The organism is Streptomyces sp. NPDC102360, assembly GCF_044766085.1.
Taxonomy (GTDB): domain Bacteria; phylum Actinomycetota; class Actinomycetes; order Streptomycetales; family Streptomycetaceae; genus Streptomyces.
Window position 1 is genome coordinate 671,936 of the sequence record NZ_JBIWLG010000003.1, and the last position, 56,471, is coordinate 728,406.

Annotated in this window: 52 protein-coding genes (2 of these 52 running past the window's edge); 25 read left to right on the forward strand and 27 right to left on the reverse strand. The window is 71.2% G+C overall.

All coding sequences use genetic code 11. The features are described 5' to 3' along the window. A protein-coding gene (locus ACIRHA_RS17415; RefSeq protein ID WP_403846006.1) for a hemolysin family protein crosses the window boundary here: on the reverse strand, positions 1-93 show its 5' end (the start). It extends 930 nt beyond the left edge of the window; only the first 93 of its 1,023 coding nucleotides appear in the window; its start codon is at positions 91-93; the stop codon falls past the left edge of the window. Then, positions 90-1,439 (reverse strand): hemolysin family protein, encoded by a 1,350-nt coding sequence (locus ACIRHA_RS17420; RefSeq protein WP_403846521.1) that lies wholly within the window; start codon positions 1,437-1,439, stop codon positions 90-92. Before ACIRHA_RS17420 ends, ACIRHA_RS17415 begins: the two co-directional genes overlap by 4 nt. A 278-nt stretch (positions 1,440-1,717) precedes the next feature. Between ACIRHA_RS17420 and ACIRHA_RS17425 the strand changes: the two genes are divergently transcribed. Beyond that, positions 1,718-2,143, forward strand: a complete 426-nt coding sequence (locus ACIRHA_RS17425; protein WP_403846009.1) for a BlaI/MecI/CopY family transcriptional regulator — start codon at positions 1,718-1,720, stop codon at positions 2,141-2,143. A 3-nt stretch (positions 2,144-2,146) separates the two neighbouring features. Further along, a complete protein-coding gene (locus tag ACIRHA_RS17430) occupies positions 2,147-3,079 on the forward strand; it encodes a M56 family metallopeptidase (protein ID WP_403846012.1) in 933 nt (310 codons plus the stop codon). A gap of 22 nt (positions 3,080-3,101) precedes the next feature. On the opposite strand, the gene ACIRHA_RS17435 is transcribed toward ACIRHA_RS17430, so the two are convergent. Continuing rightward, a complete protein-coding gene (locus tag ACIRHA_RS17435) occupies positions 3,102-3,557 on the reverse strand; it encodes a tellurite resistance TerB family protein (protein WP_403846015.1) in 456 nt (151 codons plus the stop codon). 175 nt (positions 3,558-3,732) lie between these two features. Between ACIRHA_RS17435 and ACIRHA_RS17440 the strand changes: the two genes are divergently transcribed. Next, positions 3,733-4,731, forward strand: a complete 999-nt coding sequence (locus ACIRHA_RS17440) for a sporulation protein (RefSeq protein WP_403846017.1) — start codon at positions 3,733-3,735, stop codon at positions 4,729-4,731. A gap of 2 nt (positions 4,732-4,733) precedes the next feature. Next, on the forward strand, positions 4,734-4,979 hold the full coding sequence (locus ACIRHA_RS17445; RefSeq protein ID WP_403846020.1) for a twin-arginine translocase TatA/TatE family subunit: 246 nt from the start codon (positions 4,734-4,736) through the stop codon (positions 4,977-4,979). 6 nt (positions 4,980-4,985) lie between these two features. On the opposite strand, the gene ACIRHA_RS17450 is transcribed toward ACIRHA_RS17445, so the two are convergent. Then, positions 4,986-5,255 (reverse strand): hypothetical protein, encoded by a 270-nt coding sequence (locus ACIRHA_RS17450; RefSeq protein WP_403846022.1) that lies wholly within the window; start codon positions 5,253-5,255, stop codon positions 4,986-4,988. Further along, complete coding sequence (locus tag ACIRHA_RS17455) at positions 5,252-6,088, reverse strand: phytanoyl-CoA dioxygenase family protein (RefSeq protein WP_403846025.1); 837 nt, start codon at positions 6,086-6,088, stop codon at positions 5,252-5,254. Before ACIRHA_RS17455 ends, ACIRHA_RS17450 begins: the two co-directional genes overlap by 4 nt. A gap of 70 nt (positions 6,089-6,158) precedes the next feature. Between ACIRHA_RS17455 and ACIRHA_RS17460 the strand changes: the two genes are divergently transcribed. Then, positions 6,159-6,938: a helix-turn-helix domain-containing protein gene (locus ACIRHA_RS17460; RefSeq protein ID WP_403846028.1), complete on the forward strand. Its 780-nt coding sequence runs from the start codon at positions 6,159-6,161 to the stop codon at positions 6,936-6,938. Positions 6,939-6,992: 54 nt separating this feature from the next. On the opposite strand, the gene ACIRHA_RS17465 is transcribed toward ACIRHA_RS17460, so the two are convergent. Both ACIRHA_RS17465 and ACIRHA_RS17470 read right to left on the reverse strand, forming a co-directional pair. After that, the gene (locus ACIRHA_RS17465; protein WP_403846030.1) at positions 6,993-8,465 is read right to left on the reverse strand and encodes an arylsulfatase; all 1,473 of its coding nucleotides are present in this window, start codon (positions 8,463-8,465) and stop codon (positions 6,993-6,995) included. Positions 8,466-8,555: 90 nt separating this feature from the next. Further along, positions 8,556-9,125, reverse strand: coding sequence for a YciI family protein (locus tag ACIRHA_RS17470; RefSeq protein WP_403846033.1), 570 nt, complete (start codon positions 9,123-9,125; stop codon positions 8,556-8,558). A 115-nt stretch (positions 9,126-9,240) separates the two neighbouring features. Between ACIRHA_RS17470 and ACIRHA_RS17475 the strand changes: the two genes are divergently transcribed. From ACIRHA_RS17475 to ACIRHA_RS17490, 4 genes are all read left to right on the forward strand, one after another. After that, entirely contained in the window at positions 9,241-9,999 is a 759-nt protein-coding gene (locus ACIRHA_RS17475) for a GntR family transcriptional regulator (protein WP_403846036.1), read from the forward strand. A 31-nt stretch (positions 10,000-10,030) separates the two neighbouring features. After that, entirely contained in the window at positions 10,031-11,173 is a 1,143-nt protein-coding gene (gene solA / locus ACIRHA_RS17480) for an N-methyl-L-tryptophan oxidase (RefSeq protein ID WP_403846038.1), read from the forward strand. A gap of 79 nt (positions 11,174-11,252) precedes the next feature. Next, positions 11,253-12,719 carry a sodium:solute symporter family protein gene (locus ACIRHA_RS17485; RefSeq protein WP_403846041.1) on the forward strand — a complete coding sequence of 489 codons (1,467 nt, stop codon included), beginning with the start codon at positions 11,253-11,255 and terminating at the stop codon, positions 12,717-12,719. Beyond that, positions 12,716-13,906, forward strand: coding sequence for an NAD(P)/FAD-dependent oxidoreductase (locus ACIRHA_RS17490; protein ID WP_403846043.1), 1,191 nt, complete (start codon positions 12,716-12,718; stop codon positions 13,904-13,906). The genes ACIRHA_RS17485 and ACIRHA_RS17490 overlap by 4 nt, the downstream gene beginning before the upstream one ends. Positions 13,907-13,955: 49 nt before the next feature. Here ACIRHA_RS17490 and ACIRHA_RS17495 read toward each other — a convergent pair whose 3' ends face one another. Continuing rightward, positions 13,956-15,140 (reverse strand): 4-hydroxybenzoate 3-monooxygenase, encoded by a 1,185-nt coding sequence (locus ACIRHA_RS17495; protein WP_403846045.1) that lies wholly within the window; start codon positions 15,138-15,140, stop codon positions 13,956-13,958. 311 nt (positions 15,141-15,451) lie between these two features. On the opposite strand from ACIRHA_RS17495, the gene ACIRHA_RS17500 reads away from it, so the two are divergent. Further along, the gene (locus ACIRHA_RS17500) at positions 15,452-16,570 is read left to right on the forward strand and encodes an NADH:flavin oxidoreductase (protein WP_403846048.1); all 1,119 of its coding nucleotides are present in this window, start codon (positions 15,452-15,454) and stop codon (positions 16,568-16,570) included. Positions 16,571-16,639: 69 nt separating this feature from the next. On the opposite strand, the gene ACIRHA_RS17505 is transcribed toward ACIRHA_RS17500, so the two are convergent. Next, positions 16,640-16,978, reverse strand: a complete 339-nt coding sequence (locus ACIRHA_RS17505) for a hypothetical protein (protein WP_403846051.1) — start codon at positions 16,976-16,978, stop codon at positions 16,640-16,642. A 157-nt stretch (positions 16,979-17,135) separates the two neighbouring features. Between ACIRHA_RS17505 and ACIRHA_RS17510 the strand changes: the two genes are divergently transcribed. From ACIRHA_RS17510 to ACIRHA_RS17540, 7 genes are all read left to right on the forward strand, one after another. Next, positions 17,136-17,327, forward strand: a complete 192-nt coding sequence (locus tag ACIRHA_RS17510; protein ID WP_403846054.1) for a hypothetical protein — start codon at positions 17,136-17,138, stop codon at positions 17,325-17,327. A 158-nt stretch (positions 17,328-17,485) separates the two neighbouring features. Further along, positions 17,486-18,643 (forward strand): carbohydrate kinase family protein, encoded by a 1,158-nt coding sequence (locus ACIRHA_RS17515; RefSeq protein WP_403846057.1) that lies wholly within the window; start codon positions 17,486-17,488, stop codon positions 18,641-18,643. Positions 18,644-18,654: 11 nt separating this feature from the next. Further along, positions 18,655-20,067: an extracellular solute-binding protein gene (locus ACIRHA_RS17520; RefSeq protein WP_403846060.1), complete on the forward strand. Its 1,413-nt coding sequence runs from the start codon at positions 18,655-18,657 to the stop codon at positions 20,065-20,067. Continuing rightward, the gene (locus ACIRHA_RS17525) at positions 20,064-20,963 is read left to right on the forward strand and encodes a carbohydrate ABC transporter permease (protein WP_403846063.1); all 900 of its coding nucleotides are present in this window, start codon (positions 20,064-20,066) and stop codon (positions 20,961-20,963) included. Before ACIRHA_RS17520 ends, ACIRHA_RS17525 begins: the two co-directional genes overlap by 4 nt. Continuing rightward, positions 20,960-21,781, forward strand: coding sequence for a carbohydrate ABC transporter permease (locus ACIRHA_RS17530; protein ID WP_403846066.1), 822 nt, complete (start codon positions 20,960-20,962; stop codon positions 21,779-21,781). The genes ACIRHA_RS17525 and ACIRHA_RS17530 overlap by 4 nt, the downstream gene beginning before the upstream one ends. 8 nt (positions 21,782-21,789) lie before the next feature. Beyond that, positions 21,790-22,917: a helix-turn-helix domain-containing protein gene (locus ACIRHA_RS17535; protein ID WP_403846068.1), complete on the forward strand. Its 1,128-nt coding sequence runs from the start codon at positions 21,790-21,792 to the stop codon at positions 22,915-22,917. A 30-nt stretch (positions 22,918-22,947) separates the two neighbouring features. Beyond that, positions 22,948-25,614, forward strand: a complete 2,667-nt coding sequence (locus ACIRHA_RS17540; RefSeq protein WP_403846072.1) for an alpha/beta hydrolase fold domain-containing protein — start codon at positions 22,948-22,950, stop codon at positions 25,612-25,614. A gap of 63 nt (positions 25,615-25,677) precedes the next feature. Here the strand turns inward: ACIRHA_RS17540 and ACIRHA_RS17545 are convergent, their stop codons facing one another. The 8 genes from ACIRHA_RS17545 to ACIRHA_RS17580 all read right to left on the reverse strand — a co-directional run bounded on the left by ACIRHA_RS17545 (position 25,678) and on the right by ACIRHA_RS17580 (position 36,515). After that, a complete protein-coding gene (locus ACIRHA_RS17545; protein WP_403846075.1) occupies positions 25,678-28,113 on the reverse strand; it encodes a glycoside hydrolase family 2 protein in 2,436 nt (811 codons plus the stop codon). After that, positions 28,110-29,375: an alpha-L-fucosidase gene (locus ACIRHA_RS17550; RefSeq protein WP_403846078.1), complete on the reverse strand. Its 1,266-nt coding sequence runs from the start codon at positions 29,373-29,375 to the stop codon at positions 28,110-28,112. Before ACIRHA_RS17550 ends, ACIRHA_RS17545 begins: the two co-directional genes overlap by 4 nt. Before the next feature lie 32 nt (positions 29,376-29,407). Continuing rightward, on the reverse strand, positions 29,408-30,439 hold the full coding sequence (locus ACIRHA_RS17555) for an ABC transporter ATP-binding protein (protein ID WP_403846081.1): 1,032 nt from the start codon (positions 30,437-30,439) through the stop codon (positions 29,408-29,410). Then, the gene (locus ACIRHA_RS17560; protein ID WP_403846083.1) at positions 30,426-31,463 is read right to left on the reverse strand and encodes an ABC transporter ATP-binding protein; all 1,038 of its coding nucleotides are present in this window, start codon (positions 31,461-31,463) and stop codon (positions 30,426-30,428) included. Before ACIRHA_RS17560 ends, ACIRHA_RS17555 begins: the two co-directional genes overlap by 14 nt. Beyond that, a complete protein-coding gene (locus tag ACIRHA_RS17565) occupies positions 31,460-32,428 on the reverse strand; it encodes an ABC transporter permease (RefSeq protein WP_403846085.1) in 969 nt (322 codons plus the stop codon). Before ACIRHA_RS17565 ends, ACIRHA_RS17560 begins: the two co-directional genes overlap by 4 nt. Next, positions 32,425-33,498 carry an ABC transporter permease gene (locus ACIRHA_RS17570; RefSeq protein WP_403846088.1) on the reverse strand — a complete coding sequence of 358 codons (1,074 nt, stop codon included), beginning with the start codon at positions 33,496-33,498 and terminating at the stop codon, positions 32,425-32,427. Before ACIRHA_RS17570 ends, ACIRHA_RS17565 begins: the two co-directional genes overlap by 4 nt. A gap of 3 nt (positions 33,499-33,501) precedes the next feature. After that, on the reverse strand, positions 33,502-35,169 hold the full coding sequence (locus ACIRHA_RS17575; RefSeq protein WP_403846091.1) for an ABC transporter substrate-binding protein: 1,668 nt from the start codon (positions 35,167-35,169) through the stop codon (positions 33,502-33,504). Between the two features lie 164 nt (positions 35,170-35,333). After that, the gene (locus ACIRHA_RS17580; RefSeq protein WP_403846093.1) at positions 35,334-36,515 is read right to left on the reverse strand and encodes a LacI family DNA-binding transcriptional regulator; all 1,182 of its coding nucleotides are present in this window, start codon (positions 36,513-36,515) and stop codon (positions 35,334-35,336) included. Between the two features lie 505 nt (positions 36,516-37,020). On the opposite strand from ACIRHA_RS17580, the gene ACIRHA_RS17585 reads away from it, so the two are divergent. Beyond that, a complete protein-coding gene (locus ACIRHA_RS17585; RefSeq protein WP_403846096.1) occupies positions 37,021-38,922 on the forward strand; it encodes an ATP-binding protein in 1,902 nt (633 codons plus the stop codon). Here the strand turns inward: ACIRHA_RS17585 and ACIRHA_RS17590 are convergent. From ACIRHA_RS17590 to ACIRHA_RS17605, 4 genes are all read right to left on the reverse strand, one after another. Further along, the gene (locus ACIRHA_RS17590) at positions 38,900-41,242 is read right to left on the reverse strand and encodes an MFS transporter (protein ID WP_403846099.1); all 2,343 of its coding nucleotides are present in this window, start codon (positions 41,240-41,242) and stop codon (positions 38,900-38,902) included. The genes ACIRHA_RS17585 and ACIRHA_RS17590 overlap by 23 nt on opposite strands. Positions 41,243-41,375: 133 nt before the next feature. Beyond that, positions 41,376-41,525, reverse strand: a complete 150-nt coding sequence (locus ACIRHA_RS17595; protein ID WP_403846100.1) for a hypothetical protein — start codon at positions 41,523-41,525, stop codon at positions 41,376-41,378. A 48-nt stretch (positions 41,526-41,573) separates the two neighbouring features. Next, complete coding sequence (locus tag ACIRHA_RS17600) at positions 41,574-42,005, reverse strand: spore germination protein GerW family protein (protein ID WP_403846102.1); 432 nt, start codon at positions 42,003-42,005, stop codon at positions 41,574-41,576. A 94-nt stretch (positions 42,006-42,099) separates the two neighbouring features. Then, positions 42,100-43,071, reverse strand: a complete 972-nt coding sequence (locus tag ACIRHA_RS17605; RefSeq protein WP_403846105.1) for an esterase/lipase family protein — start codon at positions 43,069-43,071, stop codon at positions 42,100-42,102. Between the two features lie 226 nt (positions 43,072-43,297). Between ACIRHA_RS17605 and ACIRHA_RS17610 the strand changes: the two genes are divergently transcribed. Continuing rightward, positions 43,298-44,590 (forward strand): PucR family transcriptional regulator, encoded by a 1,293-nt coding sequence (locus tag ACIRHA_RS17610; protein ID WP_403846108.1) that lies wholly within the window; start codon positions 43,298-43,300, stop codon positions 44,588-44,590. 36 nt (positions 44,591-44,626) lie between these two features. Here the strand turns inward: ACIRHA_RS17610 and gdhA are convergent, their stop codons facing one another. After that, on the reverse strand, positions 44,627-45,982 hold the full coding sequence (gene gdhA, locus ACIRHA_RS17615) for an NADP-specific glutamate dehydrogenase (RefSeq protein WP_403846110.1): 1,356 nt from the start codon (positions 45,980-45,982) through the stop codon (positions 44,627-44,629). A gap of 306 nt (positions 45,983-46,288) precedes the next feature. Between gdhA and ACIRHA_RS17620 the strand changes: the two genes are divergently transcribed. Together ACIRHA_RS17620 and ACIRHA_RS17625 are read left to right on the forward strand one after the other, a co-directional pair. Then, positions 46,289-46,732, forward strand: coding sequence for a hypothetical protein (locus ACIRHA_RS17620; protein ID WP_403846113.1), 444 nt, complete (start codon positions 46,289-46,291; stop codon positions 46,730-46,732). Positions 46,733-47,088: 356 nt separating this feature from the next. After that, a complete protein-coding gene (locus ACIRHA_RS17625; protein ID WP_403846116.1) occupies positions 47,089-47,535 on the forward strand; it encodes an anthrone oxygenase family protein in 447 nt (148 codons plus the stop codon). 55 nt (positions 47,536-47,590) lie between these two features. Here the strand turns inward: ACIRHA_RS17625 and ACIRHA_RS17630 are convergent, their stop codons facing one another. Then, complete coding sequence (locus ACIRHA_RS17630; RefSeq protein ID WP_403846119.1) at positions 47,591-48,487, reverse strand: MBL fold metallo-hydrolase; 897 nt, start codon at positions 48,485-48,487, stop codon at positions 47,591-47,593. Positions 48,488-48,557: 70 nt separating this feature from the next. Beyond that, positions 48,558-49,319 (reverse strand): sulfite exporter TauE/SafE family protein, encoded by a 762-nt coding sequence (locus ACIRHA_RS17635; RefSeq protein WP_403846122.1) that lies wholly within the window; start codon positions 49,317-49,319, stop codon positions 48,558-48,560. 107 nt (positions 49,320-49,426) lie between these two features. Here ACIRHA_RS17635 and ACIRHA_RS17640 point away from each other — a divergent pair, with 107 nt between their 5' ends. The 3 genes from ACIRHA_RS17640 (at position 49,427) to thpR (ending at position 53,639) form a co-directional block, all read left to right on the forward strand. Further along, complete coding sequence (locus tag ACIRHA_RS17640) at positions 49,427-50,320, forward strand: LysR substrate-binding domain-containing protein (RefSeq protein WP_403846124.1); 894 nt, start codon at positions 49,427-49,429, stop codon at positions 50,318-50,320. A 62-nt stretch (positions 50,321-50,382) separates the two neighbouring features. Continuing rightward, on the forward strand, positions 50,383-53,025 hold the full coding sequence (gene rph, locus ACIRHA_RS17645; RefSeq protein ID WP_403846127.1) for a rifamycin-inactivating phosphotransferase: 2,643 nt from the start codon (positions 50,383-50,385) through the stop codon (positions 53,023-53,025). Beyond that, positions 53,022-53,639 carry an RNA 2',3'-cyclic phosphodiesterase gene (thpR, locus tag ACIRHA_RS17650; protein ID WP_403846130.1) on the forward strand — a complete coding sequence of 206 codons (618 nt, stop codon included), beginning with the start codon at positions 53,022-53,024 and terminating at the stop codon, positions 53,637-53,639. Before rph ends, thpR begins: the two co-directional genes overlap by 4 nt. A gap of 47 nt (positions 53,640-53,686) precedes the next feature. Here thpR and ACIRHA_RS17655 read toward each other — a convergent pair whose 3' ends face one another. Genes ACIRHA_RS17655 through ACIRHA_RS17665 form a run of 3 tightly spaced genes read right to left on the reverse strand, consistent with a single transcriptional unit; the run spans position 53,687 to position 55,792 of the window. Then, entirely contained in the window at positions 53,687-53,911 is a 225-nt protein-coding gene (locus tag ACIRHA_RS17655) for a hypothetical protein (RefSeq protein WP_403846133.1), read from the reverse strand. Positions 53,912-53,954: 43 nt separating this feature from the next. Further along, on the reverse strand, positions 53,955-55,370 hold the full coding sequence (locus ACIRHA_RS17660; RefSeq protein ID WP_403846136.1) for a sulfatase-like hydrolase/transferase: 1,416 nt from the start codon (positions 55,368-55,370) through the stop codon (positions 53,955-53,957). After that, complete coding sequence (locus ACIRHA_RS17665) at positions 55,367-55,792, reverse strand: MazG nucleotide pyrophosphohydrolase domain-containing protein (RefSeq protein ID WP_403846139.1); 426 nt, start codon at positions 55,790-55,792, stop codon at positions 55,367-55,369. Before ACIRHA_RS17665 ends, ACIRHA_RS17660 begins: the two co-directional genes overlap by 4 nt. A gap of 201 nt (positions 55,793-55,993) precedes the next feature. Here ACIRHA_RS17665 and ACIRHA_RS17670 point away from each other — a divergent pair, with 201 nt between their 5' ends. Then, positions 55,994-56,471 carry the 5' portion of a dihydrofolate reductase family protein gene (locus ACIRHA_RS17670; protein ID WP_403846142.1) on the forward strand. 107 nt of this gene lie beyond the right edge of the window, so the window shows 478 of its 585 coding nt (coding positions 1-478); it begins with the start codon at positions 55,994-55,996; the stop codon falls past the right edge of the window.

The following is a 56,471-nucleotide window of genomic DNA, read 5'->3' on the forward strand; positions in this document are numbered from 1 at the left end:
CTTGGCGGCGACCAGCGCGAACTCGGCGGCGACGAAGAATCCGCTGCCGATCAGCAGCAGGACCGTGATGAAGAGGGCCATGGGGAAGCTCATGAGCGCGGCTCCTCCTCGATGTCGGCGGTGGCGGGTTCGCGGGTCAGGTGGACGAGCTCCGGCACGTGGCGGTCGAGGGTGCGGACGTCGATGACGGCGTGCTCGCCGTCGCCGCCCAGGCCGATCGTGATCCGGTCTCCGATCGCCGGGAAGCGGCCGAGCCGGTCCACGATCAGGCCGGCCACGGTGTCGTAGCCCTCCTCCTCGGGCAGCTCGACGCCCGTGGCCTCGGCGATCTCGTCGATCCTGCGGCCCGCGTCGATCACCCAGCCGGTACCTTCCGGGTCCTGGACCGCCAGCTGTGTCTCGCGGTCGGTCTCGTCCGCGATGTCACCGACCAGCTCCTCGGCGATGTCCTCGTACGTGACGACACCGGCGACGCCACCGTGCTCGTCGAGGACGACCGCGAACTCGTCGTCGGCCTCCCGCATCCGGTCGACGGCGGCGGGGAGCTGAAGCGTGTCCGGCAGCAGGAGCGGGCGGCGGGCCGCGGTCCCGGCCGAGGTGCTCGCGTACGCGGACTGCTGGAGCCGCATCAGTTCGCGCACGCCGAGGACGCCGGTGACGTCGTCGGGGTGGTCGCCCATGACCGGGTAGTTCGAGTGGCCGTGCTTGGCGATCAGCTCGATCGCGTCGGCGGCCGTGGCCTCCTTGCGGACGAAGATCGCGTCGGCGCGCGGCACCATCACCTGGTCCAGGGTCCGCTCGTTGAACTCCAGGGCGTGGTCGAGGAGGGTGGCGGTCTCGCGGGGCAGCTCGCCCTGCTGATGGGACTCGCCGATGAGATGGCTGAGTTCCTCCAGGGTGGCGCCGTGGTGCAGCTCCTCGACGGGTTCGATGCCGACCTTGCGCAGCAGTTTGTTCGCGGCGCTGTCGAAGAGGTGCACGACGGGGCCGACGACCTTCAGGTAGCCGAGCGTGGACCCGGCGAGGGACTTGGCCAGGCGTTCGGGGACGGCGAGGGCGAGGTTCTTGGGGGCCAGCTCGCCCAGCACCATCTGGACGACCGTGGCCACGACGAACGCCAGGACCACCGAGATACCGGTCACCGCGGCGTCCGGGATGCCGATGCCGTCCAGGGCCGGGCGCAGCAGGGTCGACACGGACGGTTCGGCGAGGAAGCCGACGACCAGGCCGGTGACCGTGATGCCGAGCTGGGCGCCGGACAGCATGAAGGACAGCCGCTCGAGGACCTTGAGGGCCTTGGCCGCTCTCTTGTCGCCCGCCTCGGCGTCACGGGCGAGCGTGAGCCGGTCCGCCGCGACGTACGCGAATTCCTGGGCCACGAAATAGCCGGTCCCTGCGGTCAGCACGAGGACCGCGAGGAGGCCGAGCACGGCACTCAGCATGCGCCACCACCTCGCCGCGTGCCGTGCTCACCGATCAAGGGGCGGGGTGGTCGGGGACTGTGCCCCGCTGGGTCCGTCGGTCTGGCGGACAACCGGCTACTCCTTCGCATTTTGCTTTCTCTTTGCCTTCACTACGGCAACGCCCGGCCCGGCGCCGTCGTTCCCGACCACTCTCCTTCGGGCCCGTACGCGGCGCCACCGCACCTCCCATCGGGCCCTCGGGGGCGAACAGGGATGATGAACTGGCCCCCACACCCAGCCACCAGGAGGAGCCGGTGACGACGTCCCGCCACAGGACCCCACGACGCGCCCAGGGCGAGCTGGAGGCACAGGTCCTGGCCGCGCTGCGCACGGCCGAGGATCCGGTGAGCGCCGGATGGGTGCGCGACCGGATGGGCGGCGACCTCGCGTACACCACCGTGGTGACGATCCTGGCGCGGCTCCAGGCCAAGGACGCGGTCACCCGGCGGCGCGAGGGACGCTCGTTCGTGTGGACACCCGTGGCCGACGAGGCCGGGCTCGCCGCGTTCAAGATGCGCAAGGTACTGGACGCCGAGGCGGACCGGGAGGCCGTCCTGGCCAGCTTCGTCACCTCGCTGCCCGAGGGCGACGAGCGACTGCTGCGGGATCTGCTGCGGCGCGCGGAGGGGACCACCGGGGACGAGGGGACGGCGGCGGGCGACGAGGAAGGCACGGACTGAGCCGTGGGCATCTTCGTCTTCCTGCCGCTGGTGCTGCCGCTGACGGCATGGCCGGTGGCCCGGCTCGCCGCGCACCGGCTGCATCCGCGCACCGCGACCCGGCTCCTGACCTGCGTGGCCGCCGTGATGGCGGTGTGCAGCACGGTGTGCCTCGCCCTGCTGATGGTGGTCGGCACCGCGCAGCTGCCGGGCAACCCGCTGCCGGACGGCTGGTCGGATCCGGAGGTGCGGGCCGCCGTGCCGCAGGACGAGATCGCGGGCAAGGCGGCCATCCCGGCGCTGCTCACCGTCGTCGCCGCCTGCGCCCGCACGCTCTGGCGCCACTTCACACTGCGCCGACGCGCCCACGCCGCGCTCGCCGGACTGCCCGCCACACAGGTCGCGGTGCTGCCCGACCCTCAGGCGTACGCCTACGCGCTGCCCGACGGCGGCCGCGGCCGGATCGTCGTCAGCGCCGCACTGCTCGACCGGCTCGCGCCCGCGGAGCGGCGGGCCCTGTTCGCCCACGAGCGGGCCCATCTGACGGCCCGGCACCACCGACTGCTGCTGACCGTGCGCCTCGCCGCCCGCGCCAACCCGTTTCTGCGCCCGCTGAGTTCGGCCGTCGCGTACACGGCCGAGCGGTGGGCCGACGAGGAGGCCGCCGCGCGGGTGGGCGACCGCAAGGTGGTCGCCCGCGCCATCGGCAAGGCGGCCCTGTCCGCGGGCGGGACGCGCGAACCGCTCTTCGCGGCGTTCGCCGCTCCCGGCCCGCTGCCCCGCCGGGTCGCCGCGCTGCTCGCGCCGCCGCCCAGCGAGCAGGACCGGGCCTCGGCGTTCACGTCCGTGGGGCTCGCCACGTGGACGGCGGGATTCGGCACGGCGGCCTCCGCCATGTCGTCCGCCAACTCCGCGCTCACCCTGGCGGCCACGCTGCACGCGGCGACCCCGCTCTGACCGGCGCATCAACCCGAGTCGGCTAGAGGTCGAACTCGGTCGGTGCCAGGCCGAGCATCTGGCACGCCTCGCGCACGACGCCCCGCTCGGTCTGGTCGAAGTCACCGTCCGCGCCGCCGATGACGATGCCGATCTGGATCACGGCGCGCGCCTCGGCCTCCTTCTTCTTCGCCTTGGCGACCTCCTGCAACACGCTGACCTTGCCGAAGTCGAAGTCGGCCGTCAGCTTGTCGAGGTTCGCCTCGAAGCGCTTCTGGAGGTCCGTGGCGTCGAAGTTCTGCAGCACCTCATTGCTCATGATGAGCTGCGCGACGCGGCGGCGCTCCGAGGCGTCGATGGTGCCGTCGGCCGCGGCCACCAGCGCGCACATCGCCATGGAGGCATCCCGGAAGGCCCCGGACTTCAGGTCGTTCTTCTTCGCCACCAACTGCGTCTGCATCGTCGACGCGGAATCCTTGATGCGGTCCCACAGGGCCACGGGTTCTCCTCGGATTGTGATTTCGTGCCGCGCTGTTCGCGCGCCCATACTTCTACCGCCCATACTTCTACAGCACTGTAGAAACTGGCGAAGGTCCGGGAAAGTTCCGCCCCACGGATATACTTCTACACGCCTGTAGAACATCTCCTACGCTCACAAGGGAGTTCACGCCTCGATGGTGTTCAAACGACTGCTCGGCTCGCTCGGCGTGGGCGGGCCCACCGTCGACACGGTCCTGCCCGACTGGACCACCGCCCCCGGCGGCACCGTCTCCGGCCGGGTCCATCTCAAGGGCGGCAGCGGCGACTTCGAGATCGAGCACATCACTCTGGAGCTCGTCGCCCGGGTCGAGGCGGAGACTTCCGAAGATGCGGCCGGTGAGGGCCACGGCACCGTGGTGTTCGACCGGCTCGTGGTCGGCGGCGGCTTCCGGCTCGTCGCGGGCGCCGAGCACAGCGTGCCGTTCACGGTGACGCTGCCGTGGGAGACGCCGATCACCGAGCTGTACGGGCAGCAGCTCGGCATCGCGCTCGGCGTGCGCACCGAACTCTCGGTCGCCGGCGCCAAGGACAAGGGCGACCTGGACCAGCTCACCGTCGGACCGCTCCCCGTACAGGAGGCGATCCTCGAGGCGTTCGGGCAGCTCGGCTTCGGCTTCACGTCCGCGGACCTGGAGTACGGGCACATCGGCGGCACCGGCCAGCAGCTCCCCTTCTACCAGGAGATCGAGCTGGCGCCGTCCCCGCAGTACGCGCACGCCGTCAAGGAGATCGAGCTGACCTTCCTCGCCACGCCGGGCGGCGCGGAGGTGGTCCTGGAGGCCGACAAGCGCGGCGGCCCCTTCTCCGGCGGCCACGACGCCCTCACCCGCTTCACCGTGACGCACGACGAGGCCGGACGCCTGGACTGGAACGCGGTCGTCGACGGTTGGGTACGGCAGTTGGTCGAGCACCACTCGGCCTACGACACCCACGCCTCGTACGGGCACGGTGGCGGGCACGAGGGCGGACACCGCTCCGGGCCCGGCGTGGGCACGGCCGTGGCAGTCGGCGCCGCCGGGCTCGCGGTCGGTGTGGTCGGCGGCATGGTGGCCGCCGAAGTCGTCGACGAGGTCGGGGACTTCTTCGAGGGCGAGGACGAGGACGAAGGCGACGACGAGGGCGGCGAGGACTGACCATGTTCGGACTCAGCGAGATCGCCATCGTCCTGATCGTGATCGCCGTCGTGATCGGCGTGAAGAAGCTGCCGGAACTGACCCGCAGCGCGGGCAAGTCGGCGCGCATCCTCAAGGCCGAGGCGAAGGCCCTGAAGGAGCAGGAGGACCCGGCGCACGACCAGCCCCGGACGCCGCCCCAGGTCATCCAGGGCGAGACGGTGACTCCTCCCCCGCGCGAACCGGGACAGGAATCACCCAACTCGTAGCCGGCCTCAGGGAGTCGGCTGGAGCTTCTCGAAGAAGAACTCGTGCTTCAGGTACGACGTGTCGTACTCGTGGCCCGGATGCGGCGGGAGCAGTTGCGCGGCCTGGAAGAGGCGCCAGCCGTCGAGGAGGGCTTCGAGGCCCGTCTCGTACGGCGGGTCGTCGCTGTCGCCCGTGGTGTGGTCGGTGGTCCCGGTGCCGTCGTAGCGGGCCCAGCCGACCACCTTCGCGTCGAGCGCCGAGTTGGCGAGGTAGAGGACGAGTACCTGCTGTCTCATGCGTGGCTCCCGATGGTGGGACGGTCCCCGATGGTGGGGCGGTTGGAGACCCGGGTCACCCAGTGGTCGAGGTCGAAGCTGTCGTCGCCGGTCAGCGCGCGCCACAGCCGGATCCGGTTGTGGATCTCCAGGCGGCCTGTGGCGGGCTCGTACCAAGGGAAGACGTGGCGGAGCTCGTCGCCGACGGCCGGGTCGTCGAGGTCGGCGGTGTCCCACAGGCGCACCTGCGGCACGGTCGGATTGAACCGGATCTTGAACATGTAGCGCCGGATGTCACTGTCGTTGCGGCGTCCGCCGTGCCAGATGCCGTGGTGCATCAGCAGGACGGTGCCGGCCGGGCAGGTCAGCCGGTTCTGGCCGCGCAGGTTCTGGTAGCGGCCGGTGTCGGTCTCGTTGGTGTGCCGCAGATGGCTGCCCGGGACGCTCAGCGTGCCACCCATGTCGAGCGTCACGTCCTGCGGGTAGTACATGAGTTGGACGTCGAAGGCGTCCGGGCGCACATCGATGATGGCGTCTCCGTGCAAGGGCTGGGCGGTGCCGTCCCTGGCCTCGCGCACATGCACGGCGTGATGGTCGACGGTCGGGTCCGGACCCACCAGACTCTTCACCGCACCTGCCACTGCGGGCAGTTCGAGGAGCCGGCGGGCGAAGGAGCCGTCCGGGTAGGCCTTCGGGACGGGGGTGCCGTACGGTGCGGCCGGAATCCCGGCCTCGAACACGTCGATGGCCTGGTCGTTCAATTCCTTCGGGACGACCGCGTCGAGGCGGAGCGAACCGTGGGCGACGAAGCGCGCCATCTGTACGGAGCTCAGCAGCTGCTCACTGGTTGGCATGAGGCAAAGGTAGGCAGCCGGCGGCCGTTCGTCGTGGGCTGTATCGGGCCTCTACTGGTAATTTCCCGGCATGACCGAGAGCGTCGCGTTGCCGTTGGACCAGCCGCCCGAGGTGGTCAGCGCGGGCGTCGGCGTGCACGGCGGGCAGGCGCTGAGCGAGTCCTTCCGGCTGCCCGACCTGTGGCAGCTGCACCTCTACAGCTACGCGGGCGAGCTGACGGTCGACGGCCACCGCCATCCGATCCGGCCGGGACACATCAGCCTGATCCGGCCGGACACCGAGGCCCACTTCCGTTACGCGTCGCGGCGCAGCGAGCACCTGTACGCGCACTTCCGGCTGCCGGGCCGGGATCCGCAGGGGCTGCGCCGGGTACCGGTGATGCAGGACGCCGGCGCGCAGGCGGCACTGCTCGGCACACTGCTCGGGAGCGCCGTGGCGGCCATGCCGCTGGCGCGGGCGCGGGCCTCCGCCGAGGTGTGGACGGTGCTGTGGCACACCACCCACCTGGGCACGCCCGAGCGGACCGGTCACCCCCACCCGGCCCTCGCGGCGGCGATGGAACACATCGAGCGGTCCCTCGCGACGGCGCTGACGGTGCCGGGGATCGCCGCCGCGGCGGGTGTCTCCCCCGGCCATCTGACCCGGCTGTTCCGCGCCGACACGGGAGACACCGTGGTGGCCTGGATCCGCCGTCGCCGGATGGAGCGCGCCCGGCACCTGCTGCAGTCCTCCACGCTCGCGATCACCGCGGTCGCGGCCACGGTCGGCATCCCGGACCTCCAGGCGTTCAACAAGACCTGCCGCAGGGAACTCGGCGCGTCACCGCGTCAGGTGCGGGGCACGGCTTGAATTCTCAAGCCCCTGCGGCGATTGAGCAGCGGGGTCCGGGGCGGAGCCCCGCGGCTACCGGGCTGCCTCGATGCGCTCACGGGCGTGACGCAGGACGGCCACCACAGGACGCCCGATGACGAGTCGGCCGTCCTCGACGAAGCCTTCCTCCCGCCCGGCCAGCGCCTGGATCAGGTGTCCGCGCCAGGTGTGCAGCAGGTCCTCCGCCGCCGGATCGTCCACCAGGTTGTGCTGTTCGTGCGGGTCGGCGGCGAGGTCGAAGAGGTGCTCGTGGCCGTCGCCCGACATCCACAGGAACTTGGTGCGGCCGTCGGTCACCCACTGCAGGGACTGCCCGAGGAGCACGTGCTCGCCGTGCAGCAACGGCCGCCAGGCGTCCGGCTGTTCGCCGCGCAGCAGCGGCACGAGGCTGCGTCCGTCGCAGGTGTCGGGGACGGGCAGCCCGGCCAGGTCGAGCAGAGTCGGCATGATGTCACGCAGCTCGACCACTTCGTCGGCGACGTTCCCGGCCGCGTACCCGTCGGGCAGTCCACCGAAGAGCAGGGGGACGCGGGCCGCGCCCTCGTAGCCGAAGCCCTTGCGGAACAGGTGGTGTTCGCCGAGCATCTCGCCGTGGTCCGAGGTGAACGCGATGACCGTGTCGTCGCGCAGGCCGAAGTCCTCCAGGGCCATACGGATCCGGTGGATCTGGAGGTCGATGTGGGCCATGTGCCCGTAATAGCCGGCCCGCGCGCGGTGCAGCGTCCGGGCGTCCATGCTCCCCGCGAAGGCTTCGTGGTCGCCGTCCTTGCGGTGCCCGGCGAAGTCATCCGCCCAGTCACCCACCACGGGCTCGTACGGCGGTAGTTGAAGATATTCCTCGAAGGCCCAGGCAGGCGGGTCGTACGGCGGGTGCGGCCGGTGGAAGGACAGGTAGAGGAAGAACGGCCGAGAGGGGTCGCGGCGATAGAGCCACTCGGTGGTCTGCGTGGCGACCCAGTTCGTCGGGTGCAGATGTTCCGCCCTGTCCCAGGGACGGGCGACGACGGAGTTGCAGCCCGCCCCGTGGTCGCTGTACTCGGCGTCGGGACTCACGCCCGGCTGGCGGCGCAGCCACGGCACGTAGTCGTCGAAGAAGGCGAAGTTGCGGCCCCCCTCGCGGCGCGCGTAGTGCAGGAACCCGTCGTGCAGGACGACGTCGTCGAACCCGGCGCGGGCCCGTTCGGGCCACACGTGCATCTTGCCGATGGCCTGCGTCTGGTATCCGCCGCGCCGCAGCTCGCCCGCGAGGGTGACCGGGTGGGCGGTCTCGAACGGCACCCCCTCGACGTATCCGACGCGGCCGTGGCGTTCCTGGGACTGGCCGGTGAACAGGGCGGCGCGGGCCGGGACGCATGTGGGGGTCGCGGAGTAGGCGGACGTGAAATGCGTTCCGGAGGCCGCGAGTTGGTCCAGGTGCGGGGTGCGTACGTGGGGGTGTCCCGCCGCGGAGAGGCAGTCGCCGCGCCATTGGTCGACACAGATGAGGACGAGGTTCGGTGCGGACACGGGCGTCGCCTTTCTCGGTCTCCTCAGGGGGCCGCCCCCGGTACGCGCCGCGACTTTAGCTCCTGAGATCGACGCGGCGGAAGACCGCGATCACTGCCGCCCACCGAACTCCCAGTTGTGCACCTCGATGTCGGCGTACCGGCCCGGGTTCAGGACGGCGCGGGCCGCGTCCGCGTCGGGCGCGCGCAGCAGCACCGCCGTACCCAGCCAGACGGCGCCGTCGTCGGACAACAGCGGCCCGTAGGCGACCAGTCGGTCCCGGTCGACGGACGGGTCCGGGTCGTCGGCAGGCACGTCGAGGTCGGCGGCAGGTTCCGCGCCGAGACCGAGCACGAGGTATCGGTTGCCCCCGGTCCGGCCGCCGGGGAAGTCCCACATGGTGCGCCCCAGCACATTGCGCCAGCGCCGCAGCAGCACGTCCCGGTAGGCGCCCGCCTGGTAGCCCGGCTCGTCGAAGGCGAACGCACGGGCCGCCGCGGCGTCCGGCAGGTCAACAATGTGCACGCTCCCGGTGAGCGTCTCGCCGTCGTCGGCGAACGTCGGCCCGCGGGCGATCATCTCCTTCGCGAACCGGTCCATGTACGACCAGTGCTCCTGCACCATTTGGTGACGCAACGTCAGGGAGCCTTTGCGGTCCCGGTGGTAGCAGAGGAATTCCATGCCTCCAGCTTCTCGCACCACGCGCCGACCGCACGCCCCCGACAATGGCCGGTGGCGGAGATCACCTTGCTCCGCACTATTGACCGGTCAATTGGCGAATGGTTGGATCAAATCAATGGGCATCCCCAAGTACCAACTGATCCGGGCAGACATCGAGGCCCGGATCACCTCGGGTGAATGGCAGCCCGGCGCCCGCGTACCGACGGAGGCCGAGCTGCGCGAGGAGTACGGGGTGAGTCGCGCCACCGCGCAGCGCACCCTGCACGAACTCGCCCAGGCGGGACTCGTGGTCCGCTACCGGCGGCGCGGCACGTTCGTCGCCGAAGGGGCCCGCCAGGAGAATCTGCTGCGCTTCACCGACGTGCGGCAGACCGGGCCCGAGGTGCCGGGTCCGCACATCGTCCAGTCCGCCAAGGTCGTTCCGGCGGGTGACGCCGGCGTCGCCCTGCCAGGAGTGTCCGACACCGAACCCGTCAACGAACTGCGGCGCGTCAAGTACAGCGAGGACGGCGAACCGCTCGCCGTCGAACTGTCCGCCGTGCCCTTCTCCCTCGCCCCGCACCTGCTGAGCGAGGACCTGGAACAGCTGACCGTCCTGCACTACTTCCACCGCACCGGCATCCCCGTCAGCACTTCACGGATGTACGTCGAGGCCCAGGTCCTCGACGAGACGACCGCGGCCCTGCTGGAGACCCCGCCCGGCGAGGCCGTCCTGCGGCTGCGGCGTCTCACACGGCTCACCGACGGCGGCCTCGCGGAGGCGATGTGGCACATCATGCGCCCGGGCCTCACCGAGTTCTTCGTCGAGCAGTCGGTCCTTGAGGTGCCGGAGGTACCTCAGCCTGAAGTGCCGGAGGCGCCGGGCGGCTCCTGAACCCTTCTCGTGACCGCTGGAAGGAACCCTCATGCCCACTTCCCCGCCGCGCGTCGCCGTCGTCGGCACCGGTGTCATCGGCGCCATGACGGCCTGGCACCTCGCCGCCCGAGGTGCCGAGGTGCTCGCCCTCGACGCGTACGCCCTCGGCCACGACCGCGGCGCATCGGCCGGCGAGTCCCGGATCTTCCGCACCGCTTACAAGGAGGGCGCCTCCTACGTTCCGCTGCTGCGCCGCTCGTACGAACTGTGGCGCCGACTCGAAAGCGAGGCCGACCGCGAACTGCTCACCCTCTGCGGCGGGCTCACACTCGGCCCGCCCGACCACCCCGATCTGCGCGCCGTTCGGGGCAGTGCCGCCGAACACGGCCTGGATATCGAGGTGTTGAACGCCACCGAGGCCGCGCGGCGCTTCCCACAGCACCGGCTCGACGACGACGAGATCGCCGTCCTCGACCCGGGTGCCGGAGTGCTCCGCCCCGAGCCCGCCGTGCAGGCCGCACTCACCCGGGCCCAGGAGCTCGGCGCTCAACTGCTGCCCTACCACCGGGTGGACGGGCTCGACGAACGCCCCGGCGGCGGCTGGCACGTCCGCACGCGACAGGGCACGTACGACGTCGATCACGTGGTGCTGAGCCCCGGCCCCTGGTCCGGCTCCTTCGCACGGCTCGCGGGACTGCCACTTCAGGGACGGCGCATCACGGCCGCATGGTTCGCCGCCAAGGACGTCGCCGCCCACCGGCCCGACCGGCTGCCGATCGCCATCAGGCGCCACCACGAGGCGGGCTTCTCCTGCTTCCCCGTGCTCGACGGAACCGCCGTCAAAATCGTGCCGCACCACCTGCCCTGGCACGCCACGGGCGCCCCCGAAGACCTGCCCCGCAGCGCTGACACCGAGTTCGCGCAGGCCGCGTCCGCCGCCGTGACCCGGCTGCTGCCCGGCCTCGTCCCGCACCCCGTACGGATCGGTGTGTACGCCGAGGCGTTCAGCTCCGACGACCACGCCCTGGTCGGCCCGCTGCCCGGCGCCCGCGACGCCACGCTCCTCACCGGGTTCTCCGGCCACGGCTTCAAACTCGCCCCGGTCTTCGGGGAGATCGCCGCATCCCTGGTCACGGACGGGAAGTCGCCGTACGACATCTCGTTCCTCGACCCGGCGCGCTTCACCGGCTGACACACCCACCGCTCCCCCACCCGCACGGCACCGCACACCCTCCTGGCTTCCCCCTGCCCTCCCCATGGAGCGTGACCCCTTGCCGCACCACTCCACCGCTCAAATAGCCGCGATCGTCGTCGCGGGCCTTGTCATCATCGCCGCCGGGGCACTGCTCTCGGTGTACTTCGGCCGCCGCGCGAAAAACTCCGCCGACTGGCTCTCCGCGCCGGAGTCGCTGCCCCTCATCGTCGTCGTCATCACCCAGTTCGCGACCGCGGCGGGCGGCGGCGTACTGATCGCCCACGTCGGCATCGCGTACGCCTCCGGCTGGTCGGTCTTCGCGTACGAACTCTGCGTCGTGCTGGGCTTCTTCGGGCTCGCCCTGACCGCGCGCTGGCTGCGGGACCAGGGCTTCGGCACCGTCCCCGATGTCGTCACCCGACTGTTCGGGCGCAGCCGGGTCGTCGTCGCGCTCGCCGGGGTGTGCGCCCTGGTCGTCCCCTTCGGCTGGCTGGCCACCCAATTCGTCGCGTTCTCCCAGCTGTTCGGGCAGCTGACCGGGCTCTCGCCGAGTCTGCTGATCGCCGTCATCGCCGCCGGTTCGCTGCTGTTCGTGCTGCCCGGCGGGCTGACATCGGTGGCCTGGACGGACTTCGTCTTCGGTATCTTCAAGATCGTGATGTCGCTCGTGGTCGCCGCCTACGCCGTCCATCTCGCGGGCGGCTGGAGCGGCATCACGACACACGTACCCGAGCGGCTGTGGCAGCCGTCCGGCCTGTTCGCCGCCGGTGGTGACCAGGTGTGGCTGTGGGTGGCCGCGATCCTGCCCGGCACTCTCACCAACCAGCTCTACTACCAGCGCATCTTCGCCACCAAGAACGTCTCCGACGCCCGCCGCGGCATCGTCCTCAGCGGGCTCACCATCCTCGTCGGCGGTGTCTACGCGGCCGCCATCGGCCTCTCCGTCCGCGCCCAGCACCCCGGCCTGAGCAACCCCGAGGAGGCGGCGGGCTGGCTGATCACTCAGCTTCCGCCACTCCTCCTGGTCACCTACGGCGCGTTCCTCGTGGCCACCATCGTCTCGACCTCGGGCAGCGCGTTGCAGTCGGTCGTCACCAGCCTGGTGCGCGACCTGTACAGCAGCGTCGTGGGCGGGCGGCGCACCGACCGCCGCATGGTGACACTCTCCCGGCTCTGTACGGTCGCGGTCACCGCGATCGCCGCCGTGCTCGCCATTTCCTTCCCGACCGCGCTCACGTGGCTCGTCGCCACCTACGCGTACTCGGCCGCCGCGCTCGCCGCACCGCTCTTCCTCGGCTACGCGCTGCGCCGCCGGTTCCGGCTGACACCTTCAGCCGCGCTCGCCGCGATGCTCGCGGGGCTCGCGGGCTGCGGCGCGGCCCAACTCGCCGACACCGTCGTGCCGTACGCGGTGTACGGCATCGCCGCCTCCACCGTCGTCCTGCTCGGCTGCGCCCTCGCCTCGGGCCGTCCGACGGCCTCCGTGCCCGCCCAGTCCTCCCCCGTCCCCGCCCCCTCACCGGAAGGCAGCACCTCCGCATGACCGCACCCACCCCCCGCATCGCCGTCATCGGCGCCGGAGTCCTCGGCACCGCGACCGCCCGCGTCCTCGCCCTGCGCGGCGCCGCTGTCACCCTCTACGAGCGCACGGGATTCGCCGCCGGGACGACCGGCACCACGTTCGCCTGGGTCAACTCCCATGCCAAGAACCCGACTTCGTACCACGAGCTGAACATGGCGGGTGTCGCCGAGCATCACGCGCTGCGGGAGGCGGGCGGCCCGGCGCCGGACTGGTTCTTTCCGTCCGGGAACCTGGAGTGGGCGGCCGACGACGTGGGCGACGCACGCCTCGCGGACGCCCTCGAAGTCCTGGAGGGCCGCGGCTACCCCTGGCGGTGGCTGAAGCCGGACCGGGCCCGCGAGCTCGTGCCCGACCTGCGCGTCCCCGACGAGGTGCGGCGCATCGCGTACTTCCCGGAGGAGGGCCACGTCCTGCCGCACCCGCTCGTCGCCCGCCTGTGGGGCGAGGCCCGCGACCACGGCGTCGAGCTGCGCTGCCCGGCCGACGTGACCGGCATCGACGAGCGCGCCTGTGACGTGCGGGTCGAACTGGCCGACGGCACCAGCGAGACCTTCGACCTGGTCGTCAGCGCGACCGGGCGGTGGAGCGAGCGGACGGCGGCGCTGACCGGGGTGTCACTGCCCATGGCGGACGCCACCGAGCCCGGCTCGGCCACGGTCGGCCTCCTCGGCTACACCTCCCCGACGGCGACGCGCCTCGACGCGGTGCTCACCACGCCACGCCTCAACGTCCGCCCGGACGGCGGCGGCCGCCTCGTCGTCCAGGGACTCGACCTGGACAAGGACGCCGACCCGGCCGCGCCCCCGCCGGTCGACGGTCCACACGCCACCCAACTCCTCGACCGGCTCGCGGACTTGCTGCACGGCACGCGCGGCACACGCCTCGAATCGTTGCGGGTGGGCCAACGGGCCCTCCCCGCAGACGGCCTCACGGTCGCGGGCCGGCTGCGCCCGGACGGCAGGGTCTACGCGCTGGCGACGCACAGCGGCATCACGCTCGGCCCGCTGCTCGGACGCCTCGCGGCGCACGAGCTGCTGACCGGCGAACGGGACCCGCTCCTCGCCGACTTCGCCCCGGACCGCCTCACGGGTGCGGCCCCGGACTCCTTCGGAGAACTGGAGCGTCCGCGCTTCGCGGGCCAGCAGTAATCCGGTCGGGGCAGCCGCGGCTCCGACCGCGGGACACCGACAGCCCCGGCTACTCCGTGAGCGATGGACCCATGTACTGCTCCGCGAAGGACCGTACGTACGCGGGGTCGTCTCGCAGCCGCTGCCACCGCGCCCGCCGCAACCGGTCGCGGTAGGCGGCGTGCGGGGTGCCGGGCTCGTCGGCGTGCAGGAGTTCCAGCATGGTGTGGCTGAACTCCTGCACCTGCCACACGTCGGCCAGGCGCCGCCGGGAGTACGCGGCCAGCACCGCCGCCAGGGGCTCCTCACCCGCGAAGTGGCCCGGAAGGGCCGAGGCGAGATCGGCGGCGTCGGCCATCGCGAGGTTCATGCCCTTGCCCCCTGAGGGCGGCACGATGTGCGCGGCGTCGCCGAGCAGCACCACCCGCCCGTGGTGCATGGGTTCCACGACCTTGGTGTGCATGTCCACGATGGCCCGGTCCAGGACGGGACCTTCGTTCAGCGTCCAGTCCGGCAGGTCGAGCCGCGTGTGCAGTTCCTTCCAGATCCGTTCGTCCGGCCAGTGATCGAGGGTGTCACCGGCGGGTATCTGGAGGTACATGCGCGTGACGTCGCGGGAGCGCAGCATGTGTCCCGCGAAGCCGTCGGGGTGCTGGGCGTACACGGTGTGCCCGGCGGACGGCGGTGCCTCGACGAGCGCACCGAGGAGGCGTGCGTCGTGCGGGACGTCGTACCGGGTGAAGGCCTCGTCCGGCAGCGCCGCGCGGGTCGGCCCGTGCCACCCGTCGGCGCCGGCGACGAGGTCCGCGCGGATCACGGTGCCGTCGGCGCACACGACCCGTGGCGCCGCGTCCGGTACGACATCGGTGACCGGGGTGCCGAGCAGCAGGGTGCCGCCCTCGCCCACGTACGCGTCCAACAGGTCGGCCACGACGTCCTGTTGGGGGTAGACATAGCTGGGCGCGTCGCCGCACCACTCCTCGTAGTCCACGGTGACGCGCTCGCCCTCGGCGTGTATCTCGCAGCGCTTGTGCGCGAGGCCTTCCGCGCGCAGCCGGGCGGACAGGCCGTGCCGGTCGAGCAGTTGCACGGTCCGCCGTTCCAGGAAACCGGCCCGCGACCGCGCCAGCAACTGCTCCCGCGTGAACTTGTCGACCACCACACAGTCGATCCCACGCCGCCGCAACAACACACCGAGCGTCAGCCCGGCGGGACCCGCTCCGACGACAACCACACTCGTGTCGACCGTACGCACCAGCTCTCACTCCCTCTGCGAGGCCGGGAGGGGGGAGACCGGCCGCGTCGCAGCACGGTACGGGAGTGATCAACACGGTTGATCGGCAGGTCCGCCCGCCGTCCGTGGCCGGGATCACAGCACGGTGCCGCCCGCTCGCGGAATGCGCGCGGGAGGTGGCGCGGTTGCCATCGAAGATCGCCGTTTGTGCAGCGCCGCACAGCTGAGTTGCGCGGCGCCGCACAGCCGAGTCGTGCGGCGCTGCACAGCCGAGCGGCACCGATATCCCTTATGTCCGTAATCCCGTATGCCCGTACTTTTGAGGAGCACCCGTGGCCGACCCCACGTCCCGCGCCGCCGAGATACTCTCCCGCCCCATCACGCTGAACGGCCTGACGGTGCCGAACCGCATCGCGATGGCTCCGATGACCCGCATGTTCTCGCCGGACGGCATCCCCGGTGAGGATGTGCGCTCGTACTACGCGCGGCGGGCCGCCGCGGGCGTCGGCCTGATCATCACCGAGGGCACCTACGTGGGCCACGACTCGGCCGGCGACAGCGACCGGGTGCCGCGGTTCCACGGCGAGGAGCAGCTGGCCGGCTGGGCGAAGGTCGCCGAGGACGTGCACGCCGCGGGCGGCACGATCGTTCCGCAGCTGTGGCACATCGGCATGGTGCGCAAGGCGGGACAGCCGCCCTTCGCCGACGCCGAGCCCGTCGGCCCCTCCGGGATCCGCGTGGACGGCACCGAGGGCGAGGGTCGCGCGATGACGCGGGCCGACCTCGACGATGTCATCGGCGCCTTCGCGCAGGCCGCCGCCGACGCGGAGCGGATCGGTCTCGACGGTGTCGAGGTGCACGGCGCGCACGGCTATCTGCTGGACCAGTTCCTGTGGGCGGGGACCAACCGCCGTGACGACGCCTACGGTGGCGACGCCGTGGCCCGTACGAAGTTCGCCGCCGAGGTCGTGGCCGCGATCCGCGAGCGGGTCTCCGCCGAGTTCCCGATCATCTTCCGCTACTCGCAGTGGAAGCAGGAGGCGTACCGCGCGCGGCTCGCCGAGACCCCCGAGGAGCTTGAGGCCGTCCTCGCCCCGCTCTCGGCGGCCGGTGTCGACGTCTTCCACTCCTCCACCCGCCGCTACTGGCACCCGGAGTTCGACGGCTCGGACCTGAACCTGGCGGGCTGGACCAAGAAGCTCACCGGCAAGCCGACCATCACCGTCGGCTCCGTCGGTCTCGACGGCGACTTCCTGCGCGGCTTCGCGGGCGAGGGCTCGCCCCTCAAGGGCATCGACGACCTTCTCGACAGCCTGGAGCGTGACGAGTTCGACATGGTCGCGGTCGGCCGTGCCCTGCTCCAGGACCCGCAGTGGGCGGCGAAGGTCCTCGCCGGGCGCGTCGACGAGCTGAAGCCGTACGACGCGGCGGCGCTCAAGACGCTGAGCTAGGCCTGTCGTCATCCCCCTGTACGGCGGTGCCGGCCGGCACCGCCGTACAGGGGGAATGGTCGGGACCGTTCAGGCAGGTAGGGCGTCTCCGGGGAAGCCGTGGCACGGGTGGACCTCGCAGCGCATCATCCCGGCCCGTACGCAGGGGTCCCCGGCCATGATCTCCGCGGCTTTCTCGGCCGGCACGGTCATGATCGCGGCGCCGGCCACGGTGTCGGAGGCGACCGGACACAGGATCGCGATCACCCCCTCGGCGCGCAGCGACACCATGCGTCGCTGGTGTTCGAGTTCGATCGCTTCCGCGCCGTCCATGGCCCGCTCCGGTCCCCACTGAAGGAGCGCCAGGCTGTAGGGCTTCGCGGTCGCGGCCAGTGCCTGAATCTGCTCGTCGGTCACGCTCGTGCTCATGAAGTCTCCTTGCGTCTCGATGCGCTCGGCCAACGAGACGATGTTCCCTCGGGCCCGTGGACGAAGGCCATCCGCCGCACGCTCTCGTCTTCGCGGACTTTTCACGGCAGTCGGCGGGCGTGGATTGTTGCCGGGGACGGGAAGGAGCTTGCGGGCCGTGGCGCCCCACAGTGGTGTCGATGCCTGGACGGACAAGTCCGTGGGTGCCGCGTTCGTTCTCGTCTTCGTCTACGCGGGGGTGACCGTGCTGTTGTCCGGCACCGCCGCGCTCATGCTGCGGGCCACGCCGACCGCTGAACTGCCGCGCGGTGAGCCCCGGTTCGCGACCACCGGGAGCGTCGTCCGCTGACCGCGCCTCCTCCTCCGCCCGCGCGCACACCGCTTCCACGCCGAAGGGGCGTCCGCCCTCCCGCCACGCGGCCGGAGGGCGGACGTCCCTACGTCATACGCAGAGGGAGAGCCCGCGCAAAGATAAGCAACTTCTTGCAACTCCCTGGCCGGAAGTGCATGGTATCGATCATCGTCGCGCTGAATCGGCCGACGTCTGCGAACAGGGAGGGGACCGCTGTGAGTCCGAGCAGGGCGGTGTGCGACTGCATCGATCCGCTGGCTGAGGTGCGTGCCACCGGCGACCCCGAACACGACGTGTTCCTCACCGGAACCGTCTTCATGGACCTGGTCTTCACCGGGCTCGACGGAGCCCCGCGCATCGGCACCGAGAACTGGGCCCGCGGCATGGGCTCCAGCCCCGGCGGCATCGCCAACATGGCCACCGCGCTCGCCCGCCTGGGCCTGCGCACCACACTGGCGGCGACGTTCGGCACCGACCTGTACGGCGACTACTGCTGGGAGTCGCTCGCCGACGTCGAGCGCGTCGACCTCACCCACTCGCAGCGCCTCCCCGGCTGGCACTCGCCGCTGACGGTCTCCATGGCGTACGACGGCGAGCGCACCATGGTGACGCACGAGCACCCGGCGCCCCCGCTGGAGCACACCGTGCCGCGCGCCCGCGCCGGTGTGGCCTCGCTCGAACCGGACCGTGAGGACGCCTGGTTGCGGCAGGCGCACGAGCAGGGTGCCCGGATCTTCGCGGATGTGGGCTGGGACGAGTCGGGCCGCTGGGACACCGCGACGCTGACCGGACTCCCGTACGCCCACGCCTTCCTCCCCAACGCCACCGAGGCGCTGCACTACACGCGTACCGACACCCCGCGGGACGCGGTGGCCAGGCTGGCCGACCTCGTGCCGATCGCCGTGGTCACCAAGGGCCCCGAGGGCGCGGTCGCCGTCGACTCGCTCACCGGGGAGCACGCCGACGTACCGGGGCTGCGCGTGGAGGCGCTCGATCCGACCGGCGCCGGGGACGTGTTCATGGCCGGGTTCGTGACCGGCACCCTCGCCGGGTGGCCGCTCGCCGACCGCCTGGCCTTCGCCAACCTCACGGCCGCCCTGTCCGTGCAGCACTTCGGCGGTTCACTGTCCGCGCCGGGCTGGGTCGAAGTGGCCGCCTGGTGGGGCGAGTTGACCGTGCGGGCCAAGGCCGGCGACGCCGCCGCCTCCGAACTGGCAGGCCGCTACGGCTTCCTGCACGACCTCGTCCCCGCCCGCCTGCACGAGGTGGCCCGCCGCCGCGCCACACCGACCCTCGGCTTCCGCGCCGCGTAGGAGACATCACCATGAGCTCAAGATTCACGCGGCGGTCGATGCTCGCGGCCGCCCTCGCCGTCGGCGCCGCGAGCTGCACACCGGGCACCGACGGTTCGGGCGCCGTGACCGGTGACACCGCGCCGGGCGGCAGCAACGGCATACCCGACCCCGCGAAGGCCGGGAACGTCACGCTGCACGTGTGGGACCAGGAGACCCGCGGCGGCACCAACGCCGAGATCGAGCAGCTCAACAAGGAGTTCCAGCGGAAGTACCCGAACGTCACGATCAAGCGGGTGTCGCGGAGCTTCGACGACCTCAAGACGACGCTCAAGCTGGCCCTGTCCGGCAACAACCCGCCCGATGTCGTCCAGGCCAACCAGGGCTACCCGGACATGGTGGCGTTCGTCGAGGCCGGCCTGCTCACACCGCTCGACAACTACGCGGGCATCTACGAGTGGAACACCCGCTACCCGACCACGCTCCTCAACCTCAACCGGGTCTCCGTGGCGGAGCCGGGCGCGTCCCGCCGCTTCGGCACCGGCCGCCTCTACGGGATCTCGCAGACCGGCGAGTTCGTGGGCCTCTATTACAACAAGAAGGTCCTGAAGCAGGCGGGCGTTCAACCCCCGCGCACCTGGGCCGAGTTCATCGACGGCCTCGAGAAGCTCAAGGAGTCCGGGGAGCTCCCGATCCAGTTCGGCAACCTCGACAAGTGGCCCGCGATCCACACCTTCGGCATGCTCCAGGACCAGCAGGGCGCCGAGCAGGCCCGTGACACGGTCCTCGGCGACGGCGAGGGCTTCGACACCTCCCGTACGACGAAGGCGGCCACCACGCTGACCGACTGGCTGGACCGCGGCTACCTCCCCAAGGACGCCAACGGGCTCGGCTACGACGACGCCAACAAGAAGTTCATGGCCGGGCAGGGCGCGTACACGATCACCGGCACATGGATGCTGGCCGATCTGAAGAAGAAGCTCGGCGACGATCTCGGCGTCATGCCCCCGCCCCCGCCCACCGCGGGCGGCAAGCCGGTCACCACCGGCGGCCAGGGCCTGGCCTGGTCGGTCACCTCGCGCTCCGCGCACCCCGATGTCGCGGCCGCCTACCTGGACTTCATCACCAGCGAGCACGCGGCGGACGTGATGACGGAGAACGGGGTGCTGCCGGCAGTCCCCGGAAAGGCGGCGGACGCCCTCGACCCGAAGTCACCGGACGGCCAAATGGTGGCCGGTTGGCGGCAGTTGACGTCGGCGGACGGCCTGGCGCCGTACCTGGACTACGCGACGCCCACGTTCTACGACACGAGCTCCGCGGCTCTGCAGGACCTCATCGCGGGCAAGACCTCGCCGCGGGAATTCGCCCGCAAACTCCAGGCCGACTACGCCCCGTTCATCAACAAACAGCACGGCAAGGGCAGTTCGGGAGCGTCGGGCTCGTGACCAAGAGTGTGCACACATCGAGCCGGGCGCCCGGCGAACCCCGCTCCATCGGCTACCTCTACGTCCTGCCCGCGCTGGCGGTCTACGGCCTGTTCCTCCTGTACCCCTTCGGCCAGGCAGTGGGCCTGTCCTTCCTCCACTGGGACGGGCTGACCCGGGCCACGTCGGCAGGCCTGGACAACTACTCGGCACTCTTCACGGACCCGACCCTGCGCGCCCCCTTCGGCCACGCGCTGGTACTGCTGCTGTTCTACGCGGCGCTGCCGGTGGCCATCGGCCTGCTGCTGGCGGCGACGATGTCCCGGATCCGGGTCCGCGGCCTGACCTTCTTCCGTACGGTGCTGTTCCTGCCGCAGGTCCTTGCCATGGTCGTCGTCGGTGTGGCCTGGCGCTCGATCCTGGCCCCGGACGGCCTGCTCAACGACGTGCTGCGGGGCGTCGGCCTCGACGGCCTGGCCCGCCCGTGGCTGGGCGACGACACATGGGCGCTGCCCGCCGTGGGTGTCGTCGGCACCTGGGTCATGACCGGCCTGTGCATGGTCCTCTTCCTCGCGGGAGCGCAGCGCATTCCGCGCGAGCTGTACGAGGCGGCGCGGCTCGACGGAGCGGGCGCGGTGCGGGAGTTCCTCGCGGTGACGCTGCCCGGCCTGCGGGGCGAGATCTCGGTCGCCCTGACCCTCACGATCATCGCGGGCCTGCGCAACTTCGACCTGATCTACATCACCACGGGCGGCGGCCCCGGCAACGCCACCTCCGTACCGGCCTACGAGGTGTACCACCGTGCCTTCGAGCTGAACGAGGTCGGTTCGGCGGCCGCCATCGGCGTGGCACTCACCGTCCTCATCTTCGCCCTGACCGTCACGGTCTCCCGTCTCGTCGAAGGGCGCCGCGCATGACCTCCCGTATCGAACGCACCGCCACGTACGCGATCCTGGCGCTCTTCGCGGCCCTGGCACTGACCCCGGTGGTCGGCATCCTCTCCACCGCCTTCTCCTCACCCGACGCGGTCGGCGGCGGCTTCACCCTCCCGGACAGCGTCCACTGGTCCAACTTCCAACAGGCGTGGCAGCGCGCCCACTTCAGCACCTACCTCGGCAACTCGATCCTGGTCACACTGGCGGTCGTCACGGCGGCCACCATCCTGTCCATCCTGGCCGCGTACGCCTTCGGCACGATGCGCTTCCCCGGCTCGACGCTGCTCTTCTACCTGTTCGTCCTCGGCCTCACGCTCCCCCAGGAGGCGCTGGTCGTCCCGCTCTACTTCGACCTGCGGTACTTCCACCTCACGGACACCTACTGGGCGCTGATCCTGCCCCAGACCGCGCAGTCCCTCGCGTTCAGCGTGTTCTGGATGCGGACGTACTTCAGGAACAGCGCCCACTCGGTCATCGAGGCGGCGCGCGTCGACGGCGCGGGGTCGTGGACCACGCTGTGGCGCATCCTCGTCCCGATGGGCCGCCCGGCCATCACCACGCTCATCGTGATCACGTTCATGTGGACGTGGAACGAGTTCCTGATGGCCCTGGTCATGATCAGCGACGAGTCCCTGCGCACGGTCCCCCTGGGCCTGGCCTTCTTCCAGGGCCAGCAGAGCGCGGACACAACCTTGCTGGCGGCGGCGTCGGTGCTGATCGCGCTGCCGGTGGTGGTCGTGTACGTGGCCTTGCAGCGGAAGTTCATCGAGGGGATGTTGGGTGGGGCGGTGAAGGAGTAGGGGGCGCCGTGTCGCACACGCTCGACCTTGAGGCGGTCCTGCGGCTCATCGACGACCTGGCCGAGTCCGACGCGAACCCGGGCGTTCTTCTGGACCGCACCGCCACCGCCCTCGGACGCCCCGTCGGAATCCGTACCGAGCAGGGCGAGGTCTGGACGGGGGCTCCTCATGGCCGTCCGCCCGACCCGGTCGTGCCCGGCCTGGTGGTGACCCGCGACCTACCCGGCACCGGGCAAGTCTGGATCGACACCGACGGCCTCCCGCTGACCGGAGCCGAGACCGCGCTGCTGCTGCGTCGGCTCGGGATCGCGGCGAAGGTCGCCCTGCTGGGGCGTGTTCCGGCGGCTCATCCCGTCGAGGACGGCGTCGCGCTCCGGTCCGCTGTCGATGCCGGCGTCGCCCCGGCGGAACGGGCCCGTACGTGGCTGCGGTTCGGGATCGGCGAAACGTCCGTCGTGACGGTGTTCGCGCTGACAGGGCCGGCCGGGGCCGCCGGGGCGTTCGTCGACGGGCTGCGGGGCCGAACACCCGTCGTGCTGCACGCCACCGTCGGCACGATCGAGTTGGTGGTCGCGAAGGAGCTCGACCCCGATGACGTTCCGGGTGTGCCGGTCGGCGCCCGCGCGGCGTTCGCCGGGCCCTGTCCCGCCGCTGACGCGCCACGGGCCTGGCAACGGGCACGTTCCGCACTGCGGTTCGCCCGCCCCAGCACGCGGGCGCATGGACCGTACGCCGTCGAGGAGGCGGCGCTCGTCGACGCGGCCGGACTCGGCGGGTACGCGCTGCTCGCCGAGACGTTGAGCGCCGAGCAGATCGCCCCCGTGCCCGATGTCCGGCAGCTAGGCCTGCTGGTCGACGACCACGGTGACGACATGCTGGTCTGCCTGGAGGCGGTCGCCGCCACCGACTCCGTGCGCAAGGCCGCCCGCCTGCTGCACCGGCACCACAACTCGGTCGCGTACCGGGTGGAACGCGCCCAGCGCTACCTCGGGTTCAGCTTCACGGAACCGTACGGGCGCACCCGGCTGTTCCTGGCCCTGGTACTTCGGCGGCTTCAGGAGTCCGGCGACCTCTTTCAGGCCGGAGGCACGACGGGCGGGACAGATGGCTCGTCAACCGAGCCACCTGCCCAATGACGTGCCTCACACGTTCTGACGATCCTGCTGATGATCGGCCCAACCGAGCCCGGCGCCCCGTCGCCGGGAAGGGAGTGGTGGTGCACCATGCGGCAGGCTCAGCAGACCAGGCAGACTCCTCAGTACGACGCCATCGTGATCGGTGCCGGGTTCGCCGGCATGTATCTCCTGCACCGGCTCCGCGACGACCTCGGCCTGCGGGTGCGGGTCTTTGAGCGCGGCGACGGCGTCGGCGGAACCTGGTACTGGAACCGGTATCCCGGCGCCCGGTGCGACGTCGAGTCGATGTTCTACTCGTACTCCTTCTCCGAGGAACTTCAGCAGGAGTGGGAGTGGACCGAGCGCTATCCGTCCCAGCCCGAGATCCTCCGCTACGCCGAGCATGTGGCCGACCGCTTCGAGCTGCGCGGGGACATCGAGTTCAACACCTCGGTACGGGGCGCCGATTACGACGCGGCGGCCGATACCTGGACCGTGACGCTGGAGGACGGGCGCCGGGTGAGCGCGACCTACCTCGTCACCGCCGTCGGCTGTCTGTCCGCCTCCCGTGTGCCGGACTTCGCGGGCCTCGACTCCTTCACCGGTCCCACGTTCCACACCGGCCGCTGGCCGCACGAGGGCGTCGACTTCAGCGGGCGGCACGTCGCCGTCATCGGCACAGGGTCCTCCGGCATCCAGGCCATCCCGGTGATCGCCGAGCAGGCCGCGCACGTCACCGTCTTCCAGCGCACCCCGAACTTCTCCGTCCCGGCGCACAACAGGCCACTCGATCCCGACGAGCAGCGCCGCGTGAAGGCCGGCTACCGCGAGCTGCGCGCCGAGGCCCGCGCCTCGGCCTCCGGAGTCGTCGTCCCGCCGCCGCTCGGCAACGCCCTCGACCTCGACGAGTCCCGCCGCACCGCCGAGCTCGACCAGCGCTGGGCCTTCGGCGGCACCACCTTCATGGGCGCCTTCGAGGACACCGGGATCGACGAATCGGCCAACGCCGTCTCCGCCGACTACGTACGCGACCGCATCCGCGCCGTCGTCGAGGACCCTGCCGTCGCCGAACTCCTCTGCCCGACCAACCACCCCATCGGCACCAAGCGCATCTGCGTCGACACCGGCTACTACGCGACGTACAACCGCGACAACGTGACGCTGGTGAGCCTGCGCGACCAGCGGATCGAGCGCATCACACCCCACGGCCTGCGGGTCGGCGGCGTCGACCACACCGTGGACGCCATCGTCTTCGCCACCGGGTACGACGCCATGACCGGGCCGCTCGACGCGATCGACATCCGCGGGCTCGACGGTGCCGCGCTGCGCGAGGAGTGGGCCGCCGGGCCGCGCACATATCTCGGGGTCGCCTCGGCCGGCTTCCCGAACCTGTTCATGATCACCGCGCCGGGCAGCCCGTCCGTCCTCAGCAACATGATCGTCTCCATCGAGCAGCACGTGGACTGGATCACCGACGCGATCGACCACGCGCGCCGGACCGGTGTCGTCCGGATCGAGGCAGAGCGCGACGCCCAGGACAAGTGGGTCGATCACGTCAACGAGGTGGCGCAGCAGACCCTCTACCCGCGGGCCGCGTCCTGGTACATGGGCGCCAACATCCCGGGAAAGCCCCGGATCTTCATGCCGTACGTCGGCGGGGTCGGCCCCTACCGTGAGATCTGCGACGAGGTCGCCGAGGACGGCTACCGCGGCTTCGCCCTCACCCGCGCAACGCCCGGTCTGCCGGCCGGCACCCGCCACCTGGTCGACCCGGAGATCGCGCCGCTCCTGGACGCCTTCCCGCCGCTCGGTCTCGGTCCGGACACCCTGCCCCTGGCCCGCGAGGCCACGCGGACACCTGTGCCGGACGCGCCCGACCCGCAGGCGCTCCACCCGGACATCACGACGACCGAGCGATCGGTACCGGGCTTCGAGGCCGGCGACCCCGAGGTGCGTGTCCTCCACTACGAACCCAAGGCCCGCCCCGCGCCCGCCACCACCACCGCCGCGCTCGTATGGATCCACGGCGGCGGCTACGTGCTCGGCACGGCCGACGCCGACGAGATCCTGTGCCGCCGGATCGCCACGGAGACCGGCGTCCAGATCGTCTCGGTCGACTACCGGCTCGCCCCCGAGACCCGGGCGCCCGGGCAGGTCCACGACTGCTACGCCGCGCTGCGCTGGGTGCACGACCACGCCGCCGACCTCGGCGTCGACCGCGAACGGATCGTGATCGGCGGCGCGAGCGCAGGAGGCGGGCTCGCCGCTGCCCTCACGCTCCTCGCCCGCGACAGGGGCGAGATACCCGTCTCGTTCCAGCTCCTCATCTATCCGATGCTCGACGACCGCACCTCCAGCACGGTCGACGCCCACCCGCACGCGGGCGAGTTCATCTGGACCCCGGCCGACAACCGCTTCGGCTGGGCTTCCCTCCTGGGTCACGAGCCCGGCGGGGGTGATGTCTCGCCGTACGCCGCCGCGGCCCGCGTCGAGTCGGTCGCGGGCCTCCCGCCCACCTACGTGAGCGTCGGCGCGCTCGACCTGTTCCTGGAGGAGGACGTCGCGTACGCCACGCGTTTGATCCGTGCCGGGGTGCCGACCGAACTGCACGTGTATCCGGGGGCGTACCACGCGTACGACATGGTCCCGGACGCCCGTGTGACGCAGGCGTACTTCCGTGACTTCATCGGGGCGCTGGGGCGGCACGTGAACGGCTGAGCCCGCCGCAGACCGGCTGCGGGCAGCCGACGGAATCCGCCGGCTGCCCTGCCGTCACCACGGTCAGAACAGCTCGTTGCGGGTGCGCACGGACACGGACTCGTCCCCCGGCAGCCGGACGTCCTCGCGTTCCGGGCGCAGCACGACCGTCCCCGTCTCCCCCGGCAGCAGCGTCAGGAGCGCCGTGTCCGCGCGCATGCCCGGGGCCTCCACGATCAGGTCACCGATCGCGACTCCCGCTGTCAGGTGCACGAGCGCGTGGTCCGCCTTTCGCTCGACGGAGCACTTGACGTCGGGGGCCGGCCAGCGGACGCCGTCGTCGCGTACGAAGGCGTGGATGGCGCGGTCGGCTCCCTCGGTCTCCGCGACCACCAGTTCCTCGCGGCGCCGGCCCGCCTGGGTGATCCGTGGGCCCACGGGGAGGGCGAGGACCGTGCGCGCGGGAACGATGAACTCCCCTTCCGTGCGGGCCACTTCGCCGTCCACGACGTGGACGCGACGGAGTGCCAGCTCACCCGTCCACGGCTCGTCCGTGTCGTTGACGAGGACGGCGCTGAGGCCTGCCTCCCTCGGCTGGAGCGTCACGAGGCGGTCGGCGAAGGCGCCGCGCACCGCGTACCAGGCGGGTTTGGGGCGGCCGCCGTGGTCGATCAGGGACCAGGAGAGGGCCGGCCAGACATCATTGAGCTGCCAGATCAGGGAGCCGGCCGTGCGCGGCCACCACGAGCGGTGGTGTTCGACGGCGGTGCGCAGGGCGTGGGCCTGGTTGAGGCTGGTGGCCAGGTGCCAGCGGTCGGTGTACGTGGCGATGCCCGCCGGGTCGGGGAAGCGACCCTTCAGGCGGTCCACGAGGTTGCGTTCGCCGCCGGGTTGCTTCTGGTGCGCCAGGAGGGCCGGGTCGTCGGGACGGTCGGGCAGTGTGCTGAGCGCCTCGGTCAGCGTGGCCCGGGTGGCCGGGGCCTGCCAGCCGAACTCGGCGGCGAAGCGCGGGATCTGGTCCCGGTAGTGGGCGTAGTCGAGGAGGTTCCAGGTGTCCCAGAGGTGGGTCGGGCCGTCGCCGGGCACCTGCGGGTGGACGCCGGGCTCGCTCGCCACGGGGCTGTTCACGACGTACACGGCGCCGGGCGCGTGGGCCTCCACGGCGGCCGGGAGCAGCTCGCGGTAGTAGCCCTCGCCCCAGGTGCGGTCCCGGATCTGCGCGCGCCAGCCCCAGTCCTCGTGGCCGAGCAGGTTCTCGTTGGCGCCGTTCCAGACGACGACGCTCGGGTGGGCCGCGAGGCGTCGGACGACGTCGTCGGCCTCGGCCACGACCTCCGAGCGCAGCGGCTCCTCCTCGGGGTAGGCGGCGCACGCGAACGCGAAGTCCTGCCAGATCAGGACGCCGCGCTCGTCGCACGCCGCGTAGAAGGCCTCGTCCTCGTAGATGCCGCCGCCCCAGACGCGCAGGGTGTTCATGTTGGCGGCGCAGGCCTGGTCGACGCGCGTCTCGTAGCGGGCGGGGGTGATGCGGGAGACGAAGAGGTCGTCGGGGATCCAGTTGGCGCCCTTGCAGAACACCGGGCGGCCGTTGACCCGCAGCGTGAACGCGCGGCCGTGCTCGTCCGGTGCCGTGTCGATGGCGATGTGCCGGAAGCCGACGCGGTGGTGGGTCTCCTGGAGGACCTTCCCACCCCCGTCCAGCAGCCGCACGCTCGCTTCGTACCGCGTGGGCGCACCGTAGCCGCGCGGCCACCAGAGGCCCGGGGTCGGGACGTCAAGAGCCAGTTTGCGAGGCCCTGTTGAGTCGATCGCGAAGCGCTCCGTGCGCCCCGCGACATCGACCTCGGCCTCGCAGGGGCCGCCCTCCACGTCGAGACCGACGACGAGCGTTCCGCGCCGCAGGTCCTCGTCCAGGGTCGTGGTGACATCGACGTCCGCGCGGGCCGTGTCCCACACCTCGAGGCGTACGTCCCGCCAGATCCCGGCGGTGACGAGCGTGGGACCCCAGTCCCAGCCGCCCTCGCAGGCCATCGTGCGCAGTTCGTTGTACGGGTACGTCCAGTCGTACGGCAGCGGGTCGTCGCCTGCCGCCTCCGTCATCGCCCGCGCGGACGAGGCGAAGCGCACGGCCAGCTCATTCGTCCCGGAGCGTACCGCGTCGGTCACGTCGAAGCGGTAACGGCGGTGCATATTGCGGGTGTTGCCGACCTCCGTGCCGTTGACGAGGACCGTAGCGATCGTCTGGAGTCCGTCGAAGACGAGGTGCACGCGGGAGCCGTCGGGCCGGGCGGCCAGGTCGAACTCTCTGCTGTACTCCCAGTCGGTGAGCCCGACCCACTGTGCCGCCGCCTCGTTCGTGCCGAGGAACGGGTCGGCGATGACTCCGGCCCGCATCAGGTCGGTGTGTGCGCATCCCGGCACGACCGCCGGCACCTCGATGTCACCGGCCTCGCCGGTGTCACTGGTGCTACGGAGCGTCCAGCCCTCACCCGTCAGTTCCACGATTCCGTGCCCTCTCATGCGTCCGGCCGATCCGTCGGCGCGCGGTATCCCTCGGGAACCTTCGGCAGCTCCCGTACTCCCGTCTCGAAGACCTCGACGGACTCCAACACCACTTCGTCGCCTACGACTTCGACGCTCAGCTCGGCGGCCGTCACCGGCTCGGTGAGATGGATGCGTCCGGCGCCCACGGTGAGCCCTTCGGCGAGGACGCGGCCTCCGGCCGACACCACATGGCGTACGACGCGCTGCCCGTCGGTGAGGTCCTCGCGCAGCCGGACGTGGTCGAAGGTGACCGGCTCCCCGAAGGAAGCCGTCCAGGTGTCGCCGCGGGTCAGCTCGGCGGTGGCGGCCGGTGTCCCGAAGCGGCGCTCGACCTCGGCGCCGAACTCCGCCACCCGCGCGGCGTCGGCGTCCGGAATCCGGCCGCGCGTGTCGGGCGGCAGGTTGAGCAGGAGGTTCGCGCCGAGGCCCACGGACCGGTAGTGGATGGCGAGCAGGTGCTCCAGGGACTTGGGCTCGTCGTCGGGGTGCCAGAACCAGCCGCGCCGGATCGACACGTCGCACTCGGGCGGCAGGTAGAGCGCCTCCGCGAACTCGGCGGTGACGACCGTGTAGTTGCTCATCTGAGTGTGGTCGACGACGTACTCGACGGGGTCCGCCGCGAGCCCGTCCTCGTTGCCCACCCAGCGGATCGTCGGGTCACCCATGTTGAACACCATGGCGTCGGGCTGGTGTTTGCGGGCGACGGCCATGATGGCGGTCCAGTCGTACGCGTAGCCGTCCGAGCCCGCACCGTCGAACCACAGCTCCATCAGCGGCCCGTACGAGGTGCACAGCTCGCGGATCTGCTCGGTGTAGAGCTTGGTGTACGCGGCCGGGTCGGCGTACTCGGGCGCGTGGCGGTCCCACGGCGAGAGGTACACGCCGAAGCCGAGCCCGGCCGCCCGGCAGGCCGCCGCCAGTTCGCCGACGACATCGCCCTTCCCGTCCTTCCACGGCGCGGAGGCGACGGAGTAGTCGGTGGTCTTCGTCGGCCAGAGGCAGAAGCCGTCGTGGTGTTTCGCGGTGATGATCGCGTAGCGGGCGCCGGCCGCGCGGGCGGCCTCGACCCACTGCTCGGCGTCGAGGTCGGTGGGGTCGAAGGACGACGCCGGGAGAGTGCCGTCACTCCACTCCTGGCCATGGAAGGTGTTGATGCCGAAGTGGAAGAAGGCGCCGGTGTTGGCACGCTGCCAGGCGAGTTGGTGCGGTGTCGGTGCGAGGGGGGCGTCGGATCGCAACGCGGGTCCTTTCGGGGTCGTACGGGCCGGACTCAGGCGTACTGCTCGTCCTGCGCCCAGCAGTGCACCCAGTGGCTGTCGTCGACGTGGGTCCTGGCCGGGAAGGCCGTGGCGCACACCGGTTTGGCCAGGGGGCAGCGAGTGCGGAAGCGGCAGCCGGAGGGCGGGTCGACCAGGCTCGGGGGTTCGCCGAGGGTCTCCTCGTCATCGGAGTCGACGCCGTCCGGCTCGTCGAGGAAGCCGCCGCGGTCGGGGTCGGGCGCCGACTCCAACAGGAGCTTGGTGTATGGGTGTTGGGGGTTGGCCACGAGTTCGTCGCCGGGTCCGGACTCGACGAGCTGGCCCGCGTACAGGACCTTGATCTCGTCGGCGAAGTAGCGGGCGCTGGCGATGTCGTGGGTGATGTAGAGGATCGCCAGGCCCTCGTCGTCGCGGAGCTTTCCGAGCAGGTTGAGGATGTCCAGGCGGATGGAGACGTCCAGCATGGAGATCGGCTCGTCGCCGAGGAGCACCTTGGGGCGGGCGGCGAGCGCGCGGGCGATGGCGATGCGCTGGCGCTGGCCGCCGGAGAGCTCGTAGGGGAACTTGTCGATGAACTGGTCGGCGGGTGTGAGGTTGACGCGTTCGAGGAGCTGGAGGATCTGGCGCTCCGTGTCCTCGGCGCCGGACGCCAGGCCGTGCAGCTTGAGGGGGCGGCTGAGGATGTAGCGGATCTTGTGGACCGGGCTGAGCGAGGAGAACGGGTCCTGGAAGATCATCTGGACCTGGCGGTAGTACGCACGCTTCGCCTTCGCCGTGCGGGCCTTCTTGACGACGTCGCCGTCGAGCCGGATCTCGCCCTCGGTGGGCGGGTAGGCGAGCGCGAGCATCCGGGCGAGCGTCGACTTTCCGCTGCCGGACTCGCCGACGAGCGCGGTGATGCGGCCCTTGTGCAGGGCGAGCGAGGTCGGCTCGACGGCCTTGACCTCCTTGCCGTGGCCGCCGGGCCCGTGCATCGGGAAGCGCTTGACGACCTCGCGGGCCTCCAACACCGGTGCCGGGAGGGTGGATTCAGGTGCGGGCATGGCGGTCCTCGGCTTCCGGGGTCGTCGTGGCGGGGTGCCGGTGGAGGTGGCAGGCGACGTCGCCGGCGTCACCGAGCTGCAGCAGGACCGGCTCCTCCTGGTCGCAGGCGGCCAGGCGCTGGGTGCAGCGCGGGTGGAAGGAGCATCCCGGCGGCGGGGTGCGAAGGCCGGGCGGCGAGCCGGGGATGCCGGTGATCTCGCGGCGTTCGCCGTGCAGCGGAGGGAAGGCGCCGCGCAGTGCGGTGGTGTAGGGGTGCTGGGGGTCTTCGTAGAGGCGGCGCGGTGGACCGGTCTCCACGATCTTGCCCGCGTACATCACGGCGATCCGGTCGGCGATCTCGATGAGCAGCGACAGGTCGTGGGTGATGAAGACGACCGAGAAGCCCAACTCTCGCTTCAGGCGGGCTACTTGGCGCAGGATCTGGCGCTGCATGACGACGTCGACGGCGGTGGTCGGCTCGTCCATGACGACGAGGTCGGGTTCACAGGCGAGCGCGAGGGCGATGGTGGCGCGCTGGCGCATGCCGCCGGACAGTTCGTGCGCGTAGGAGCGCAGCCGGTCGGCGGGGATGCCGACCATGCCGAGCAGCTCCCCCGCCCGCTCCCAGGCCTCCTTCTTCGACAGGCCCCGGTGCTTGCGCAGCACGTCGGCGAACTGGGTGCCGAGGCGGAGCACCGGGTTGAGGGCGTTCATCGCGCTCTGGAAGACGATGGCGACCTTCTCCCAGCGCAGCGCGGCCAGTTGACGCTCGGTCAGGCGCAGGATGTCGGTGTTGTCGGCGCCGTCGTGGCCGTGCAGGACCACCGAGCCGCCGGTGGTGACGGCCGGCGGCCGCTCCAGGCGGGTCATGGCGGTGACCAGGGTGGACTTTCCGCAGCCGCTCTCGCCGACGATGCCGAGGGTCTCGCCGCGGCGCAGGGTGAGGTCGACGCCGCGGACGGCGTGCACCGGGTTCTCCTGGTCGAAGTAGTCGACGTGCAGATCGCGGACGGTGAGCAAGGGCGAGCCGAGCGTCCCACTCATGAGGTGGCCTCCTTCACGGGCGTGGCCTGGGCGGGTACGGCGGCGTCGGCCGTGTGCAGGCGGGCCGCTCGGGCCAGCATCCGTACCTGCTTGGAGGGCTTGCGCAGGCGGGGGTTGGACACCTCGTCGATGCCGAAGTTGACGAGCCCGGCGGCGACCCCGACCAGGGCGATGCAGGCGCCCGGCGGAATGAACCACCACCAGGCGCCGCGGGTGAGCGCGGAGCCGTTCTGCGCCCAGTACAGCATCGAGCCCCAGCTGGTGATGTTGATGTTGCCGAGGCCCATGAAGGAGAGGCCCGCGTCCGCGAACATCGAGCCGACGACCGCGCCGAGGAAGCTGACGGAGATCAGCGGCGCGAGGGACGGGATGAGCTCGCGGGTGATGACACCCCAGCGGCTCTCGCCGGTCATCTCGGCGGCGGCCACGAAGTCCCGGTGCCGCAGGGACAGCGTCTGCGCCCGCTTCTGCCGCGCCGCCCACGGCCACGCGGTGAGCCCGATGACGAGGGCCACGGTGAGCCAGCCGCCGCGCCCCTGCACGTAGCTCGCCACGATGATGAGGAGCGGCATGCCGGGGATGACGAGGAAGATGTTGGTGGCGACGGTCAGGAGCGAGTCCGCCCGGCCGCCGAGGTAGCCGCCCGCGACGCCGACCAGGACCGAGAGCACCGTGGTGACGACGCCCGCGACGAGCCCGACGAGCAGCGAGATCCGGCTGCCGACGACGAGCTGCGCGAAGACGTCCTCGCCGTTGGCCGTGGTGCCCAGCAGGTGTGCCCCTGAGGGTGGCTGCATGGCGCCGCTGGTGTCGACGTCGTCGGGCCGCAGCCCCATCAGGTTCTCCACGACGAACGGGCCGAACACCGCGACCAGGGTGAAGAACACGATGATCGCGATCCCTACGCGGACCTTGACGTTCCCCGGCAGCTTCGGCAGCCGCCGGGCGCGTACCGACTTCGTCATGAGCGGGTCTCCCTCGCGCGCGGGTCGATCAGGCCGTACACCGAGTCCGCGACGAAGTTCGCGGCGAGCACGGTGAGCGAGACGATCAGGAACAGGGCCTGCATCAGCGGGTAGTCGACGCTGGATACGGCCTGGTAGAGCAGATAGCCGACGCCGGGGTAGGAGAAGACGATCTCCACGAGGATCTGGCCGCTGACGGCGGAGCCGATGGTGAGGGCGAAGCCGGCGACGCTGGGCAGGACCGCGTTGCGGGCCGCGTACTGGAACATCACGCGGGCCTTGGACAGGCCCTTGGCGCGGGCGAGGAGCACGTAGTCCTCGGAGACGGTCGTCACCATCATGTTGCGCATGCCGACGAGCCAGCCGCCGAACGAGGCGACGACCATCGTCACGGCCGGCAGGATGCCGTGTTCCAGGACGCTCATCAGGAACGGCCCGTTGAACGCGACCGCCATGTCACCGTCGTACGCGCCGCTGATCGGCAGCCAGTTGAGCTGCACACCGAACGCCATGACCAGCAGCAGCGCGACCCAGAAGAACGGGAGCGCGCCGAGGAACATCGAGGCGGGCGTGATGAAGGAGTCGAAGCGCGAGCCGACGCGGGAGCCCGCGAGGACGCCCATCGAGGTGCCGATGACGAACGCGATCACGGCGGTCAGGCCGACGAGCCCGATCGTCCAGGGCAGGCCGGAGCGGATCACTTCCCACACGGGTGTCGGGTAGTAGGCGACGGACGCGCCGAAGTCGAAGTGGGCGATCTGGCCGAGGTAGGTGACGTACTGGTCCCACAGAGGTGCACCCGGCGCGCCGAACAGCCGGTAGATGCTGGTCACTTGGTCGGCGGACAGGTTCTGCTTCTGCTGCATCTGCGAGATGAGCGCGGAAGCGGGGTCGCCCGGCATCACGCGCGGGATCAGGAAGTTGAGGGTGACGGCGACGGCGGCGGCACCGATGTAGAAGCCGAGGCGCCGCAGGAAGTAGCGGGCGGCGCCGAACCGGCCGCCCGCCGTGCGCCGTGCGGGTGGCGGGGCCTCCGCCGTGGCGGGAGTGAGAACAGGAGCGGTGGCCATCGGTCAGCCCTTCGCCGGGCGCAGGTTGAGCAGGATGCTCATGGCGTCGACGCCGCCGCCCCACGGTGCGGGCTGGGCGTAGGGCTTCTTCTCGCTCGGCCAGCCGGTCCAGTTCTTGCTGTTGTACTCGGAGGAGACGCCGATCGTGATCAGCGGGGCGGCCGGCACGTCCTCGACCATGATCTTCTCGAACTTCGCCGCGTACTTCTTGACGCTCGCGGTGTCGTGGGCGCTCGCCATCTCCTTGAGCAGCGCGTCGGCCTTCTTGCTCTTGTAGTGGCCGTAGTTGGTCCAGATGCCGGCGTTGTCGCTGGAGAGCATGTCCTCGAAGAAGTTGTACGGCGTGGAGTAGTAGACGCCGCCGCCGATCGTGACGTCGAAGTCACCGGTCTTGCGCTTGGCGTCGATCTGCGCGGCCGCGACCGGCTTCACGTTGACGGCGACGCCCGCCTTCTGCAGCTGCGAGGCGACGACCTTGTCGAACTGCACGGCGTCGCCCCACTCCTGCACCTCCATGATGGAGAAGCTGAGCTGCTTGCCGCCGCCGTCGACCAGCTTGCCGTTCTTCTTCGTGTAGCCGGCCTTCTTGAACTCGGCGAGCGCCTTGGCGAGTTCGGCGTTGGGCTGCTCGGCGTCCTTGTACTCGTCGGCGATCCACTTGCCCTGGGTCTTCGAGTCGAGTCCCGTGAGGTTGAGGGTGTTGAACATCCCCGGGTTGGTGACGTTCAGGAGCTGGCTGCGGTCGACGGCCAGCGACAGGCCCTTGCGGACGTGGACGTCATTGAACGGCTTCTTGGTGTGGTTGAAGAAGAGGAACTGGCCGCCGTAGGTGGGGTACCAGGCGTGGTGGTTCTTCGGGTCCTTGTCGACGTACTGCTTCTTGACGTCGGGCACGACGCCGCCGCTCCAGTCGAGTTCCCCGCTGAGCAGCTTGGGCACCTCGGACGCCTGCGTGATGATGGGCGCCTTCACGGTCTTGACCGGGACGTTCTTCTGCTTCCAATAGTCGTCGCGGGCCTCGAAGGTGAGCTGCTGCGGGGTGTACTGCTTGAGCTTGTACGGGCCCGAACCGACCGGGTTCGGGTTGGTGTCCTTCGCTCCGTCCTTCTTCTTCCAGATCTTCTCGGGCACCGGGGTGATCCCGCCGATCCTGTCGATCTTGGAGTAGGCGGGCTTGTCGAAGGTGATCTCGACGGTGTGCGCGTCCGGCGCGGAGGCCTTGCCGAAGTCGAAGGCCCAGGTCGGGGGCAGCTTGTTCTTCTTCACGTAGTTCAGGGTGAACACGACGTCCTGGGCGGTGAGCTTGGAGCCGTCGCTCCAGTTGGCCCGCTCGTCGAGATGGATGGTGATCTTCTTGCCGCCGTCGGCCCACTCGTACTTGTTGGCCAGCCAGGGTGTGAACTTGCCGCCCTCGAGGATGTTGAAGTCGAAGAGCGCCTCGTACTGGAACCCGAAGGTGCCCTGCGTCGGCTTGAGGGCGAACGGGTTGAAGTTGCGGTTGATGGTGGTGCCCGCGAAGCCGAGGTTCGTGGTGAGCGCCCCGCCGCCGGCGGAACCGCCCGCCGGGGTCGGCGCGGCCGAGCAGCCTGACAGGGCGAAGGAGAGGACGGCGGCGCCGACCGCTGCGACGCGGGCGCCGTTACGGAAAGCGGGACGGGACTTCGGATTCATCGGGACTCCCGGGGAGTGTCGGGGACGGGGACGGGGACGGGGGGGCATCGCGTGGGGGGGGGGGGTGACATGACACGGAGCAGACACCGTGGGCCGTTGGCCGTTGGCCGTGGACCGTTCGACATCGTTGTCAGAGCGCGGTGGTGGGCGATGTGGTGCGTGGATCAGCCGGGGGTGGGGTCGGGGGCGAGGCCATGGTCGGAGGTGGGGCCACGGTCGGAGGCAGGGTCGGAGTCGGGAGGCGCGTCCCCTCCGGTCCGGGCGCGTCCGGCAGGGTTCCGACGGCGGTCGGCGGGGGCCGGGCCGCTGCTGCCGCGCGGGACGAGCCGGGGGGTCTCGTCCTCGACGGTGCGCGCGGGTCCCCCGTCGATCAGAGCGAGCAACTCCTCGGCGGCGTGCCGCCCGAAGGCCGGGGTGTCACGTACCAGGGCGGACAGCGGCGGGTGGGTGGAGCCCGTGAGCACGGACTCGTCCCAGGCGACGAGCGTCAGCGCACCCGGCACCTCGATGCCGAGCGAGGCGGCGACGCCGAGCCCGGCGACGGCCAGCACGTCGGTGTCGTAGACGATCGCCGTGGGTCGCCGCTCATGTGTGTCGAGCAGCTGCCGGGTGGCGACGACGCCCTGCTGCCGCGAGTAGTCGGTGGGGATGCTGCGGATGTCGGCGGGGTCGAGGCCGAGCCGCTCCGACTCGTCCCGCAGGGAGCGGATCCGCTGCTGCGTGTGGGCGAGATGGGGCAGCCCCGCGATGTGCGCGATACGGCGGTGCCCGAGACCGTGCAGGTGCTGGACGATGCCGGCCATCGCCCGGGTGTCCGAGGCCCACACGCTGGAGATGCCCGGGTGCGCCGAGCCGCCCTCGCTCCCCGGCACGGATCCGATGAACGCGGCGGGCAGACCCAGCTCGTCGAGCAGGGCCGGACGCGGGTCGCCGTCCCTCGGGTCGACGACGAGCACGCCGTCGACCCGGCGCTCGGCCCACCAGCGGCGGTAGGCCGCACACTCGGCGTCCAGGTCGGGGACCACCAGGAAGAGCAGCCCGATGCTCCGCCCGGCGAGCGCCTCCTGGATCCCGGACACCAGCTGCAGGAAGAAGAACTCCGCGCCCAGGGCATGCGCGGGGCGGGCCAGGACGAGCCCCACCGTGGCCGTGCTGTCCCCGTTCAACGCCCGCGCCGCCGCGCTCGGTTGCCACCCGAGCCGGTCGGCGACCTCGCGCACCCGCTGCCGGGTCGCCGGCGAGACACCGGGCCGCCCGTTCAGCGCCAGGGACACGGCGGACTCGGACACCCGCGCCTCTTCGGCGATGTCCTTCAGGGTCGAGCGTCTGGAGGGAGTACGGCGCATGGAATCTCCTGCCACGCCTACCGGCAAGCCGCCCCCGAACGGAACGGCCCGTAACCCAACTGCCCTGAACTCAAGCGGTTGAGTGCGAGAACGCTAAGGCGCTGGAGCCGCTGGGGCAACAGGTCGCGCACCAATTGCCGCTATCGCGTGCGTATTTGAGGCGCCAGGCGAGGCAATCGGCCGCCGCAAGCGCTGGTTTGACATGGATGCGCGGTGAATACGGTGTCATGACCGGAGGTTCCCGGTTGTCCGTGCGGAGAGCGCGCCCCTATGTGGAGTATCTGTAGGTGCGTGCACGTGAAATATGCCCCTGATGGGGGTTTTCCGTGGATTCCGTCATCCGGTGCATCCAAATTGTCTGCCCTGCGGGTACGCCTGCGCCCACGCGCACTACCGGCGCGCACCGCCGGCGTTGAAGCTGCCGGGAGTTGCCGACAGTAACGATTCTGCTGATCTTCGCTCACCACCCCTTCGTTCCATTCGTCGAAGCCGCAAAGGACACAAGGTGCGCAAGCAAGCCGGCGAGGTCGGCACGCTTCTCAGACTCGTCGCGGACAGCCGGGCCGACGACTCCCTCATCGGGCGAGAAGCGGAACTGACCCAACTGCGGAGCCTGTTGGCGGGCCACCGGCTGGTCACCGTCACCGGCCCGGTCGGGGTCGGCAAGAGCCTGTTGAGCGATGTCGCCGCGCAACGGGCCCGGCTGTCCCGGCGACAGGTGGTGCGGGTGTCCTGGCCGGAGGCGACCGGCCGACCGGGGGCGTTCAGGGACGCTGTGCGGCAGGCGCTGCTCGGCACCCCGCTCTCGCCTGACGGCCCGCCCGCCGGTCGGCGGTCGGCCCCTCGGGTCCTGCTGTTCCTGGACGACATCGACCCGGTCCACGACGAGTGCGTCGGAGTGGTCCAGCGGCATCTCCTGCACCACCCGACGCTCCAGGTACTGATCACCGCGCGCCGCCCCCTCGGGCTCGGCGACGAAGTGGTGCTGCGACTCGGCCCGCTCGCCACCGAGCCCGAGGGCGACGGCTCCCCCTCGCCCGCCGCGCGCCTGTTCCTGGCCACGGCCGGCGGCGCGCTGCGGCACCGCGATCCGTCCACCCTCGAACGAGTCCAGGACATCTGCCACACCCTCGACGGACTGCCCCTGGCGATCGAACTCGCCGCCGCCCAGCTGCGCTCGTACTCCCTGCACGACCTGGCCGAACTCGTGGAACACGGGCAGTCCTGGCTGCACAGCCCCCGGCAGCGTCTGCGGCGGCACCGTTCCGTCGAGGAGGCCGTCGGCGCCGTCCACGCGCTGTGCTCCCCCTGGATGCGGATGGTGTGGAGCCGCGCCAGCATTCTGGCCGGGTCGTTCGGCGAGGCGGCCGCCGTCCTGCTGTGCACCGGCGGCGAGGTCTCCCCGCACCAAGTGCCGGGGCTGCTGACCCAACTGGCCTCGCTCGGCCTGCTCCAGCACGAGAACGACCCGCACGGCCCCGCCGAACCGCGCTATCGAATGCCTCCGGCGGTACGGGAGTTCGGCGAGCGCCGGCTCACCGAGGCCGGCGAACTCGACATCGCCGTCGAACGCCGGGCCGGACACTGCCGAAGGATCGTTCACCTCGCGGAACACCTGTGGGAGCACGGTCATCAGACGCAGGCGGTACGCCTGCTCTCCGACGAGCAGCACAACCTCAACGCCATCCTGCGGCACGCGCTGACCGACCCCCGTCCCGAGGCCGCCGTCGCCGCCCTGGAGACCGCCACCCGCCTGTGGTTCTGGTGGGTCACGGGCCACGGCACGGCCGGGCTGCGCTATCTCCTCCAACTCCTGGCCCGCTGCCCCGAGGACCACCCCTCGGCGGCCCCTGCGGCCTGGCTCGCCGCCTGGCTCGCCGCGCGCACCGACCCGGACACGGCCCTCACCCTGCTCGACCGGATCTGGCCCGGTGCCGTCCTCGACGGCGACGACACCCTGCTGGCCCGCATCGCCCATGTCCACGGCCTCATCGCCCTCACCCTCGGGGACCCCCACCAGGCAGCCGATCTCTTCGAGCAGGCCTGTGTCCTCACGCCCGACCACGCCACCGGCGGGCCGGGCCGGGCCGTCTACCTCGCGGCCCTCGCCTGCGCCCGGCGGGACACCGAGCCGCGCGCCGCGCACCGGGCGGCTCTCGCCGCTCTCGCGCAGCCCGGGCTGCGCGACGACGTGTGGTCGAGCATGCGCGCCCGCTACGCCCTGGCCCTCGTCGACCACCACAACGGCCGCGCCGCCCGAGCCTGGACACGCGCCCACCGCGCGGTGTCCGACGCCGACTCCGCCACCTGCGCGCCACAGGCCCACGCCGCGCTGCACTCCCTCCTCACGGCCCTGCGCACGGGGCAGGCCGCCCCGGCGCCGGTCATCCCGGGGTTGTCCGGATGATGTGAGGCCCGCGTGCGGGAGCGGGGACCGGGGCCTCGGCCGGGCGCAGCGCGATGATCGCGATGTCGTCGGCCAGGTGATGGGTCCAGTCGCGTACACCGGCGTCGAGATGGCACACGAGGTGCTCGGGCGTGCCGTACGGCGCCCTGGTCAGATCCTCGGTGAGCGGGTAGAACTCGCCGGTCGAGTTACGGGCCTCGCTCAGTCCGTCGGTGTGGGCCACGAGTGTCGCCCCGACGCCCAGCCGCACCGTGTGCGGGGTGAGCGGGGCGCCGGAGCCGAGCGCGCCGAAGCCCAGGGGCAGCAGGGTCGGGACGTCGATCTCCGTGACGCCGGCGGGGGTGACCTCCAGCGGCGTGAGGTGGCCGCAGTTGACGATCCGCAGGTCGCGGGCCTCCCGCTCCGGGCCGTCGTGCTGCAGCAGCAGCGCCGTCGCGAACAGCTCCTCGTCCCCGCGTGTGGCGGCGGCGCGCAGCACCTGCCGGTCGAGGCGCGCGGCGAGCTCCCCGAGCTCCTCGGTCTCGAACGCCTGACTGCGAAAGCAGCCCAGCAGATCGGTGACGGTCTGCACCGCCTGCAAGCCCTTGCCGCGTACGTCGCCGATGAGGATCCGGGTGCCGTACGGCGTGTCCAGGGCCTCGATGAAGTCGCCGCCGATTCCGGTGTCCGCGGTGGCGGGCCGGTACAGGCTCGCGAGCCGCAGCCGGCCCAGGTTCTCGGGTATGGGGTGGAGCACGGCGTGCTGGAGGGTGCTCGCGGTCTGGCTGAACCGGGCCAGCCTGTCCCGTTGTTCGCGCCGCGACCAGACGACGGCGCCTGCCGCGGCCCCGAAGGTGAGCGCGATGATCAGGGTGCCGGAGTCCCCGATTCCGGTGCGTGTCAGCAGGTACTGCAGTCCGGCGGCGCACGCCACCGCCACGGAGACCGCGACCCGGCCGAGCAGCAGCGCGGCCACGGCGAGCACGATCGTGCCGACGCGCAGCAGCTGGCGCGCTTCGGCGGGTACGGGGGCGCTGTCGAGGGCGGAGGTGAAGGGCAGGGCCTGCGCGGCGGCCGTGCCCAGGAGTATGGAGCCGGGCAGCAGGGCCGCGCCGGTGCCGAGGTGGGTGCGCGGGAGGGCGGCGAGGTAGCGCGCCATCTGCGGCGCGGCGGCCAGCATGACGCCGAAGCCGATCAGCGCCACGACGGCGAAGTCGCCTGCCACCGGGTACGCCTGGTCGCCGAGGCCGGCGTGCAGCAGGACGAGGCCGAGCGCGGCCAGCGGCAGCCCGAGGGAGGAGCCCGTCACCGGTGTGACCGCGTGGCGGCGCACCAGCAGGCAGCTCGCCGCGCCGCCGATCCCGAAGGCCGAGAGGACGAACCCCGCGGACTCGGGGCCGCCGCCCTTCTCCGCCGCGAGCGACGGGAGCGCCATGGAGAGCACGACCTGGGTGAAACCGAGGGCGAGGCCCGCGACCAGGGCGCCCGCGCGCAGCGCCCCCGGCATCGGCGCCGGACGCCCGCGGGACAGCACCGACAGGCCGGCGCAGCGCAGCCTCGCGAGGACGAGGGCGACGGTGGCGGCGAGCAGCAGCAGGCCCACGCGCGGGTCCGCCCACCCCCACACGGGGGCGAGCTGCAGCGCCGCGGGGGCGAGCACGCCGAAGGCGATCAGGTAGCCGGCGCGCGGCCGGTCGGGCAGTCGCCGGCGCGTGGTCGCGGCAGGGTCGGGCATGTAGCGGTGCACGAGTAACAGCGCGACGACCGCGGCGACGGTCATGGCGGCCATCGCCCACCGCCACCCGGTCACTGACGTCGCCCGCGGCGCGAGGTTCACGGCGAGCACGAAGCCCACGGACATCGCGGCCAGCCAGCCGCCCATCACCTTGCGCAGCCGGCCGGGCAGGAACACGGTCGGCAGGAAGGCGAGGCAGCTGACGAAGACCGCCGCGAGGGCCGCGGCGACGACGATCCGCCCGAGCACGTACGACCAGCCGTCGAAGGCGACCGCGGCGAGCGCGCACCCGGCGGCGAGCCCCGCCAGGGCAACGATCAGTACGGAGCGCCGTCCTCGCAGGTCACCGGTCCGCCCCGCGACGAACAGGACGAACAGTGCCAGGGACGAGCCCACCACCCGGGCGACGACTTCGTGGTGCTCGCCCAGGCCGAGTTCGGCGTGGACGAGCGGGACGCTGGCCGAGTGCACCGCGGGTGCCACCACGTACAGGGCCGCGACGGCGGCGAGCAGCAGCCCGACCACACGCGTGGATCCGCGTGTGCCGTCCGCCGGGTATCCGACAGCCGCACTCGCGCCGCCGCCGGACATACCGGTGCCGAGCATTCACTGACCTCCATGATGGACCCCCCTGCCACGCAGTCCTCCGGCACCAAGGGTCGCCGAGAACATATGACCCACGTAAGGACCGAAAGTCCCTAATGGAACTTTACCGACAAGTAGGGAGTAACCGGAAAGGTCAGCGGCGCCCGGTCAGGGCGATCGGCAGCCCGTCCTTGGGGAACGGGAGCGAGTGGTAGTCCATCGGCGGCGCGTAGCCGGGGTCGACCGTCCACTGATGGGTGCGCAGCAGGCGGTGCATGATCGCCTTGACCTCCAGCTCGGCCATCGAGGGTGCGGGGCCCAGCGTGAGCGGAAAGGGTGTTGGGCCCTCGCCTCACTCCGCCTTGTCGCGCCGCCCGAGCCGGGCCTTCGCCACCGCCCGCATCGCCCTGCTCCCGACGACGCCGGCCAGCAGCGTGGCGAGCGGCAGGGCCACGTCCACCCACGGGTCGCGGATCGGCTTGTACGTGGCGGCCCCGTCCTTGATCTCGATGAAGCCGAGCGGCTTGGCCAGCACACCGCCTCCGCCTCCGCCGCCCTCCCCGTCCTTGTCCCCCGCCTTCTCACGCCCGGCTCCACCGCCGAAGCCGAAGCCGGCCCGGGCGACCGGGACGACGGTGACGCCCTCCCGGAAGACCGGCTCGCCGAAGACCGCGGCGATGGAGGCCCGGCCGCCGAGCTTGTCGGCCAGCCTCTCCAGCAGGGCGGCGGACGCGTCGGCGGTGGTGAGTTCGGTGGGTGTGGCCTGTCCGTCGGGGCGGGTCATGCGATGCCTCCCTGGCGCGGCTTTTGTGGCGAAGCACTCCACGCTAGGCCGGAGGTTCGGGCTCCGCCACTGTCGCGCACGCACCGGCTTCGGGTCAGAGCAACTGCAGCCCGTAGTCCCGGCAGGAGGGCTTGAAGTCCGCGGGTCCGTCGGCGAGGGCGTTCATGGTGATCTGGAGCGTCGGGCCGTCGTTGAACAGACCCATGTGCCCGGCGCGGTCGCCGGGGCAGGCGTCCTGCAGGACCACGTTGTCGACGTCCTTGCCCTTGAGCGCCTGGGAGGCGTACGGCGTGACGACGGTGTCGTACTTCGTCATGACGACCGTGTAGTGCGGGCCGTCCGGGACGGTGTCGCCGTCCGCCCACATCTCGCGGGTGTACTCGGAGGTGTTCGTCTGCTCGATCACGCCGGGGAACTGCGCGACCTTCGACAGGCCGGTCACGAAGCCCATCAGGTTCAGCGCGTTGCCCAGATCGGCGATGCCGTTGAGGTTCGTGCCGTGTGAACTCGGCGCCCAGCCGACGTACTTGTCGACCTTCTTCGCGCCACCCATCTTCTTCATCCACCACATCGGGACGTTTCCGCCGAGCGAGTGACCGATGATGTCCACCTTCTTCGCGCCCGTCGAGGCGAGGGTCCTGTTCACGAACGCGTCCAGCTGGGCCGCCGACTCGCGGTTCGGGCCGAGGCCGCCGACCCGCCCGGCGGACAGGGCGGTGAAACCGTAGTTCATGGCGTAGACGCAGTAGCCCGCGTTCTTCAGACGGGGCGCGGCCTTCACGAAGTTGGCGCCGAAGTTGAAGAACGTGCCGGGCAGCAGGACGACCGGGTCGGGGTGCTCGGCGCTCGGTCTGCACGACCAGTCGTTGGCGCCCGCGACGGCCCCCGGGGAGGTCGCATAGTTCGTCAGGGCCTGGGCCACGCCGCCTTCGGGGAGCTTGGGCGCGTCGTCGGCGTGCGCGGGTGGCGCGGCCGAGAGGGTGAGGGCGGCGGAGGCACAGAGGGCCGCGGCTGCCAGACCCTTGGAGGTCCTGGACGTGCGCGTGGGCGAATCGGTCACAGACATGTGTGTCCTGCCTTTCTGATGTCCCGAGGAACACTGGTGCACCGAACGCGCCGGCGACCCCGGCTGACGTCCAGACATGAACAGCGCCGATTGTGAGCCGTCACAAAGCGCCGCGCCTCCGGAAGATCGCGCCCGCACCCCGGCCCGGCTCTTGACACCCCTCCCACGGACAGCGATCTTGGGTGACGCTACGCGCAGGTAACCTCGGGGTCCGTGGGGAGGCGGCATGACCGGCGATGGCGGTTCGTCGGCGCCGCTGACCTTTGACGGCGTCCTCCTGCACCAGCGCCTGAGCGAGGCGCTCCCCCAGCTGACCGGCCGCGTCCTTGACCGCCTCGTCGACCGGGTGCCGGTGTACGACACCATGCCGCGCGAACAGCTCCGCGGCGAGATCCAGCGGGTCGTCGGGCAGTGCATCGCCTCCTTCGCCACGATGCTGCGCACGGGCCGACTCCCCGACGAGGGACGGTTTCTGGCGCTGCGTCAGTCGGCCGCCAAACGTGCCGAGGAGGGAGTGCCCGTCGACGCGGTGCTGCGGGCGTACCACATCGGTGCGCAGGAGTGTCTGCAGCAGATGCTGCGCCATGCCACGGCTGGCGATCTGGAACATGTACGGACCGCCACGGCGCTGGTCCTCGAGTTCCTGGAACGCATGACGGTCACCGTGGTCGCCGGGTACACCGCCGAGCGCCAGGCGGTCCTGGGCGAGGAACAGTCCGCACGTCAGGACCTGCTGACGGCGCTGGTCGAGGGAACGGACGTGCACGGCGCCGCGGCCCGCTGGGGTCTCGACGTCCCGCCCTGCTTCCTGGTCCTCGACCTCGCCATCGGCGCCCACCCCGACGAGGCGCTCGACGGGGTGAGTCCGGTCATCGCGGGCAGACGCAAACTGCGTCGCCTGCGCGTCGAGCTCGACCGCCATGTCGACGGCACGGTCCTGTCCGCGCTGTCCGGTGACGGGGGCCTGGCCCTGGTCCCGTGCCGTACGGCGCCCGACGATGTCTCGCACGAGGACTGGAAGCGGCTGGCGGACGCGGTCGCGCACATGCGACGGATCGCCGGGGTCGACATCATGGCGGGCGCGGCGTCCGCCGCCCCGGCCGACGTTCCCGCCGCGGTGGCGCTCGCCAGGGAGGTCCGCCGGGTGGCGGCGGCGTCGGAGCGTCCCGCGGGGCTGTACCGGCTCCCGGACGTACTGCTCGAGTACCAGTTGATGCGTCCGGGGCCCGCGCGGGACGAACTGGCGCACCTGATGCGGCCGTTGGCGGGGCGCCCCGAACTACTGGCGACGGTGCGCACGTACCTGCGCTGCGGGCTCAACCGCCGGCACGCCGCGCACGCGCTGTGCGTGCACCCCAACACGGTCGACTACCGGCTGCGCCGTGCCGCCGAGATCACGGGGCTCGACGTCACAACGGGCCCGGACGCGCTGCGGGTCCGGGCCGCGATCAGCGCGCTCGACGCTGTGGAGGCTCCGTGGGACGAGGCGGCGCAGACCCCGCGGGACGAAGGCGGGTGACCGCCCCCGCCCCGCGAGGCCGCACGGCCACCGGTCTCAGATGACGCCCTGCGCCAGCATCGCGTCGGCGACGCGCTCGAAGCCCGCGATGTTCGCGCCCGTCACGTAGTCGCCGGGGGCGCCGTAGCGCTCGGCGGTCTCGTGACAGGTGTCGTGGATGTCCTTCATGATGTGCGCCAGCTCGTCCTCGACCCGCTGCGCGGACCACGACGTACGGGCGTGGTTCTGTGCCATCTCCAGCGCGCTGACGGCGACACCTCCCGCGTTGGCCGCCTTGCCGGGGCCGAAGGCGACGCCCGCCTTCTGGAGCAGGTGCACGGCCTCGGGCGTCGTCGGCATGTTGGCGCCCTCGGACACCGCCTTGACACCGTTGCGGATGAGCGCGGCGGCGGCGTTCTCGTCCAGCTCGTTCTGGGTGGCCGACGGCAGTGCCACGTCACCGGCGACGTCCCAGACGCTTCCACCGGGCACGAACCGGGCGGAGGCACCCCGGCGTTCGGCGTACACGTCGACTCGGCCGCGCTCAACTTCCTTGATCTGCTTGAGCAGTTCGAGGTCGATGCCCTTCTCGTCCACGACGTACCCGGAGGAGTCCGAGCAGGTGACCGGGTTCGCACCGAGGGCGTGCAGCTTGTCGATGGTGTAGATGGCGACGTTGCCGGAGCCCGACACGACGACGGTCTGCCCCTCCAGGTCCTCGCCGCGCTCGCGCAGCATGGCCTCGGCGAACAGGACGTTGCCGTACCCGGTCGCCTCCGGACGGATGAGCGAGCCGCCCCAACCCTGGCCCTTGCCCGTGAGGACGGACTCCCAGCGGTTGGTGATGCGCCGGTACTGACCGAAGAGGTAGCCGATCTCGCGGCCGCCCACGCCGATGTCGCCCGCCGGGACGTCGGTGTGCTCACCGATGTGCCGGTACAGCTCCGTCATGAAGGACTGGCAGAACCGCATGACCTCGGCGTCGCTGCGCCCGTGCGGGTCGAAGTCGCTGCCGCCCTTGCCGCCGCCGATACCCAGACCGGTGAGCGCGTTCTTGAAGATCTGCTCGAAGCCCAGGAACTTGATGACACCGAGGTTGACCGAGGAGTGGAAGCGCAGGCCGCCCTTGTACGGGCCGAGGGCGCTGTTGAACTCGACGCGGAACCCGCGGTTGACGTGCACCCGGCCGCGGTCGTCCTGCCACGGCACCCGGAACATGACCTGCCGCTCGGGCTCGCAGAGTCGCTCCACGAGGGCGGCCTCGGCGTACTCGGGGCGGGCCTGGAGTACCGGCGCGAGGGTCTCGAGGACCTCGTGCACGGCCTGGTGGAACTCGGGCTGCGCGGGGTTCCGCTTTTCGATCTCGGCAAGGAGGTTGCCGAGGATGTCCTGCGTGTTGGATCGCGTCGTCACTGAAAGCCTTTCGGGCTCGGCAGTCGCCATCTCCCTGCGGGTGCGGCTCGCTCGGGTCCGGTCGTTCGATGAGCGCGCGGCGCCATTGCCGTGCGCGGGACAGGGTAAGTGTTACGCGCACGTAAACGCCTTGACCAGTGCCATCCGAATTCCGGACGGTGCGGGCCCGCGTGGACCGTCATCCGGCCTGCGCAAATCACGTATATCGCTACATTTCGACCAGCTGGGCCGGGACTTCCGGGCGCGAGGAGCGGTGGGGGAGAATACGACCCTGGCGTCCGGAGCCGGCGGGAAGGAAGCGTGCGCGTGATCAAGTGGGTGTCCATCGGGAACGCCGAACCGCGTCCCGTACCCCGGCCCGTGGCCACTCCGCTGGTGTGGGCGTTGACCGGGGGTACCGCCTTGCTGCTCGTGGCGCTCATCAACACACTCCTCGGTCCCGGCCGCCCCTGGCTCGCGCTCACCGCGCTCGCACTGCTCGCCGCGGGCCTCGGCTTCTGCGCCAGATTCACCGCGGCACCCGGCACCGCGGTGCTGTGCTGGTTGTTCCTCAACGGCTTCGCGATACCACCCGCCGGCACCCTCAGCTGGATCGGCCACCGTGACACGCTCTGGCTGACCTGCCTCCTGACCGCCACGCTCGTCGGCACACTGTGGGCGCGCCTGGCCCACGCCCGGGCCGCGTACCGCACGATCACCGCGGCCCCGACCCCACGGACCACGCTGGGCGACGACCCGCTGACCCGCTGACCCGCCACCCCGAGGGGAAGAGGCCGGCCGCGGGGTGTGCACTCCCCCGTACGCTCATCACGCGACAGGTACCGCGACCGGCTTCACTGGACGTAACGACACGCGGTCCGCCATGTTCTGCCGCACGGCACCGAGTTGACGAACTGCACCGGACTCCCCAGCCACCTTCACACGGTGGGCACGTGGTTCGCCGGGCCGTCAGAGCACGGCGAGCCGGTCCACCAGTAGCCCCTGCACTCGATGCGGCGTTCCTGTGCCGGCACGATCCGATCCTAGCAGCGCTAGACAATCGAGCGGCAGTAGCGCTAGCTTTGCCTCACTGGCTAGCGCCGCTAGATATCTCCGAAGGGGTCGTCATGCTCAACGCACTTGAGGTCTTCACCACCGTGGTTCTCGGCGTGATGGTGGGGGTGGAGTTCTCCGTCGCCTTCGTCATGAACCCGATCTTCAGCGGCCTTCCCGACGACGCCAATCAGCAGGCACGCTCCCACGGGGGCCGGATGCTGGGCGCCGTGATGCCGGTCTGGTACATCGGATCGCTCGTCCTCATAGCGATGTGGGCCGTCGCCGGATGGCACCACGACGGCGCGGGGCTCGTCGTCGTCGCCGGCGCGCTGCTGCTCGTCAGCGTGGTCATGTCGCTCCTGCTGCTCGTCCCGATCAACAACCAGGGCAAGACGTGGACCGCCGAGAACCGGCCCGCGGACTGGAAGGAGCAGATGAGCCGCTGGGACCGCTACCACTACGCCCGCGTCGCCGTCATCGTCGCCGCGTTCGCCGTGCTGGTCGCGGCGCTGGTCTGAGCCCGTGGGACGGAAGGGAACTTCCCTACGCGCCGCGTCCCTCCGCGCCGCGTCCCTACGCGGCGCGGAAGCGCCCTGCCACCACTTCCTCGACACGGCCCTGCCCCATCAGCCGATCCAAGTGCCGCCGCGCCGTGCGCAGTTCCACGGGCCGGATGTGCGCCCCTTCCACATGCGGCCGGTACACCAGCCGGTGGTCGGCGATCTCGTCCGGTGTGTGCGGTTCGCTCAGGAAGGCCAGCAGTTCGGCGTCCCGCTTGTCCACCACGCCGGCGTAGGCGTCGAGCCGGCGGCGGAACTCCGCCGCTCCCTCGATCACCCCCTTCTGGTGGGCGGTGCCGTACCAGCGGGCGTCGATGTCCGCGCATCGCCGCATCGAGGTCTCGAAGTCGACGAGGCTGCTGCCCACGTCGCCGTAGTACGGGCCGAACGACGTCAGGTCGATGTCCGCGACGAACAGGAAACCGTCCGGTTCGACCAGGAATCCGCTGTGGCCCGCGGTGTGCCCAGGCAGGTGGACCACGGTCACCGTCCGCCCGCCCAGATCGAACACGGTGCCGTCCTTGAACGCCTGCGCGTCCGGGCGGCCCTCCACATGGAACTCGTCCCGCATCGCCGCGTCGACGGCGTCGACCGTGTCCTGAGGCAGTCCGAGCGCGGAGACGAGGGCCGCGCGCGAGCGCAGCGCGTCGAGGTCGCCGCGGTGCACGTGCACCGGCACGTCGTAGCGTCCGAGGCCGGCGATGTGGTCCTCGTGGGCGTGGCTCACCAGGACCAGGTCCGCGGGCGGCGCGTCGTCGACGAGCGACAGCGAGGGGTCGACGACCAGCGAGGCACTCGTACCGCGTACGAGCAGCGAATTGGCGCCCGGGTACGCCCCGTTGCGGGCGCCGACGAGCACGGTGACGGCGCCGTACGCCGCGGGGGTGTATCCGGTGGGGCGGGGTTCCATGGTCCCGTTTCTATCGAACCGCGGACGGGACCGCCATAAGGCACCCCCTTGCCCCCGCCTGCCCGCTTCGTCAGCCGCCCAGGAAATACAGGACAGTCGTGACCACCGCCGTCGTCAGCAGGACGCCCCGCAGCAGTCGGGCCGACAGGCGGCGCGCCAGGTGGGCGCCGGCGAAACCGCCCGCCACCGCGCCGACCAGCATGGCCGTGAGGAGCAGCGGAGCGGTCAGCGCGTCCGAGGCCAGCAGCAAGAGCACGGTCGCACTGAGGTAGATGGCCGCGAGTTGGGTCACCCGCATCGGATTGCCGGCCGCGGCGTCGAGGCCGAAGCCGATGCCCCACAGCGCCAGCATCAGGATGCCTACGGCTCCGCCGAAGTATCCGCCGTACACACCGAGGAAGAACTGCCCGATCAGGACGGCGCGCGCACTCATGCCGACCGGGCGGCCCAGCGCACGGGTCAACGCACTCGAAAGGTGCCGCCCGAAGGCGAGGACCACCGTCGCGAAGGCGAGCAGCCACGGCACCGCGGCGTCGAAGGAGGAGGCGGGGAGAGCGAGCAGGAGACCCGCGCCGACAGCGCCGCCCAGCACACTGATCGCCGTCAGCGCCTTGGTGGACGCCGTTCCCACCGGGGCGAGTTCGCGTCGGTAGACCCATGCGCCGGCGACCGCTCCGGGTACGAGGGCGACGCGCGACACCGCGTTCGCGACCACCGGTGGCAGGCCGACGGCGACGAGCGCGGGCAGCGCCACGAAGGTTCCGCCACCGCCGATGGAATTGAGGGCTCCGGCGGCGACACCAGCCAGCAGGACAAGTAGAGGCTCCATCACCCGCAGAGCATCACCCGTGGACGAGCGGCGCCACAATGCGGAATCGACGTTCCCAGCCTAAGCCTGCTCCATAGGCTGCTGCTGAGGGCGTGTCCTACGATGTGCCAGTGCGCTACGACCTGGACGACCTGCGGCTCTTCCTGCACATCGTCACCGAGGGCTCGATCACGGCGGGCGCCCGGCGCATGCACCTGAGCCTGCCCTCGGCCAGCGCCCGGGTGCGCTCGCTTGAACACCACGCCGGGGTGGAGCTGTTGATCCGCGGCCGACGCGGCGTACGGCCCACGCCTGCGGGGGCGACACTGGCCCGCCACGCACGCGACGTACTCGACAGGACCGCGCGCCTCGACAGCGCCGTCGCGAGCTACACCCGGTCCCCGAACGCCCAACTGACCCTGCTGGGCGGCGGATCGGCGATGCACCGGCTGGTGCCGCAGGCCCTGGTCCCGTTCCTCCGCGCCCACCCGGACACCGACGTCACCGTGTCCGAGAGCCGCACACCACAGACCGTACGCAGGCTCGCCGACGGCGAGGCGGACCTGGGGGTCGTCATCGACGGCGAGGCCGGCGACAGCGGCCTGCGCACGGAACCCCTGGGCGACGACTCCCTCGTCGTGATCGGCCAGGCCGGAGGGATCCTCGACGGGCGGACCTCACTGACGTACGGCGAGGTCGCCGAGCACCCGCTCGTCGGCCTCGACGCCGGCTCCTCGCTGCGCCGCTGGATCGAGAAGCGGCTCGGGCCGCACGCCCCCGCGGTGCGCCACCGCACGACCGTCGCCGATCTGAACGTCCTCGTCTCCCTCGCCGCCGCGGGCGCCGGGCTCGCCGTCGTGCCGCGGCGCGCGATCGACCCGCGCCACCCCCTCGACGTGTGCGAGTTGCAGGACCCGTGGGCCCGCAGGCGGCATCTGCTGGCCTGGGGAGCCAAGGACGGCGCGGCCTCGCCTGCGGCCGAGGCGCTCGCCGGGCACCTGCGCCGAGCGGCCCTGGAGTCATAATCCATAGTTCGTGATCCGTCATTCGTCATACGTGGGCGGACGGCCGCCAGGGAGGCAGCGCAGTGAGCGAGCAGTACGTGGTGGGGCTTCGGGAGGTCGACGAGACGCAGGTCGCGGTCGTCGGCGGCAAGGGTGCGCAACTGGGCGGGCTCGCGCGGATCGAAGGCGTCCGGGTCCCGGCCGGTTTCTGCGTGACGACCGGTGCCTTCCGGCGGGTCATGGCGGACGCGCCGTCGCTCGACGAGCGGCTCGACCGGCTGTCGCGGACGGATCCGGACGACCGGGAGGCCGTCCGGGCGCTCAGCGCGGAGCTCCGCCGGATCGTCGATGGGATCGGTGTCCCGGACGACCTCGCGGCCGAGATCGGTCGCGCGCTCTCCGGTCTGGGTGAGCAGGCCCCCTGCGCCGTCCGCTCAAGCGCCACCGCCGAGGACCTGCCGACGGCCTCCTTCGCCGGCCAGCAGGACACGTACCTGAACATCATCGGGCCGGAGTCGATCCTCCGGCACATCAGCCGGTGCTGGGCCTCGCTGTTCTCCGAGCGGGCCGTGACCTACCGTCAGCGGGCCGGCATCGATCACCGTACGGTCGACATGGCCGTGGTCGTGCAGCGGATGGTGCGCCCGGAAGCGTCCGGCGTCCTGTTCACGGCCGACCCGGTCACGGGCCACCGCAAGGTCGCCACCGTGGACGCCGGCTTCGGCCTCGGTGAGGCCCTTGTCTCCGGCCTGGTGAACCCGGACGTCTTCCGGGTACGGGACGGCGAGGTCGTCGAGCGGACCATCGCCGCCAAGCAGCATGCCGTGTACGCGCTCCCGGGCGGTGGCACGGAGCATGTGACGGTCGACGTGGAGCGGCAGAAGCAGCCGGCGCTGACCGATGCGCAGGTCGTCAGGCTCGTGCGGCTCGGGCGCCGCATCGAGGCACACTTCGGCCGGCCTCAGGACATCGAATGGTGCCTGGCAGAGGCCGACACCGATGCCGGTGACGGCGCCGAGTTCCAGATCGTGCAGAGCCGGCCGATCACGACGCTGTTCCCGGTCCCCGAGCGCGACGACCAGGAGAACCACGTCTACCTCTCCGTCGGCCATCAGCAGATGATGACCGACGCGATGCGGCCGCTGGGCATCTCCGTATGGCAGTTGACGGCGATGGCGCCGATGCACGAGGCCGGCGGGCGGCTGTTCGTCGACGCCACCAAGCGCCTGGCCGCGCCCACGAGCCGCGCGGGCCTCCTCGACATCGTCGGCCGTGGCGATCCTCTGATCAGGGACGCCCTCGAAACCGTCCTCGACCGCGGCGACTTCGTCCCGACGCTCCCGGACCCGGCCCCCGCCACGCCACCGGCCGGCGGTGGTCCGCCCGCTCCCATCGAGACCGACCCGGCCGTCGTCACCGGCCTCATCGAGCGCAGCCAGGAGTCCGTCGCCGCTCTGGAGCGTGACATCCGTACGAAGACCGGTCCTGCCCTGTTCGACTTTCTGCTCGATGCCTTCGAGGAGCACAAACGGGCGCTCGGTGACCGGTTGAGCATGCAGGCGATCATGGCGGGCATGGAGGCCACATGGTGGCTCAACGACAAGCTGTACGAGTGGCTGGGCGAGAAGAACGCGGCTGACACACTCACGCTGTCCGCGCCCGGCAACATCACCTCGGAGATGGGTCTCGCCCTGCTGGATGTCGCGGACGTGATCCGCCCGCTCCCGGCCGTGGTGGCCTTTCTCCGGGACGCCGGGCGGCTCGCGGACGACAACTTCCTGGACGAGCTGGCGAAGCGCGCCGGCGGACCCGAGGCGCGCGCCGCCGTCGAGGCGTACCTGGACCGCTACGGCGTGCGCTGCGTCGGCGAGATCGACATCACGCGGCCGCGCTGGAGCGAACGACCCACCACGCTCGTGCCGGTGATCCTCGACAACGTACGGAACTTCGAACCGGGCGCGGCGGAGCGGCGGTTCGAGGAGGGGCTCGAGAAGGCACGCCGGAAGGAGGCGGACGTGCTGTCACGCCTGCGCGCCCTGCCTGTGGACGGGGACGCGAAGGCCGACGAGACCCAGCGGATGATCGACCGCGTCCGCACCTTCATCGGCTACCGCGAGTACCCCAAGTACGGGATCATCCGCCGCTACTTCGTCTACAAGCGGGCGTTGTGGGAGGAGGCGGGGCGGCTGGTGCAAGCTGGTGTGCTGGATGACACGGAGGACATCTGCTACCTGACGTTTCAGGAACTCCATGACGTCGTACGCACCAACCGCGCGGACGGACGGCTCATCCAGCGGCGCAAGGACGAGTTCCGTACACATCAGTCGCTCACCCCGCCACGTGTGCTCACCTCGGACGGCGAGGCGGTCACCGGCACGTATCGGCGCGAGGACGTCCCGGACGGCGCGCTGATCGGTCTGCCGGTGTCCGCCGGGACCGTCGAGGGCCGGGCCCGCGTCGTCCTCGACATGGCGCAGGCCGATATCGAGGCGGGTGACATCCTGGTCACGGCCTATACGGACCCCAGTTGGTCGCCGCTCTTCGTGGCCGTCGCGGGGCTTGTCACGGAGGTGGGCGGGCTGATGACGCACGGCGCGGTGATCGCCCGGGAGTACGGTCTGCCGGCGGTCGTCGGTGTGGACGGGGCCACCCGGCTGATCCGGGACGGCCAGCGGATCCGTGTGCACGGGGCGGACGGTTACGTCGAGATCCTGGAGGGCACGTGACCGAACCGGCCGAGTCCGCCGCCACCCTGCGCGCGTTCATCGCCCTCGCCCCGCCCGACGACGCGAAGGAAGAGCTGGCACGCGCTCTGCGCCCGGTCTACGCCGCCCACCCCCGCCTGCGGCAGAACCGCATCGAGGACTGGCACATCACCCTGGCGTTCCTCGGCGAGCAGTCGGCGGCAACGGTCCAGCGGCTCCTGCGGCCACTCGCCGACCTCGCGGCCGGCCGGCCCTCCCCCGAGCTGGCGCTGCGCGGCGGTGGCCACTTCGACGACCGGGTGCTGTGGACCGGCGTGGAAGGTGACCTGGACGAGCTGCACCTGCTGTCCGAAGCGGTCCGGAAGCAGATCAGAACCTGCGGGGTCGACTTCCCCGAGCGTCCGCTCCGTCCGCACCTGACGCTGGCGCGCGCCCGCCGTCACGACACGACGTCCGTGCCAGAGGCGTCCGCCGCGCTCGAGACCTTCACCGGCCGGCGTTGGCCCGCTCTCCGTCTCCACCTGGTCGCCGGCGCTCCCGGGACCGCGTCCACGCCGAGGCGCTATCAGGACATCGGGGCGTGGGAGCTCGCGGGCGGGCCCGAGGCCGGTTCCGCGGAGCCGCCGAGGACCTGAGAACCAGGGTCGGTCATTTGCCTTCGGCCCGATCCGAACGACAGGCCCTACACCTGGTCGATGGCGAACAGTTCGAGGTGTCCGCACTTGGGGCAGCGCCGCGCCTCGATCCGTCGGCGGGGCCGGCCGAGCCGCTTGGCGCCGCCGAAGATGCCGCGCTCCAGCGCGCCTTCGATCCAGCGCGCGTAGCCACGCGAGTGCTCCCCCGCGTCCTCGATGAATCCGTCTTCCAGGCCGCCGGTGCCGCATTGGGTGCAGGTGTTGTCCGTCACCGGACCAGTTTAGGAGGTGAGGTCGGACAGCGGCGGGGTGGGTTCAAGGGGTGTCGCTCTGTACGTACGTGGCCTCGTCGTCGCGTCCCCGGGACAGCGGATGTACCTGGCCGTGCCCGGTGACGCGACGATGGTAGGCGGACATCCCGGCGCGTTCATGGTGGGCGAACCAATCGTGCAGCGCCGCGGTGAGGTCCTGCTGGGCGCCGCGGGTGGCGGGCGTGCCGAAGAGGTTGGTGCGTTCGTCCGGGTCGTCGGCGTGGTCGTAGAGCTCGCCGGGGCCTTCGGAGCGCACAACGAGTTTCCAGCGGCCGTCGGTGATCATGCGGCCCTGGCCGTATTCGGCGAGGACGACGACCGTCTCCGGCCGCGGCGCCGGGCGTGCGCGCAGCAGGTCGGCGAACGGCTCGCTGACCCCCCACTGGTCGTCCGGCGGCCGGACTCCGGCGAGTTCGCACACGGTGGCGTGCCAGGACGCCGCGCTGATGAGGCGGTCGCTCACGCCGCGCGTGCCGCCCGGGACGCGGACGACGGCGGGAACGCGCACGGAGTTGTCCCAGAAGTTCAGGGGGAAGGTGCCATTGCCCTTGCCCCACAGACCGTGGTGTCCACAGGAGAAACCGTTGTCGGCCGTGAACAGCAACACCGTGGATTCCCATACGCCTTGGGCCTCCAGCTCGGCGCGCAGGCCGGCCAGGCCTTCGTCGACCGCGGTGAGCGAGGCGCAGTAGCCGGCGAGGTTCGCGGCCGGGTCGTCGAACGCGGCCTGGAAGGCGCGCCGTCGCGGGTTCGTCCATGGGTGACGTGGTTCGCGGGGGACTGAGGGGAAGTCGCAATCGGCGTACCGGTCGAGGTACTGGCGCGGGTGGTTGTCGATCCACGGGTCGTGCGGGGCCGTGTAGTTGACCTGGAGGTAGAAGGGGCGGCCGCGGTCCCGCTCGCGGAGGAAGCGGACGGCGTTGTCGGTGATCGCGTGGGTGAGGTAGCCCTCTTGGGCGGTGGGTGTGCCATCGGGCGACCACACAGGGGCGTCGTAGTACGGCCCGCCGCCGTAGCGGTGCGCGTACCAGTCGGTGAACCCGGGAGCCGGCCATTGGGAGTGGCCGACATGCCACTTGCCGCTCATCATGCACGCGTAGCCGGCGTCGGCGAGGACTTCCGGTGTGGTGGGCTGCCCGGCGAGATAGTGGTCGGGTTCGGCGTCCGGATGACGCTCGCCGACGAGCCAGTCGTGCACGCCGTGCGCGGACGGCATCCGCCCGGTCATCAGGGACGCGCGGGCCGGGGAGCAGACCGGCGAAGCGCAGTAGAACTGGTCGAGTTCCACGGCATCGTCCATGAGCCGGGCGAGATGCGGCATGTGCAGCTCGGGCATACGGTGCGGCATGGCCCAGCGCCCCTGATCGTCGGTGAGGACGACGACGAAGTTGAGCGGCTGGGCGGGACTCTGTTCGGTCATGCCGAGCAACCGGCCGGCGGCCATACGACGACGTCGTCGAGGGTGGGTGGCCGGTAGCCGGGCCCCTTGAGTACCTTGCCGTCTTCCCGGCGCAGGACCCGGCCGTCCACGTCGAGCTTGCTCATGTTGGAGCGGTGGACCTCGTCGAACACGGCCGGCAGGTCGATCCCGAGGGCGTCGGCGGCGCCGTACGTGACGTAGAGAACGTCGGCCAGCTCCTTGGCCACCGCCCTGTACGCAGTGGCCGCGTCGGCGCCGGCCCGCAGGGCCGTCGCCAGCTCGGTGAGGGCTTCCGCCACCTCGTGTGCTTCTTCCGTCAGCAACATCCGACGGTGTTCGGCCAGTTCGGGGCTCTCGGCACGGGCGGCGCCGTCGAATGTCTCCCGGAACTCGGCGACGCGGCGCATGGGTTCGTGGTCCATCTGTCGACCCTAAGTGTTCGGACTTCGTGCGTGGTCGGCGGTGTCACGGCCGACCGCCCACGAGGTGATGGGGAGGCGATCGGGTGCACGGTGGACGCGGCCGACGGGGTCACTGTCACGTTCCCGGCGGCACGGCCCCTGGACCGGCGTCACCTCCGGACAGAAGAGTGGCGACGGACAGAGAGAAGGGGAAGGAGAGCGATGCGCGCGATCACCGTAAGGATGTTCATGACCATGGACGGCGTCGTGCAGGGGCTGGGCCGCCCCGACGAGGACACCCGAGGTGGCTTCACGCACGGCGGCTGGGGGCCCCGGTACAACGACGAGGTCATGGGGCAGGAGCTGGCCAAGGGCATGGCCGCGCCGGGCGACATGCTGTTCGGCCGCCGCACCTGGGAGGACTTCCTCGCGTCCTGGGGGCGTTCGACCGACGGCAACCCGTTCACCGCGCACATGAGCGCGGCCACCAAGTACGTCGTTTCGAGGAGCCTCGAGGACGCGGAGGCCTGGGAGAACTCGGTGCTGTTGCGCGGCGACGCCGTCGAGACGGTGGCCGAACTCAAGGCGCGGCCCGGGAAGGATCTGTCCATCAACGGCAGTCCCTCGCTGGTACGAAGCCTGCACGCCGCCGGCCTGATCGACCATTACACGCTGCTGATCCATCCGCTGACCCTCGGCA

Excerpts from the sequence above, each read along its gene's own strand:
- ACIRHA_RS17505 (WP_403846051.1), bottom strand. The coding sequence starts at position 16,978 with ATGAGCACGAGCGTGACCGACGAGCAGATTCAGGCACTGGCCGCGACC.
- ACIRHA_RS17565 (WP_403846085.1), bottom strand. The coding sequence starts at position 32,428 with ATGACGAAGTCGGTACGCGCCCGGCGGCTGCCGAAGCTGCCGGGGAAC.
- ACIRHA_RS17475 (WP_403846036.1), top strand. The coding sequence starts at position 9,241 with ATGGGCATCCCCAAGTACCAACTGATCCGGGCAGACATCGAGGCCCGG.
- ACIRHA_RS17665 (WP_403846139.1), bottom strand. The coding sequence starts at position 55,792 with ATGGACCACGAACCCATGCGCCGCGTCGCCGAGTTCCGGGAGACATTC.
- ACIRHA_RS17605 (WP_403846105.1), bottom strand. The coding sequence starts at position 43,071 with ATGTCTGTGACCGATTCGCCCACGCGCACGTCCAGGACCTCCAAGGGT.
- ACIRHA_RS17595 (WP_403846100.1), bottom strand. The coding sequence starts at position 41,525 with ATGGCCGAGCTGGAGGTCAAGGCGATCATGCACCGCCTGCTGCGCACC.
- ACIRHA_RS17460 (WP_403846028.1), top strand. The coding sequence starts at position 6,159 with ATGACCGAGAGCGTCGCGTTGCCGTTGGACCAGCCGCCCGAGGTGGTC.
- ACIRHA_RS17560 (WP_403846083.1), bottom strand. The coding sequence starts at position 31,463 with ATGAGTGGGACGCTCGGCTCGCCCTTGCTCACCGTCCGCGATCTGCAC.
- ACIRHA_RS17610 (WP_403846108.1), top strand. The coding sequence starts at position 43,298 with ATGACCGGCGATGGCGGTTCGTCGGCGCCGCTGACCTTTGACGGCGTC.
- ACIRHA_RS17660 (WP_403846136.1), bottom strand. The coding sequence starts at position 55,370 with ATGACCGAACAGAGTCCCGCCCAGCCGCTCAACTTCGTCGTCGTCCTC.
- ACIRHA_RS17575 (WP_403846091.1), bottom strand. The coding sequence starts at position 35,169 with ATGAATCCGAAGTCCCGTCCCGCTTTCCGTAACGGCGCCCGCGTCGCA.
- ACIRHA_RS17440 (WP_403846017.1), top strand. The coding sequence starts at position 3,733 with ATGGTGTTCAAACGACTGCTCGGCTCGCTCGGCGTGGGCGGGCCCACC.
- ACIRHA_RS17630 (WP_403846119.1), bottom strand. The coding sequence starts at position 48,487 with ATGGAACCCCGCCCCACCGGATACACCCCCGCGGCGTACGGCGCCGTC.
- ACIRHA_RS17455 (WP_403846025.1), bottom strand. The coding sequence starts at position 6,088 with ATGCCAACCAGTGAGCAGCTGCTGAGCTCCGTACAGATGGCGCGCTTC.
- solA (WP_403846038.1), top strand. The coding sequence starts at position 10,031 with ATGCCCACTTCCCCGCCGCGCGTCGCCGTCGTCGGCACCGGTGTCATC.
- ACIRHA_RS17545 (WP_403846075.1), bottom strand. The coding sequence starts at position 28,113 with ATGAGAGGGCACGGAATCGTGGAACTGACGGGTGAGGGCTGGACGCTC.
- ACIRHA_RS17445 (WP_403846020.1), top strand. The coding sequence starts at position 4,734 with ATGTTCGGACTCAGCGAGATCGCCATCGTCCTGATCGTGATCGCCGTC.
- ACIRHA_RS17515 (WP_403846057.1), top strand. The coding sequence starts at position 17,486 with ATGGTATCGATCATCGTCGCGCTGAATCGGCCGACGTCTGCGAACAGG.
- ACIRHA_RS17580 (WP_403846093.1), bottom strand. The coding sequence starts at position 36,515 with ATGCGCCGTACTCCCTCCAGACGCTCGACCCTGAAGGACATCGCCGAA.
- ACIRHA_RS17570 (WP_403846088.1), bottom strand. The coding sequence starts at position 33,498 with ATGGCCACCGCTCCTGTTCTCACTCCCGCCACGGCGGAGGCCCCGCCA.
- ACIRHA_RS17470 (WP_403846033.1), bottom strand. The coding sequence starts at position 9,125 with ATGGAATTCCTCTGCTACCACCGGGACCGCAAAGGCTCCCTGACGTTG.
- ACIRHA_RS17520 (WP_403846060.1), top strand. The coding sequence starts at position 18,655 with ATGAGCTCAAGATTCACGCGGCGGTCGATGCTCGCGGCCGCCCTCGCC.
- ACIRHA_RS17625 (WP_403846116.1), top strand. The coding sequence starts at position 47,089 with ATGCTCAACGCACTTGAGGTCTTCACCACCGTGGTTCTCGGCGTGATG.
- ACIRHA_RS17540 (WP_403846072.1), top strand. The coding sequence starts at position 22,948 with ATGATCGGCCCAACCGAGCCCGGCGCCCCGTCGCCGGGAAGGGAGTGG.
- ACIRHA_RS17490 (WP_403846043.1), top strand. The coding sequence starts at position 12,716 with ATGACCGCACCCACCCCCCGCATCGCCGTCATCGGCGCCGGAGTCCTC.
- ACIRHA_RS17590 (WP_403846099.1), bottom strand. The coding sequence starts at position 41,242 with ATGCTCGGCACCGGTATGTCCGGCGGCGGCGCGAGTGCGGCTGTCGGA.
- ACIRHA_RS17450 (WP_403846022.1), bottom strand. The coding sequence starts at position 5,255 with ATGAGACAGCAGGTACTCGTCCTCTACCTCGCCAACTCGGCGCTCGAC.
- ACIRHA_RS17555 (WP_403846081.1), bottom strand. The coding sequence starts at position 30,439 with ATGCCCGCACCTGAATCCACCCTCCCGGCACCGGTGTTGGAGGCCCGC.
- ACIRHA_RS17530 (WP_403846066.1), top strand. The coding sequence starts at position 20,960 with ATGACCTCCCGTATCGAACGCACCGCCACGTACGCGATCCTGGCGCTC.
- ACIRHA_RS17600 (WP_403846102.1), bottom strand. The coding sequence starts at position 42,005 with ATGACCCGCCCCGACGGACAGGCCACACCCACCGAACTCACCACCGCC.